The organism is uncultured Butyricimonas sp., assembly GCF_959596855.1.
Lineage (GTDB): Bacteria > Bacteroidota > Bacteroidia > Bacteroidales > Marinifilaceae > Butyricimonas > Butyricimonas muris.
Window position 1 is genome coordinate 57672 of the sequence record NZ_CAUFYA010000012.1, and the last position, 41397, is coordinate 99068.

26 protein-coding genes (1 of these 26 cut by a window edge) are annotated in these 41397 nt (G+C 44.8%); 4 read left to right on the forward strand and 22 right to left on the reverse strand.

Annotation, left to right across the window (positions count from 1 at the left end; all coding sequences use genetic code 11):
• From Q5866_RS07515 to Q5866_RS07560, 10 genes are all read right to left on the reverse strand, one after another.
• On the reverse strand, positions 1–1966 hold the 5' portion of the coding sequence (locus Q5866_RS07515; RefSeq protein ID WP_303179741.1) for a SusC/RagA family TonB-linked outer membrane protein. Its footprint begins 1532 nt before the window's first position; the window shows 1966 of its 3498 coding nt (coding positions 1–1966); the start codon lies at positions 1964–1966; its stop codon lies beyond the left edge, outside the window.
• A 140-nt stretch (positions 1967–2106) separates the two neighbouring features.
• Positions 2107–3228: a FecR family protein gene (locus Q5866_RS07520; RefSeq protein WP_303179742.1), complete on the reverse strand. Its 1122-nt coding sequence runs from the start codon at positions 3226–3228 to the stop codon at positions 2107–2109.
• Between the two features lie 46 nt (positions 3229–3274).
• Positions 3275–3829, reverse strand: coding sequence for an RNA polymerase sigma factor (locus tag Q5866_RS07525; RefSeq protein ID WP_186978247.1), 555 nt, complete (start codon positions 3827–3829; stop codon positions 3275–3277).
• A gap of 201 nt (positions 3830–4030) precedes the next feature.
• A complete protein-coding gene (locus Q5866_RS07530; RefSeq protein ID WP_303179743.1) occupies positions 4031–5125 on the reverse strand; it encodes a TlpA disulfide reductase family protein in 1095 nt (364 codons plus the stop codon).
• 158 nt (positions 5126–5283) lie between these two features.
• On the reverse strand, positions 5284–6666 hold the full coding sequence (locus tag Q5866_RS07535) for a hypothetical protein (protein ID WP_227216758.1): 1383 nt from the start codon (positions 6664–6666) through the stop codon (positions 5284–5286).
• A gap of 20 nt (positions 6667–6686) precedes the next feature.
• The gene (locus Q5866_RS07540) at positions 6687–8183 is read right to left on the reverse strand and encodes a RagB/SusD family nutrient uptake outer membrane protein (RefSeq protein ID WP_303179744.1); all 1497 of its coding nucleotides are present in this window, start codon (positions 8181–8183) and stop codon (positions 6687–6689) included.
• 10 nt (positions 8184–8193) lie between these two features.
• The gene (locus Q5866_RS07545) at positions 8194–11697 is read right to left on the reverse strand and encodes a SusC/RagA family TonB-linked outer membrane protein (protein WP_292269548.1); all 3504 of its coding nucleotides are present in this window, start codon (positions 11695–11697) and stop codon (positions 8194–8196) included.
• A gap of 146 nt (positions 11698–11843) precedes the next feature.
• Complete coding sequence (locus Q5866_RS07550) at positions 11844–12947, reverse strand: FecR family protein (protein WP_303179745.1); 1104 nt, start codon at positions 12945–12947, stop codon at positions 11844–11846.
• Positions 12948–12998: 51 nt separating this feature from the next.
• Complete coding sequence (locus tag Q5866_RS07555; protein ID WP_099294239.1) at positions 12999–13556, reverse strand: RNA polymerase sigma factor; 558 nt, start codon at positions 13554–13556, stop codon at positions 12999–13001.
• Between the two features lie 677 nt (positions 13557–14233).
• Positions 14234–16537 (reverse strand): PAS domain-containing sensor histidine kinase, encoded by a 2304-nt coding sequence (locus tag Q5866_RS07560; RefSeq protein WP_303179746.1) that lies wholly within the window; start codon positions 16535–16537, stop codon positions 14234–14236.
• A 111-nt stretch (positions 16538–16648) separates the two neighbouring features.
• Here Q5866_RS07560 and Q5866_RS07565 point away from each other — a divergent pair, with 111 nt between their 5' ends.
• The 4 genes from Q5866_RS07565 (at position 16649) to Q5866_RS07580 (ending at position 21901) form a co-directional block, all read left to right on the forward strand.
• Positions 16649–18013, forward strand: a complete 1365-nt coding sequence (locus Q5866_RS07565) for a glycosyltransferase family A protein (RefSeq protein WP_303179747.1) — start codon at positions 16649–16651, stop codon at positions 18011–18013.
• Positions 18014–18062: 49 nt separating this feature from the next.
• Positions 18063–19004 carry a DUF4922 domain-containing protein gene (locus Q5866_RS07570; protein WP_303179748.1) on the forward strand — a complete coding sequence of 314 codons (942 nt, stop codon included), beginning with the start codon at positions 18063–18065 and terminating at the stop codon, positions 19002–19004.
• 55 nt (positions 19005–19059) lie between these two features.
• Positions 19060–20469, forward strand: coding sequence for a SpoIID/LytB domain-containing protein (locus Q5866_RS07575; RefSeq protein ID WP_303179749.1), 1410 nt, complete (start codon positions 19060–19062; stop codon positions 20467–20469).
• A 154-nt stretch (positions 20470–20623) separates the two neighbouring features.
• On the forward strand, positions 20624–21901 hold the full coding sequence (locus tag Q5866_RS07580; RefSeq protein ID WP_303179750.1) for an MFS transporter: 1278 nt from the start codon (positions 20624–20626) through the stop codon (positions 21899–21901).
• Here Q5866_RS07580 and Q5866_RS07585 read toward each other — a convergent pair.
• From Q5866_RS07585 to metG, 12 genes are all read right to left on the reverse strand, one after another.
• Positions 21891–23252 (reverse strand): TIGR00341 family protein, encoded by a 1362-nt coding sequence (locus tag Q5866_RS07585; RefSeq protein ID WP_303179751.1) that lies wholly within the window; start codon positions 23250–23252, stop codon positions 21891–21893. The two genes, Q5866_RS07580 and Q5866_RS07585, sit on opposite strands and share 11 nt — an antisense overlap.
• Positions 23253–23370: 118 nt before the next feature.
• On the reverse strand, positions 23371–26046 hold the full coding sequence (locus tag Q5866_RS07590) for a TonB-dependent receptor (RefSeq protein ID WP_099294247.1): 2676 nt from the start codon (positions 26044–26046) through the stop codon (positions 23371–23373).
• A gap of 253 nt (positions 26047–26299) precedes the next feature.
• A complete protein-coding gene (locus Q5866_RS07595; protein ID WP_303179752.1) occupies positions 26300–28600 on the reverse strand; it encodes a Gldg family protein in 2301 nt (766 codons plus the stop codon).
• A gap of 12 nt (positions 28601–28612) precedes the next feature.
• Positions 28613–29542: an ABC transporter ATP-binding protein gene (locus Q5866_RS07600; protein ID WP_303179753.1), complete on the reverse strand. Its 930-nt coding sequence runs from the start codon at positions 29540–29542 to the stop codon at positions 28613–28615.
• A gap of 76 nt (positions 29543–29618) precedes the next feature.
• A complete protein-coding gene (locus tag Q5866_RS07605; RefSeq protein ID WP_303179754.1) occupies positions 29619–31040 on the reverse strand; it encodes a hypothetical protein in 1422 nt (473 codons plus the stop codon).
• A 31-nt stretch (positions 31041–31071) separates the two neighbouring features.
• Positions 31072–31764, reverse strand: a complete 693-nt coding sequence (locus tag Q5866_RS07610) for a DUF4843 domain-containing protein (protein WP_303179755.1) — start codon at positions 31762–31764, stop codon at positions 31072–31074.
• Between the two features lie 11 nt (positions 31765–31775).
• A complete protein-coding gene (locus Q5866_RS07615; RefSeq protein WP_303179756.1) occupies positions 31776–33254 on the reverse strand; it encodes a RagB/SusD family nutrient uptake outer membrane protein in 1479 nt (492 codons plus the stop codon).
• 23 nt (positions 33255–33277) lie between these two features.
• A complete protein-coding gene (locus tag Q5866_RS07620) occupies positions 33278–36514 on the reverse strand; it encodes a SusC/RagA family TonB-linked outer membrane protein (RefSeq protein ID WP_303179757.1) in 3237 nt (1078 codons plus the stop codon).
• A 139-nt stretch (positions 36515–36653) separates the two neighbouring features.
• Positions 36654–37814: a FecR family protein gene (locus Q5866_RS07625; protein WP_303179758.1), complete on the reverse strand. Its 1161-nt coding sequence runs from the start codon at positions 37812–37814 to the stop codon at positions 36654–36656.
• 68 nt (positions 37815–37882) lie between these two features.
• Positions 37883–38464 (reverse strand): RNA polymerase sigma-70 factor, encoded by a 582-nt coding sequence (locus tag Q5866_RS07630; RefSeq protein ID WP_292269520.1) that lies wholly within the window; start codon positions 38462–38464, stop codon positions 37883–37885.
• A gap of 149 nt (positions 38465–38613) precedes the next feature.
• Positions 38614–38838: a hypothetical protein gene (locus Q5866_RS07635; protein ID WP_099294257.1), complete on the reverse strand. Its 225-nt coding sequence runs from the start codon at positions 38836–38838 to the stop codon at positions 38614–38616.
• Between the two features lie 375 nt (positions 38839–39213).
• On the reverse strand, positions 39214–41244 hold the full coding sequence (gene metG, locus Q5866_RS07640; protein WP_303179759.1) for a methionine--tRNA ligase: 2031 nt from the start codon (positions 41242–41244) through the stop codon (positions 39214–39216).
• Between the last annotated feature and the right edge of the window lie 153 nt (positions 41245–41397).

Sequence of the window (41397 nt, forward strand, 5' to 3'; positions counted from 1 at the left end):
GTAATATATTCACGTAATGCTTGTCAGAAAAGCCTCGTGCATAAGTCAACTGATTCCGAATGGTCCACCCTTGAGAACGGGAAGTAGACTCGGAGAGTTTACCTTTATTCAGATAATCCGGAGTCTCATTGTCGTATATATTTTTTACCCATGAAGTTAATTTGGAAGTATACGATCCGGGCAAAAGTTCGGACATCATATGATTGTTTGAATTTGACAATGTTCCCATTGTTGAAAACATCAGTCCCTCGATAATCTTAAATTCTAGTTTAAGATTCAACTGGTTACTTAAATAACGAGTCTTATTCGTGTTCTCGTTCAAATCTTTGAGAATATTGAAATCATATAAATACCCGTCACGAACAGTACTCAATTCTGATGTGTAACTTCTATCATACGCGTAATCCCCGTTTTCATCATAAAGACGTTCATACGGATTGGCATACGTGGCATATCGCAGAGGATTCACGGCAGATGCGGAACTACGGTCATTACGTAATGAACTTCTGACGTCAAAATAAATCCGTAACCATTTGTTGAAATCATGCGTGAAATTTAGTGAAGCACCCACCGATTCATATTTATTATTCGGCATCACGCCTTCTTGTGTCATGTAGGAAAGACTTCCGTAATACTGCGTCCGTTCATTTCCACCCGAAAGCGTCACACTATAATTCTGAGTTTGAGCAACCCGGAAAATTTCTTTAAACCAATCCGTATTAATCTTGCTTAACTTCTCAATTTCAGCTTCTGCCTCTGCCCGACCGATGATTCCGTTATCCGCATTACGAAGTAATTGTTGCACACGACCACTCAAATTATAAGAAGAAAAATCCTCGTAAATGCTTCTCTCGAAATCAACTTTCTGCCGGGAATTCATCATCACCAATCGATTCTCCGGGGCCTCGCTTAACCCGTAGGCTGCTTGAATATTGATGTAAGACTGCCCGACAGTCCCTCGTTTTGTTTTAATAACAATCACTCCATTCGCGGCACGGGCACCATAAATAGCCGTGGCGGCGGCATCCTTCAACACGGTAATACTCTCGATATCATCCGGGGATATATTCCCGATACCACTGGTCAACACCGTTTCCTGAAATTCGGTTCCCCCCATGCTAACCTCAGGCACATCCCCCTGTAAAGGCATTCCGTCAACAATCCACATCGGATCGGAACTTCCGGTCAAAGAGTTTATACCCCGGATACGAATTTGAGCCTGTGCTCCCGGACGCCCGGATATACTCATCGTAGTCACACCCGCCATAGTACCTTTTAAAATTTCTTCCACGCTGGTATATCCTTTATTCATAATATCCTTTGACGTTATCGTTTCCGTCGATCCCGTCATCCGCTCTTTCTTGATCTCTTGATAACCGGTTACCACCACTTCCTCCATCTCCGTTGCACTCTCTTCAAGAATAACCACGATCGGCTTATCCTGCTTTTTATAAACCACGTCTTTTATCTTCATCCCGATAAAAGAAAAGCGCAACACGATAGAATCCCGCTCCGGTATAGTCAACGTAAACTCACCTTTTACATCTGTAGCCACACCGACCGTAGTCCCTTTCAACACGACGGATACACCCGGTAATGTTTCACCTTTCTTGTCCTTCACGATACCTTTTATGATGATCTTTTTCACCTCATCGGGTATCGTCATTTTTCTTTCCGAGATCAAGATATAATTATCTTTCACTTGATACACGTACTTATCCCCCAAAACCTGTTCAAGAATTTCGTCCAATGTTCCGTTTTGCACATCCAACGCAACACTCTTTTTCACGTCTAAAATTGACGTATTATAAAAAAACTCGTAATGACTCTGCTTTTTAATTTGTTTAAAGATAGACTCGATCGTCCCGCTCTTCACATTGAAAATCTCCTGTGCCCCTTGGGAATAACAATCTTTACCCCAAACACTAGAGGCTGAAATCAATAATAATAAAAATAGATTTCGCATGTACCTCAAAATTTTACTGATCCATTTTTTTTTCATACATTTGTAATTAAAGTTCATGACTCATTCACGTACATCGTCTGGTAAACTTTTGCGTGAATGTTGTTATCCATAAAGACAGGGAGGGTGAGAGCTCCCTGTTTTTATTTATGTTCTACTAAAATATTCTTTCCGTTTATTTCGAATTTCACATCCGTAATTGTTTCTATCAATTCAAGTAAATAACTTGCCGAGCGATCTTTTTCCGCGGCTCCTGTAAAACGTAAATTCTGCAATGTACTATCCTCATAAGCCACGCTGCAATCATACCAACGATTCAGTTTGACCATAATATCCTCCAAACGCATATCCTCAAATTTGAAAATCCCCAACATCCATGAAATATAAAGCTCCGGATCAACCTCTTCCAACTTTACCTGCTTGTTCTCTTTATTATATTCAAACCTCATTCCCGGGGTAATATTAAACTCTTTTTGTTCATCACGTCCCCGCACGGATACTTTCCCGGCAACCAATGTTACTGAAGCCTCATGATCCGCCGTATAATCGGAAAGATTAAAAGAAGTACCCAGTACCCGTACATCAATATTCGCGGTATTCACGATAAAAGGTTTATCCGATTTAGCCACATCGAAATAAGCCTCCCCCGTCAATTTCACTTCCCGCACATCCCCCGCAAAAGCTACCGGATAAGTCAACGCAGAACAAGAATTCAATCGCACGCTCGACCCATCGGACAAAAGTACCCGGTATTCCCCTCCCGCGGGTACAGTGATCGTATTATAAAGGAGTTCCGATCTTTTTTCTGCTAAAGTGTAATCCAATATCTGCAAAGAATCATTCTTAATCATCGCACCCTCTTTATCCCGGATAATAGACACTTTATCCAAAGGTACTTCCCGACCGTCACTCAATCGCAACACCGCGATTCCTCTTGCCGGTAATATATCCTGTTTTGCTAACCCCGGTTGTTCTTGTTTCCGTGTTTCGTTAAAATAAAATACACCCGCCCCCACGATAAATAATATGGCAATCACCGCGGCATATCGAGAAGATACAAGTACACGACGCTTTTGGGTGATATTGCTTATCCTTCGATGAATGAAATACCACAATTGGGCTAATTTACCTTCGGGTATTTCCGGCAGGTTCTCGACATCATCATTGAATTGATCATACCAACGCATAACCTGTTCTTCTTCTTCAGGCGTACATTGATGCTCCCTGTATCTTTTTAAAAGATCATATATTTCTTTTGTCCCCATTTTTCACCTTCTTTTCCTATAAGACAGTTCCGGGGAGCAAAAAGTACTAAAAAGAAAATAAAAAATTTTTCTGTCTCACTTCATGTTGAAGTCTATGAAGTATATCACCTAACTGGTTTTTAATAGTTTGCTCCGAAACTGATAATTTCTCGGCAATCTCTTTTATGGATAAATTTTGTTCGTGACGAAGCATATACACGCATTGTAGCCGGGACGGGAAACCCGACACAATCCGTCGTATATTCTCGTTCAAATCTTCTGATACAATCTTTACCCACGTGTAATCGTCTGTTTCCTCCGGTGCGCATTTTCCCTGATACTTATCACGCACCTGTTCCTGTTTTATTGAATTAAGTATATGATTTCTCAACCAAATCAAAAGATAACCCTTCACGGAAGAAGTAACCAGAAAAGAACTCCTTTTCTCCCATACTTGTATAAAAAACTCCTGAAAAATATCATCCGCATCAAAGGAATTATTTACACGAGCGAGAATATTCCGATAAACCATATCGGAATAACGGGAATACAACTCGTGGAAAGCAGCAACACTCCCTTTCTTTATATCATTTACAATTTCAATGTCCGCTCTATCCGGCACAATCCTCTCTTTTTAGATAAATATTCGAACGATTAATGAGCTAAAAAAAGAGATATTCTTAATCTTCCGGACAGAACTCGTAAACATTGATAATTAGATAGAAAAAAAATCCAAGCTTCTTGGATAATGTTTAAAAATTAGATAATTTTGAAACTCATTAATCGTTCGTTTTTTGCGTTCAATATTTCCATGCCAAGTACCTCATAATAAACCTTGTACACAAGTCCTTATATTTTCCCCTCTCACGTAACTCCCCACAATCCTATTGGTAGCATCCAACACGAAAACAGAAGGAACCGCACTAATCTTATACAACTGTGCAGCAGACGATTGCCAACCTTTCAAGTCCGACACGTGCCTCCACGTCAAGCCGTCTTCCTTGATCGCTTTCAACCAAGCCTCCCGGTTTGAATCCAATGACACGCTGATAATTTCCAATCCCCGCTCCTTGAACTCGTGATATATTGCCACCATATTAGGATTCTCCGCACGGCAAGGTCCACACCACGATGCCCAGAAATCCAGTATTTTCACCTTCGCTTTCACCGAATAAAGAGATAACGAATCCCCTTCCGGTGTCAGTAATGTAAAATCGGGAGCTATTTCCCCCTTCGCTGTTATTTTCGCATCCAAATAACGTTGAGTGATAATCTTCCCGTAAGGAGTATCCTTCATCTCGTCACTCAATAAATCATACATCGGCTTCAATCGCTCGAATCTCATTCTCGGGTTCTGTTTGAACACGACATACAATCCGGGTAAGCTATTCCCTTGTTCCTTCAAAAAACGGAATTCACTTTCCCCGTAAATAGAATCCAACTCATCATTTCTTTCTATCAACTGCCGACAAGTCTCCCGCTCCCCCGCTTTTCGTGCCTCTGCAAAAGCCTTTTCCAACTCGGGCATCTCTTTATATATATCCGCCTTTTGCATCATAAATTCATTATAACTCTTCTGAAGCCCGCCCCCGTTCACTTCCGATTGCTCGAATTGCCCCTTATTCAAATAAATATGAAAAGATTGATTCTCCAAAAACAAAGGCAACACCTGACGTCTTGATTTCCCTTGTACTTGTGCAATTAAAGGCCGCGGGACACTCCCTTCAAATCTAAATATCCCGGACTCGACAACCGCCACACCTAACGTATCCCATTGGCCTTCAATATTTCGAGCCGCAAGAAAAAGTGTATCCCCCTCCATTCCATCAACCTCTCCCAAAACGATAAACTTCTGTTGTTCACCACACCCGAACAATAAACTCAAACAAAAAACAATAAAAGATATTCTTCTCATCATACATCTGTTTTAATACACGGTAATCACATCAAATAAAAGACAGTTGTAAACACCCGAAAGTACTATTCCGGCAACAAATTATTCCTAAAAACTCTCTCCGTCAGCTAAGCCGACGGAGAGAGTTCAAATCTCAACTATCAATACCTCCTAAAAATACATCAATCTCCCCCGGTAAATGCCCAATCGGACTTGTAAGCCCAACGGGAAGGACATCGCTCCAGTACCATTCTCAACCTTTTCACTTGATCGACAGAGAGAGAATTCTTGTAACTATACATATCCAGCACATTAAAGGACGTGAAATACTCCATGGGACGGGTCGGATCATTCTCCGGTTGACCGTCCAGATTATTTCCTTTATAAACAGTGGGATAATAACCATAGTCAAAACTATAAGTATCCGGACAATAGTCGCTATCCCCATCCGGGTTCAAATAACTATACTTGTCACACCTCGTCTGAAGTATCCCGAAATACTCCGCCACCGGAGTTGCCAGACTAAATTCATTCTTCCCTTGCACTGTTGACGGGGACAACAAAGCCGCCAAATTCACCATAAATCCGACATCACGACAATCCGTTACATCATTTACCGTGAAACTATCCATATGTTTCATGGTCAATCCCGGGATAGATTCCAAATCATAGTCGGAATGTATCACCGAAGGAGCCAACATCCTGTACGACGTCGAAGCACCCGTCGTTGAAGTCGAAGTCGTGAATCTCGCGACCCAGATATTCATATACTTATTCGGGTCCCAGATAAGCGTTTTCTTCTTATTCAAAATATAGGCCAAATACTGGGTAGTCTTCGTGGAGGAAGTTCCCATTGCCGTGAAATCGGCTGCCGAAATATCCACGATATTCTTTCCGGGTTCCTGCATTTTCAACCCGTTGTAATCATAGGTCGCCAATTTAAACACGACCTTCGCGTTTCCGGCATTCGGGTCTGTCGTGATCTTCCGGTTAAAAGCATCGGACACCCGTTGAAGTTGCCCTTCCAAAAATTCCACGCTCAAATCATAACCGGGAGCAGCCGTGGCAGGAGGCACGAGTATATGGAAAACAACCGGAATCACGATCTCCTCGTAACTCTCGTCCGGCAACTCCCGAATCGTGATATCCAACCGATTACTTTCAAGATTTCCCCCTTTCGCGTAAAATTGTAACACCGTCCCCGGGGCATCCGTCGTCGTGGAATAATAATTACCTTCCACCACCTTACCATTCCCGTCATACACTTTCACGTAGTCCGCCGGTAACTGATCCGAAGGAACCAAAAACTCTTCCTCGATCTCTTTCCCGTAAAATTCTTTCGTGTCTTCATCCCGACCATACGCCATCACCTTTCTCTTGGCATACACGAAAGTACGGAAACCCATCTTATTGACTCCGTTAGGCACTAACGTCTTATGATCCCCGCGTAACTCGATTCTTGAAATTTCATCCGGTGAAATATTCAAATCAAAAATCACACTCTCTTCTTTTTCACACGAGGTCAAAAACAACATCGTGATTAAAAAAACGATTATATATCTCATAATATTCTCATTTACATTTATTACTTCCAACCCGGATTCTGGGGTATATTATTGTACATCAACTCGTAATCGGCAGGTAGTGGGAACGTGTACCTGTAATCGTCACTTTCCAAAGTGTACGTTTTCACTTCATTCGTCGCCTCGTCTTTTGCCTGACGCGTAACTTTTACCCCTGTCCGTTTCATATCCAGCCAATTCATCTGCTCCTCGTAAGCGAACTCCTTACGACGTTCTTTCAGAATCTCACCGATCACGTCATTACCTGTATACCCCGTGTATCCCGGAATCTTGCTACGCTTGAACTCGTTCAGTAATTCCAGCGCCCCATCTTTCCCTTGACGGGCAAGAGCTTCCGCTTCAATCAACATCAAATCGGAATAACGGAATAAAACATGCACATCGTTAGCGCTATGATCATCCGTCGCCTGCCACCTCGTCACGTATATTTTACCATCAATCTCCTTGAAATAAACTTCGCGACGGATATCATTCGCATCATACAAGCCGTACAATTCCTCGGAAGGACATTGTACCAACAACTGTTCCGGTCTTCCCCATGGAGCGTAATCATTCCCCCCGTAAGCGTATATCGCGAAACGCAATAAAGCGAACTTATGCGGTTTCGTCGTACCTTTCCCGAAAGGAACCGTCGTCAACTCGAATTGTTCGTCTACCGTATTTTCTACACGTTCATTTTTTCTAGCCTCCTTCGCGTAATATTCCGCCTTACTCCAATCATCATCTTCCGCCGCACAAGACTCTGCTTTAAATTGATATGTTTGAGCGAGAATAGCGTATATTATCCTTTTATTAAAAAATATATTCCAAGCTTCGTCAGGCACTGTTTCATACGCCAGAACATCCATAATCTCCCCGATTAACTTCGCGTACAAATCCGTCTGTTTCCATCTTTTCCCGCCTTGAACCACATCAGCATCAAAATTAAAGGGGATACCGTACTCGTTTTTGTCATATGGAGCAAACAACTGATTCAACCGAAGTAAATAATAAGCTCTGATCACCCTCGCTTCTCCCGATATCCTCTCGCCATCCGTTTTATTATAATCCGGCACATTCTCCAAATCTTTCAACACCATATTGATGTACCCGATAGAAACAAAGACCTCCTTCCATAGCTCACTTGGAAATAAATATCCTTCCCAGTTCTTAATCTCCCCGTATTCCTTTACAAAATTCTGACCACCGCGGGCAGGATTGGCAAAATCGTCAAAAAGGAAATTAACCATATCCAAATCGTTCGTGTATAAAATGGACGATACATTATTACGCCTCGTGAACGGGTACTGCACGTATTCATCATTAAACCGTACACCATTACTCACGTATCCCTTGCAATAACTCGAGGATGTTGTCGCGAACAACAACGTGGACATAGCATCCCGGACATCACTGATAGTATAAACTACTTTCGTATTTTTAGGAGGCATATCCAAAAAGTCAGCACACGCCCCGCAGAAAAACACCATGACAAACAATAAAAATATATTTCTTTTCATAACCTTCAAATTAAATACCTATTGACAACGAAACAGTATACGAGCGAGCACTCGGGTAAGTAAAAGCACCTTTCGTCTCCGGGTCTATTCCCCTGAATTTCGTCAACGTGAAAACATTAGACATATTAAAGTTAAGGCGAGCTCGAGTGATCCGCAATTTAGCACATAACTCCGGTTCCAGATTATACCCGAAAGAAATATTGTTGCATTTCAAATAATCTCCCTTCTCGAAGCGGAAATCAAATAACTGGTATAAATACTCCGTCCTACTCGTGCCGTACTTGGGAATATCGGTTTGATCTCCCAACTTTCTCCAGCGGTTCGCTTCAATCTTCAGCACATTCTTCGCCGCGGCATAAGCCGTCCCGCCGGAGTAATACTGGAACGAGCGGGCCAGATGCCCCGTCATGTAAGTGAATTGGGCGAAAAGACTAAACCTCTTGTAATTGAATTGAGTCGTAAAACCTCCGGTAACAGGCGGATCACTCCGTCCCAAATATCCCCGGGAAGCGTTAGCTAATTGCGTAGTCAAATCATTATCCATATTATACACGTACTTCCCTTCCGCGTTCAATGTACCCAATCGATTACCGTCATCATCAAACCCGTCCACGTAAGCTAACGTATTTCCCGTGTACGGGTCTACGCCCGCGTATTTATAGCCATAATACGCCTTCACGGGTTGTCCCTGAATATACAAACTATACAAAGATTCAAAAGTAGAATTTGTGCTGGCAGAAATCTCGCTCAACTCTTGATAGTAGGTATCCGTGACCTTATCTTTATTCTTTGTAAAGTTCACGGAAGTAACCCAACTAAAATCATTCGTCCGCACGTTCAGGGTTCTCAAGCTAATCTCCCATCCCCTATTATTCACCGATGCCACGTTCGCCGCCACGGAAAGACGTCCCGTGGATGCCGCTATCTTCTTATCGTCCAATAGATTTCGCGTATCATTATTATAATAATTCACGACCAGATTTATCCTGTTATTAAACAACGACGCGTCGAACCCGATATTCCGGTTCTCCTGACGTTGCCACTTGATCGACGGATTGGAAGGATCGTAACGATCCATAATCTTCTCTCCGTTATACGAGAAATTATCTACCTTACGCAAAACAGAGAAAGGCAAAGCGTTGCGGTCGATACTTCCGACAAAACCGTAAGAAACCCGGAAAGCCAACTGATTGATAAAACCGAATCGACTCATGAAAGCCTCGTTATGCAGGTTCCACTTGCCACTCACGTTCCAAAGCGGAGAGAAACGATTCTTCGTCCCGATAATATCCACCCCGTCCAAACGGGCACTTCCTTGAAACACGTAGCGGTCTTTATAACTGTAAGATCCCGTCATAAACAAGGATACACTTCTATCCTGCGTTTCGGAATGAGATCCCAGACTCGATAACGAATTTTTAAAAGCCGATTTCAACGTCCATCCTGTCAAATCAGGATAAGTAGCCACCCCGTAGACATCACTCCATTCCGGGATCATGCTCGTGAAACCGTATCCTTTTGAAGAAGAAACCTCCTGCCCGAAATAAGCATTGATATAATGATCCTCACCGGAGAATCCGCGTGCAAATTCCAACTGATTGCGAATCGTCCATTGCTGAGAACGGGAAGTCGATTCCCGAATCATACCGTTATTCATCTCGTCCGGCACCTCCCCCTCCGAGTACAATCCCGCGAGCCATGAAGAGGCTTTCGAGGCATACGAGCCGGGGACCAATTCCTTCTTCGAGTGATTGTTCGAACTCGAGAATGTCCCCATGGAAGAAAGCATCAATCCTTCCAGAATCTTGAACTCGAGTTTCAAGCTGACCTGATTGCTCAAATATCTTGATTTCGTCGTGTTCTCGTTCATATCCTTCAAGATATTGAAATCATACTTGTACCCGTCCTTTATGGCGCTCAAAGTGGAATAAGAACTACGGTCATACTCGTACTCCCCGTTCTCGTCATACACACGCTCGTAAGGATTGGCATAAGTCGCGTAATCCAGCGGGTTCACGGGAGAGGCGGAACTACGGTCATTACGCAAACTACTTCGCACATCGAAATGAACCCTCAGGAATTTATTAAAATCATGAGTCAATTTCATCGAGGCACCCATGCTCTCGTACTTGTTGTTCGGCATCACACCCTCTTGTGACAGGTAAGAAAGACTACCGTAATACTGTGTCGTTTCGTTACCGCCGGAAAGTGAGATACTGTAATTCTGCGTCTGCGCCACCCGGAAAATCTTATCGAACCAATTCGTGTTGATTTTACTCAACCTCTCAATTTCCGCCTCGGCATCCGATTTTGAAATCAAACCGTTATCCACGTTCTTCAACAACTGATATACCCGTCCCCCGATATTCAATCCCGGGAAATCTTCATATATACCCCGTTCGAAAGCGATTTTCTCCCTCGTGTTCATCATCTTCAGGCGATTATCCGGGGCTTCGCTCAAACCGTAAGAGGCTTGTATATTAATATACGACCGCCCGGCAGTTCCCCGCTTCGTCGTCACCACGATAACCCCGTTCGCCGCACGGGAACCGTAAATGGCAGTGGCGGCAGCATCCTTCAACACGGTGATACTCTCGATATCATCCGGCGGGATATTACCGATACCGCTCGTCAGCACCGTTTCCTCGAACTCCGTACCACCCATGCTCACCTCGGGAACATTTCCCGTGAGCGGCATCCCGTCCACGATCCAGATCGGATTCGTATCGCCGGTCAGCGAATTGATACCCCGAATCCGTATACGGGCTTGGGCTCCCGGTCGTCCGGAAAGATTCATTACCGCGACTCCCGCCATTTGTCCCTTCAACACGTCCTCCACGCTGGTGTACCCTTTATTGGCGATATCTTTCGAGGTAACCACCTCTACCGATCCCGTCATCCGCTCTTTCTTAATCTCCTGATAACCGGTAACGACCACCTCGTCCATCTCCGTCGAACTCTCCTCCAACACCACCGTGAGCGGTTTGTCCTGCTTCTTGTAAACCACGTCTTTCATCTTCATCCCGATGAAAGAAAACCGCAAGACGATCGTATCCTGCTCGGGAATGGTCAACGTAAACTCACCCTTTACATCTGTTGCCACCCCGATAGCCGTACCCTTCAACAGAACGGACACGCCCGGTAGCGTTTCACCCTTTTTATCCTTCACGACACCCTTTATCGTGATTTTCTTTACTTCGTCCGGTAATACCGTCTTTCTCTCCGAGATCAGGATATAATTATCCCTGACCGTGTAGACATATTTATCACCCAACACCTGTTCCAAAATCTCTTCCAACGTGCCGCTCGTCGATGTCAAAGCAACGTCTTTCTTCACGTCCAGAATCGACGTGTTGTAGAAAAACTCGTACTGACTCTGTTTCTTGATCTGCTTGAAGATCGATTCTATCGTACCGCTCTTCACGTTAAAAGTTTCCTGTTTTCCCTGCGAGTATCCTACCCTAGCCCATACACTAGAGGCTGAAATCAATAATAATAAAAATAGATTCCGCATGTACCTCAAAATTTTACACATCCATTTTTTTTTCATACCTTTGTTATTATAGTTTATAACTCATTCACGAAAAGAGTTTGGTCGACACGCTTCGCGAATGCTGTTTATTGATTATTTAAACGGGGAGGGTGAGAACTCCCTGTTTTTCATTTATTCATAACTAAAATCTTCTTGCCCGAAACCTTGAACTTCACGTCCGTGACGGTTTCGATCATCCCTAATAAATAACTCACCGGTCGGTCTTTCTCCGCGGCACCGCTAAAACGTAATCCGCGCAAAGAGGCGTCCGCGTATTCAACTTCACAATCATACCAACGATTCAATTTGGTCATAATATCTTCCAGACGCATATCCTCAAACCGGAATTTCCCTTTCATCCATGACACGTAAAGATCGGTATCCACTTCCTCCGTCCGTACCTGCCCGTCCCGTTTGGAATAGGCAAGCATCATACCCGGCGCAATTTCATATTCTTTTACAGCTACACGCCCTTCCAGCAAAGTCGTTTGGGCTTGATAGTCATCCTCGTAGTCCGACACGTTGAACGAAGTTCCCAACACACGCACATCCATACTCGAGGTCTTGACAATAAACGGCTTCACACCTTTCACGACATCAAAAAAAGCCTCTCCCTTTAATTTCACTTCCCGCACATCACCGTGAAACGGTACCGGGTATGTCAACGACGAACACGAATTTAACCGGATACACGAACCGTCCGACAAAAGTACCCGATACTCTCCCCCCGCCGGAACCGTGATTGTATTATACACCGGCTGTACCGCACCGTCCCCCGCCAAAGTATAATCCAGCACTTTCGTCGAATCATTCTTGATAATCATCCCCTCCCGATCCCTAATCGTCACCGCCTCCGTCAACGGGACTTGACGCCCGTCACTCAATTGCAAAACGACAACTCCCTTTGCCGGAAGTATCTCCTGTTGAACCAATTCCACTCCATTTTTCTTCGCTCCTTGATTGTAGTAAGCAATGCCACCCGCGACCAAGCATAAAATAACCGCGGCAACGACACAGCGGTATATCCACCCGATGCGTCGTTCTTTCTTGCCGTTTACCCGGTCTTCAATAGAACTCCACAATTGATCCAACTTTCTCTGCGGGATTTCAGGCAATAGCTCGGCTTCCTGCTCAAACTGCTGATACCACCGAATAATACGTTCTTTCTCCTCCGGGGTACATTCATTCTCCCGGTATTTTTTCAATAAATCATATATTTCGTTTACGCTCATAAATTCTTGTCCTTTATTATATGACAAATCGGAGCGACAGGTAGTACTATTCTAAAATAAAAAATTATTCTGCATCATTTCATTTCGCAATCGCCGAAGCACCTCAGTCAATTGATTTTTAACGGTTTGCTCCGACACGGAAAGTTTACCAGCGATCTCTTTCACTGACAAATTTTGTTCCCGACTAAGTATATACACACACTTCAACCGAGGCGGCAATCCCTCGACGACCTCTTTTAACTTGTCATTCAAATCTTCCGCCACAATTTTCACCCACGTGTAATCATCCGCTTCCTCCTTCTCACCCTGCGCCAACTCGTGATGTTTATCCCGGATTTGTTCCAATTTTATCGTGTTTAGAATATGATTCTTCAACGAAACCATCAAATACCCCTGCACGGAAGAAGTTACTTCCAGAGAACTCCTTTTCTCCCAAAACTTGACGAAAAACTCTTGAAAAATATCATCCGCGTCAAAAGAAGAATTTACCCGAACAAGAATATGACGATACACCATTTTGGAATAACGGGAATACAACTCATGAAAAGCAGCCGCGCTACCTTCACGAATCGCATGAATAAGCTCCATATCCGACTTCCGCGATTGCATAAGACCCCTGTATATTACATGTTCGAAAATAACCCTTTATCTCAGACCTTTGAAACAAAGTTAGCAATAATTTCCTTAATCACAAGTTTCCGTACATTTGTCTTGTATCCCGAAAGACCTTTCACACGGGTACGCCGATCATTTGCTTTCCCCATTAGCTTTCTTTTTTATTGGCAGAAAAAAAGACGGTTCCGCCTGTCCCGTTGCGTAACACCTCAACGGCTGTGGATGCATTAACACTCCATCACGGGGGTACGGAACCGCCGTATGGAGATAACAGGCACAAAAAATGCCTGTCACATTGTGGCAGGTTTCCCCGCCGTTGAGTATGTTACGCATTACAAATATACAAACATTTCTACAAAAACAAAACACTTTTTCACTATTTAGCCCACTCCCCCTCCACTCCTCACTTGTTGTATACCAACCGTTATACTAGGGTATATCTTAAGCGAAAGATAAAACGATCTTCCAACCTGCCGGACAAATCATAAGCGGGGCAAATCATAAGCGGGTGTTAAAAAAGCATATTCTTTGCTAAAACGTGGGCGAACAGTAGGCGATATGTAGGCGATATGTAGGCGATATGTAGGCGATGCCGCCCAATAGTCACCCAATAGTCATAAGAAAGCCGCATGACAGTAGAGTTTCACCCCTATTCAGAGATAGTTAAAGACTTATTCTTCCGAAACCAATTTCACTTTCAAGGGATGCCGCACGACAAAACGGGCTCCCTCCGTGTAGTTCTTGTCAATCCAGATATCACCGCCCATCATGGTGATTGTCAATTTACAAATAGCCAATCCGAGCCCTGTACCCTGCACGTATTCATCCAATTTTTCAAAACGCTCGAACACCTTCTTTTGCTTCTCTTCCGGGATACCGCAACCGGTATCCGTCACGCTGAAATAAATACAATCTTCTTTCTCGTCGACCTCGAAAGCTAAAGTGATACTTCCTCGCGTCGTGAATTTATTGGCGTTGGATAATAAGTTTATCAATATCTGCTGCAAACGCTGAACGTCTGTCCGCAACATATATTGTTCACATGAAGCCTTGAACACGTATTCGACACCATCTTTCTTACCATAACTCGTCGTTGCCAACACGCTCTGGCACAACGAAACAAGTTCTGTTTCCTCGAACGAGAATTTCAAACGCCCTGTTTCCAACCGGGATATATCCAAAATATCATTAATCAACCGAAGCAAGAGATCCGAATTTTTCTGTATAATTTCTACAAATTCACGACGGGTAGCGACATCATAGTCATCCGCCACCAGCACACCGGAGAAACCGACGATAGCATTCAACGGGGTACGAATCTCGTGGCTCATGTTAGCCAAGAACGCTGATTTCAACCGATCCGATTCCTCCGCCCTCTCTTTCGCCTGACGTAATTCAATCTCTATCTGCTTCTGCTTGGTCATATCTTCCAGACGCATCACCACTCCCAGTAAATTCTTCTCCTCGTCAAATACCGGATTCGCCAGAATATAAATGTAATAATTCCCCTGTTTCACAATCGTGTCCGCCACCTTACCCGTTCTCATCGCCGTAACGGCCGGACAGTACGGGCAAGGCTGCTCCAAATCCCGTAACGCTTTATAGCAAACCTCCCCTTTCGAATTGGATACACATTCCATAAGAGCCGTAAAATCAACCCCATTATGCCACTTGATCGTGAAATCGGGATTAATAAATTTAATTCCCGTGTTCACGTTATTCAGAATAAGGGTATTATCCTTTTGCGCTTCAACCAAAGCATCCTTAAACCGCTTCGTGCGAAGGTAAAAATACATCGCCAACACGAATCCCAGCAATAACAGGATAAATGCCAGCGCAACCCCTATGATTTGATACTTGTATTCCTCGAAATAAGATAACTTCTTGTTGTAGAAGAGGGCACCCTTTGCCACCTCTTTATTCAAAAAGTTACCCTTCCTCAATTTCTCGTAATCAAAACAATATTGATTGGGAATAATCTGTAACCCCTGTTCGGACAATACCGAATCGGACTGGTTTTCCAACCCTATGACCAAACGGGCAATATCCTTACCGACAGTCCTGTATTCCGGTACGCGTCCCCCGGTAGCCCAATACCCCATACCGATAGAAGTAACGGTAAAAGCCGGCAAACCCGGATTCGTCATCATCATCGAATACGTGGCATTCCGCATGAAATACCCGTCATTCTTGTCCACTCGCCAAGTTCCCAATAGAATCGCGGTCTTCTCGGGTAATGTTGAGATTTTTTCGGTAATCGAATAAACGGTATGTTTCCGACCGTCCAATAAAATTAGATCCAAATCGGGATACTTTTCCCGCATTTCCTCTTTTACAAGAGCCTGCAAAGAAACACCGCCATAACTATTATCGGAAATAAAGGCAATATGCTTCGTGTCGGGATAGAAATCCAGAATCAACTCAATATTTTTTTCGACATCGTACTCGTAAGCGAATCCTAAAATACGGAAATTCTTTAAACTATCATTGACAACATCCACACTCTCCGATTCCCAATTCTCGAGATCCGTCCCATCCTCCGGCAGCAACACGGCGTTCCGGCTCACCATTCCCCCTATAATCGGAATATGAAAAGAGGTCAGTGAATCCTGTGAAAGATAGGATGTCCATGCTTCCTGCCCCAGCAAGATAATCGCCTTGGGCAAACTTTTGCCGGTGTATTTCGCCAAAATATCTTTCATCCGGGATTTCCAAGAGCAAGCCTCGGAAAAACTCTTACAGTTCATGTTCTCTATTGCCACCGAAGATTTACCGCTCGCGGTGTTGTATTCTTCCAAAAATTCGGATATATTCCGGGATGTCTGCGAGGTTTCGGGGTTATAAGAACTGATTATCAATATCAATGAATCTGGGCCAAGATTCTTGCCTGTCGTCGTCCAACTTATGCACAACAACAAAAAGAACAAGCATCCATGCTTCAAATATTGATATTTTTTCCAGAGGAATTCCAACATCTTCTTTTTAGTAACGACGCAAAGATATTAATTTTAATACAAAATCGAACAAAATATTTCTTTTCCTGCAAAAAGAATATATCTTTGAGTTCAACCTAAATAGTATTCTTTATGTCAAAGATTTCTTGCGTTAGCAGCAAATATTTTGAAAACACCGAAACATTAAAGCAAATAGCTGATTCCGTGTATACTCCCTATTTCTTTCTTTACACGAAATCTCCCTCTCCCCGGCTTGGGGCATACGCCGAGGAACGTTTTGTTCAAATCGCCCGGGCGACCGGAGCCGTCATGCTCTATTCAGATTATTACGCGGAACGCGAGGGACACCCCACACCCCACCCGACCATAGAATATCAGACGGGGAGCCTTCGTGACGATTTCGATTTCGGTTCCGTGCTTCTTGTAAAAACAGAAACGTTCAAAAAAGTCGTTGGAGAAATGGACACGAATTACCGGTACGCGGCACTTTACGACCTGCGCCTGCGCCTCTCCCGGGAAGGGCAAATCTTCAGGATTCCCGAATTTCTGTACACGGAGATAGAACAGGACACCCGGCGTTCCGGGGAGAAGCAATTTGATTACGTGAATCCCCGGAACCGGGAAGTACAGATAGAAATGGAACAGGCATGCACGGCTCACCTGAAAATGGTAGGAGCCTATCTTTCCCCGCGATTCAAAGCCATTGACCTGACTCGCGAATCATTCGAGACGGAAGCATCGGTCATTATTCCCGTGCGCAACCGGGAGAAAACCATTGCCGACGCCATTCACTCCGTCCTCACGCAACAAACCGGTTTCAAATATAATATCCTTGTCATTGACAACCATTCCACGGACAACACCACCCGAATCATATCCGACATCGCCTCAAAAGAACGGCGAGTGATTCACCTCATCCCGGAACGCACGGATTTGGGTATCGGCGGGTGCTGGACGCACGCCGTCATGCATCCGGCTTGCGGACGTTTTGCCGTGCAATTGGACAGTGACGACCTCTATATCAACGAGAAGGTATTACAAACCATTGTCGATACTTTCCGCGAGCAACAATGCGCTATGGTCATCGGCAGTTACCGTATGGTCAATTTTAATCTGGAAGAAATTCCCCCGGGAATCATCGACCACAAGGAATGGACTCCCGACAACGGACGCAACAACGCCCTGCGCGTAAATGGATTAGGGGCTCCGCGAGCCTTCTATACCCCTTTACTCCGGGAAATAAAAATCCCGAATGTCAGCTACGGGGAAGATTACGCTACCGCTCTGGTCATTTCACGGGAGTACCGGATAGGGCGTGTATACGAACCGCTATACCTGTGCCGCCGCTGGGAAGGTAATTCCGATGCAGACCTTGACATTCAACGGGTAAATCAACACAATTTCTATAAAGACAAGATTAGAACGATAGAATTATTCGCGAGACAAACAATTGAAAATGGAGAATTGAAAATTGAAAATGAACAAAACAAGAGTTGAATTTGTGCGGCTGGAATCTAAAATCTAAAATCATAAATCTAAAATCAGCATGTTTTTTGATCCATTCTTAGAAGACCAATTAGCCGTTTGGGCAACAGCGAGCAACAATTACGACCGTTTAAAACAGGTGTTTTATCGCTCGGTAGACTTTGGAGATTTCCAAATACGCGTACAACACAACCCGGACAGGATACTGTCTGCCGCGGCAAAAATAGACGAGGCCTCTCTTAAAGCGAGAGCTTGTTTCTTGTGCAAAGAGAATATGCCACCGGAACAACAGAGTTTTGATTATAACCCGACATTTGATATACGGGTGAACCCTTATCCCATATTCTCCCGGCATTACACGGTTCCGGCAAAACAGCATATCCCGCAACTCATTGCCGGGCATTTCGGAAATATGCTGAACATCGCCCGCGCTTATCCGGAATATACCATCTTTTACAATGGTCCCCGAAGCGGAGCCTCTGCTCCCGATCATTTTCACTTCCAACTGGCGCCTCGTTATGAAATGCCTTTGGAAACGGATATAACCCATTGTAGCAAAGAAATCTTATTTACCACTCCCGACAAAACCTTAATCGTAGAAAGCATTGAAAACTATATCCGCAAAAACATCATCATCCGTTCCGCCGACAAGGAGCTTCTTGAACGAAATTTCCATGAGATTTTAAACATGATCGGCAAGGTCACTCCCAATGATCCGGAACCCATGATTAATCTTTTCGCTTGGCACGAGAACGAGGAATGGCAAATCGTCATATTCCCCCGCCGTCAACATCGTCCATGGCAATTCTTTGCCGAGGGAGCGGATAACATATTGTTCAGCCCCGGTTGCGTGGACTTCGCCGGATTAATCATCTCCCCCCGCGAAGCTGACTTCAACCGCCTCGACGTTCCCCTCCTGCGGGACTTATTCGGCCAACTGACCTTAACTGATGAACAATTTAATAATTTACGATTTATGATTCACGATTTACGAATGTCTTAAAAGCGCAAGCACGTGTGTCATAAATCTAAAATCATAAATCTAAAATCGTAAATTCATGAATTTATCTGTCGGTATCCTCTTCGCCCCCTGCATCAAGTTCCGTCTAAACGGTATCTACCGGAACGAGGAGCAAACTTACACGGGGGAATGTTCCGTTATAAAAAACGAGGAGGCATTAATCTTACAAACTTCCGCGGGACAGCAAACCATATCTTCCGGCTTCACGCTCACGCCCGATGATCACGAGCAAGCTGATTTCGATTTACTCGATGTCGTTATCGGTATCCATTTTCATTGGGAACGCACGGAAAACCAGAAGTTCAAAGGTGCATTACAAATATTAGACGAACAACAATACCTGACTGCCGTCAATATTCTCCCGCTCGAAGATTATTTACTGAGTGTCATTTCTTCCGAGATGAGTGCCACCTCTTCGCTTGAATTATTAAAAGCCCATGCCGTTATCTCTCGCAGTTGGTTGATCGCCCAAAAAGTAAAAAAGGAACGACTCACCGCGGATTATCAATCTTGTCTTCGAGATGAAAACCAATATATCCGCTGGTTCGACCGGGAAGACCATGACCATTTCGACGTGTGTGCCGACGATCATTGCCAACGTTACCAAGGAATCAGCAAAGCATATACCCCTGCCGTGCAACAAGCGATAGAGGCTACCCGGGGGGAAGTACTTCTTTATGGAGAAGAGATTTGTGACGCCCGTTTCTCCAAATGTTGCGGGGGAGTATCCGAGCGTTTCGACAACACGTGGGAACCCGTCAATCACCCGTACCTCACAAAGGTCATTGACAGTGCCTCCCTCACCCCTGTACCGGATCTTTCACGGGAGGAACATGCCAAAGCATGGATTACCTCTGCCCCGGATGTCTTCTGCAACACGCGGGACAAACAAGTACTCTCCAACGTATTAAACGACTACGACCAAGAAACACAGGATTTCTTCCGCTGGCAGATTTCTTATACAACCGAGGAATTATCCGCCCTCGTGAAGACCAAACTCGGTATTGATTTCGGCATCATACACGCCCTCGAACCCTTGCAACGAGGCGTATCGGGACGTATCATCCGCCTCCGCATCTCCGGTTCGAAAAAAAGCATGGTTATCGGCAAGGAACTTATCATTCGAAAAGCCCTCTCGCCGTCACATTTATACAGCTCTGCCTTTATCATCGAAACTGAAAAAAACTCTTCCGGAACTCCCGTCCGTTTCACCCTCAAAGGTGCCGGCTGGGGACACGGCGTCGGTCTTTGTCAGATCGGTGCTGCTGTCATGAGTGCCAAAGGATACAATTACAAAGAGATACTGACACATTATTTCCCCGGAACTAAAATCGAAACAATTGAAAATGGAGAATTGAAAATTGAAAATGAAAACTCCTCCGTCAGCTTCGCTGCCACCTCCTCTATAAACAGAGGAGGAGCTGGGGACTCATCCCAAAAACGGTGAGTAATTCAGCTCTCCCTCTGTTTATAGAGGGAAACTGGCGAGTAAGCGAGAGTAGCGGGGAAACTTGTTTTCACGTTACCGAGCGAGAGCCAGTTCGAGCGAGAGCTCAATACGGCGAAGCCGGAAGAGAGTTTAAAATCTTAAATCGCAAATCATGAAATCAAAAATCAATACTTCTACTTGGTCTTGGATACCCTCCCTATATTTCGCGCAAGGTCTTCCCTATGTCGTCGTCATGACTCTCGCGGTCATCATGTTCAAACGACTGGGGATAAATAACACGGACATTGCCCTCTACACGAGTTGGCTCTATCTCCCTTGGGTGATCAAACCCCTGTGGAGTCCTTTGGTAGACATTGTAAAGACAAAACGCTGGTGGGTAATATCCATGCAACTCCTTATCGGGGGCGGTCTTGCCGGGGTAGCACTTACCTTACCCGGTCCCCATGCTTTTCGTTACTCTTTAGCTTTCATGTGGTTGCTCGCTTTCAGTTCCGCCACTCACGACATCGCTGCCGACGGCTTTTACATGCTCGGTCTGGATACCAAAAAGCAAGCCTTCTTCGTGGGCATCCGCAACACGGCGTACCGCCTTGCCATGCTCACCGGACAGGGACTCATCGTTATGCTTGCCGGCTGGCTTGAAAAAACATATTCCGCCACTCTTCCCGAAGAGATTGCCGTCCCGCAGGCTTGGTCAATCACTTTCTATCTATTGGCAACCCTTTTTGTCCTACTCTTCTTGTATCATCAGTTTATACTTCCAAAACCGGAGAACGACGTCCCCGTGAAAAACGGCAGTCCGCTCAAAGCCTTCCTTGAAACCTTTGTTACATTCTTTCAAAAAAAAGGCATACTGGCAGCATTGGCATTTATCCTGTTATTCCGTTTTGCAGAATCCCAACTCGTGAAAATAGCCTCTCCTTTCCTGCTGGATCACCCGGAAGTGGGCGGACTGGGACTGGACACCATTCAAGTCGGCACCATCTACGGCGTGGTCGGGTTAATCGCTTTAACCGTCGGCGGCATCCTCGGCGGTATCGTTATGGCAAAAAACGGCTTAAAGCACTGGATTTGGTGGATGACCGCCGCCATGAACCTTCCCAACCTCGTCTACGTCTATCTGGCATTTGCCCATCCATCCGCCATGTGGCTCATTTCTACCTGTGTCGCTGTCGAACAGTTCGGCTACGGTTTCGGCTTCACCGCCCTCACCTACTTCATGATGCTCTTCAGCAAGGGACAGCAACAAACCGCCCACTACGCCATCTGTACCGGTTTCATGGCTCTTGGCATGATGCTTCCGGGCATGATTTCCGGCTACATACAGGAACTCGCGGGATACCAGAACTTTTTCCTCTGGATCATGTTTTGTACTATACCCAGCTTTTTAGCCGTACGATACGTTATCCGGGGAGCGATTACTCTTTAATCAATTTCAGCGTTTTCACGCCAACCCGCGCGGATAGCCAAGCCGTCAACTGTTCTTCCTCCGGCACAGCCAAAGGCTTTTCCAAGGCAACAATTGCAATGGTCAACGTATCGGTATAAGAAGAATCGACACTGCTGCGAATCACTTTGGAAATGGCAATATTCTTTACCGAAGGATAAAGGATTTTTATTTCCGGGCTAATCAGCCGCCCGATCGTGTCGTATAACAGATAAGCCTCCAAGCGGGAACGCAATTGTACAATCTCCTGTTCCTGCGAAGCAATCCGCTGTTTATTCTGCATATAATAATCCTGCAACAACATATTGCTCACGTCATTCTGCAACCCGGCATCCTCTTTCCCGAATCCCTGTTGAATGATTAAGGGAATATCACCCAACCCGTATTGCAACATCTTTTCTTTCAGCGAAACAATCACGTCTTCCGAAATCTCTTTCCCGATTAACGAAACTTCAATCCGCCGTTCCGGTTGCTCCGCTTTGACTATCTTATCGACAACCAAAGTATTCGGGAAATTAAATTCATTCTTTATAAAACGACTGGCATTCGTCTCGAAGATATTCGTTTTCACCATGTTGTAAGTAATATACAAACTCGGCACCATCGTAAGGAAGATAATCGAATACACGATACGGTGTACTTTCTTCTCCCGCTCCTTATCCATGAACTTCTTTTTCGAGAAATGCATCAAACGAACGCCCAAGGTCGTGGCAACCGCGATAAATACCGAGTTAATCGTGAACAAATAGAAAGCCCCGAAGAAATAGGTCAGGTTACCACTCGCCAACCCGAACCCCGCCGTACACAAGGGCGGCATCAATGCCGTGGCAATAGCCACTCCCGGGATTACGTTCCCTTTCAACTTCGTGGCAGAAGCCACAATGCCCGCCATACCGCCGAAAAAGGCAATCAACACGTCGTATATCGTGGGAGTCGTCCGTGCCAATAACTCCGAACGAGCCTCGTTCAACGGCGACAACAAAAAATACAAGGTAGAGGTCAACACGCTGAAAATCGTCGCTATCATCAGATTACGGAACGCCTTTTTGATCAACTCGAAATCATTGATACCGACTCCTAACCCGATTCCCATGATCGGTCCCATCAGCGGAGAAATCAGCATGGCTCCGATAATCACGGCCGTGGAATTAGTGTTCAATCCCAACGAAGCTATAAACGTCGCGAAAATCAATACCCACAGATTCGTTCCCCTGAACACGATCCCTTTTCGTATCGACTCGACGGTATCTTCCTCCCGCTCCTGCTCATCCGATGGATCAAGAATCTGACGCAAATACACCCTAAAACGCTGCAATATACTCATGAAAGCCATAATAGTCAAAAGTTTATAAAGTCCATAAAGTTCATAAGGTCTTTAAAGCCCACAAAATTATAAAATAATTCAACATTTTATGACTTTATGGACTTTAAAGACCTTACGGACTTTGGAACTAAAATGTAATTTTCAATCTTAACGAGAACGTACGTCCGAAACCGTAGAACACCTTCGCGGATGCCTCATCATGATCTTTACCATCCTCGGCATCGGCAATATACTCTTTGTCCAAGACATTATTCAGGTTACCGGAAATCATCACCCCGAACAGTTTTCCCACGGGAAAACGATAACTGATATTGGCATCCAATACCCCGTAAGACGGCATTCTCCAAGGTGACTCGAATGCCTTCTCCGCTCCTAGGTCATACGCTAAAGAAGGTGTAAACTTCGCGTAATTTCTAGCAAAATGAGAATAATTCACTCCGACATGCAATCCCTTCAAGAACTGGTATTGTCCCCCCAAGGCAAAAGTAGTCTGTGCTGAATTTCCCACCCGAACATCATCCAATTTAACTATATTTTGAGCATGATCCTTTCCCCCGATTTCACTCACCGGCTGACCATTCTTATCCACCGGCTGTCCGGACGAATTATAAGCATATCCTTTACCGTCACCGTTCCAATACCAATCCCCGATAGAAAACATTCCGGTAATCTTCAAATCTTTCAGCGGACGCAACTCGAAATCCAACTCAATCCCTTGATGCAACGCATCCAATCCCGTCAGATTCACCCGTACACGTTCTCCATTCTTTTCAAAGAAATTAGCCAACGTCTTATCCATCCACGAGGTACGGTACAAATTCACGTTAGCATCCAACCAAACGGAACGGAACCCATACCCCAATTCAAAAGTAAACACTTTCTCGTTCACCGCGTCCGGATTCGTTTCGTTGCTCACGTCCTGTTGCAAGAACACACCTCCTTGCATATAAGGAGCCCGGGAGAAATACCCGATATTCGCGAACACGTTGTGATTCTCCGTCAGATTATAATTTGCCCCTCCTTTTATAGTATATCCCAAGAAGTTCTCCTTATCCGACTTAGCATCGGCTTTCGAGTAATAAAAATGGTCTTTCCGCCAATAGGTAATATTTGAAAGAGAACCCGCGACAAACACGCTCAACGCGTCCCGGTTATATTCCCCTTGTGCGAAAAATCCTTCCTGCATCATATACCCGTCGTAATTCCGGTAAACGATATCCCCCTTCTTCAACTCCTCGTTTTGCCATAAATAATCATCAGCCTTATATTTTACATTCATACGGCTATCGTCAATAAAATATTTCCCGCCGTACAAATCCACTATCTCATTATAGTGTTTCCCCTTGTAATAGCGCAAATCTATACCGCCATACACGTCAAAATACTGCCCTAACTTTGTCGTATAGGTAGAAATCAGACCGTACCAATTATGCTCGTTCTTACTCATTGCCATAATCATCTCCGAACCGGTTACACTTGCCGCGTTCAGTTCATAGATACCCGTGTAATTAAACGTGCCGTCCGCGTTCCGGAACTTCGTGGTAGGCTTCCCGCCATAAGTACCATACCAGTCATTCTTATGAGCCTTATTACCCCGTCCTCCATATCCGCCGCCTCTACCCAAAGACACGTAAAACACGTTCGAAAGGCTTGACTTCTCGTTTATCTGCCAAAGGTGATTCAAAGAAATCTGCGGTTTGTGATACTTGTTATAAGCGGATACCTTCCGTACCTTCTTTTCCATCCAAGTTGAGAAACCGTAACTCGGGTTATATTTCGTATCATTCAATTCTTTCCAAGCCTCGACACTCATCTTATCATTCCTATTCCGCTGGTTATGCCATTGGGGAGCACCCAGCGCGGTCAGTGACAACTCGTGATTATCCCCCAATCGTTTGGAAATATTAATGAAATAAGAATAAGCCACGAAATCGGTTCCTTGTATATAACCGTCGCCCCAAGTCCTTGAGCCCAGTATAGACATCGCCCAGCCCTTCTCGCTCAACCCGGTAGAAGCACTGAACGCTACTTTATTGTACCCGTCATTCCCCACGCTATACGCGACAGACGCCCCGCTCTTCGCGTTGGTTGAATTAGTGACGATATTAATAGATCCCCCGACAGACGGCACGGATACCTTGGAAGCCCCCAATCCCCGTTGCACTTGAATCATACGGGTTACATCAGCCAAACCTGACCAGTTGGACCAATAAATCCCGCCCCACTCCATTTCATTCACCGGTACGCCATTCACCATGACGGCAATATTCTCCGTCTCGAATCCCCGGAGATTAATACGCCCGTCACCAAAAGCACCACCTTCCTTCGTGGCATACACGCTCGGCGTGGCTTTCAATATCTCCGGAAACTCCTGTGTCGACAACTTGTTCTCGATATCCGAAGCCGTGATCACGGACAAGGCAACCGGGGTCTTCCGGTCTATCGCCAACGAGCCCGTCACCACCACGTCGGACAAGCCGATCACTTCCGGCTCCATCTCGATAATACCTAAATGGATTGTTTTATCCCCGACAACGACCTTCTTTTTCAATTCCGTGTAACCCACATTACGGAACCGCAACACGACTTCCCCTGTCTTTTTTAACTTCAATTCAAAATACCCGGTCGTGTCCGTCACCGTTCCGGCAGAAACACCCTCCACGTAAACCGTGGCACCGACAAGCGCCTGCCGTGTTTCCATATCAACAATTTTTCCCTTGACAATCCCCTCTGCCACAACTTCCCACGACATACATAACAGGCAAATGACTACACCTAACACCTTCAATAATACGTTACGCATAAATTCTTTTTTTGAATTACTACTCTTGTATCACAACACTTTTAATACCTCACTACATAGCATTAATTTGAAGGCGAAGATAATGATAAAAAAGCATTTTATATCATTTATTGTTTTTTTTGAGAGTTTTATTTTTTAAACCATTATCCCCCCTCTCCCTAAAACGAGAAAATAATTAAAATACTTTTATCAATAAAATGACCGGGACAAGAAAAACTGTCCCGGTCACCCATCATAGCACACTACATCATTTCTACCTTCCTCTTCGACGCAACCAAATAAAGAGAGCCGTAACAAGCATCAGGCCCGGTAGAATCCAAGATAAGAAAATATCCCAGAAACGGACAACAGCCCCGCTCACCTTATAATCATTATCACGCGGGGACTCCCGGCGCACGTCAATAGGGACTTCCCCGTCGGACAACCAATAGAATCCTCCCATGATTACCGTATAGTTCGCGGACCGTATCCCCTGACGTCCCATGCTTAGCTCCGCGTTACTAATACAATCGGCATCACCGAAAATCATAATACGTTGCTCATGCCCCCATATCTGACGGGTTAAAGCGACAGAAGTTACATACTTCTGTTGAGCCTCTCCGGTTCCGGGATCGAAAGTCACGGAATCATCTATAAAATCCGTCGTCTGCAATTCGTTCCATACCAAAGAATCCGTTTCAAACAACGGTGTCACGTTATATCCCATGTTCCCATCATATGCCAAAGCTGAAACCGAAGGCATCGTCACGGAGTAACCTTGCGCACGCATGGCATCAAAATAATAAACCAACCCGGCAGCCGCTTGAGTCGGACGGGCTTCAATCAAATCCGGACTAAAATCTTTCGTCTGTCTTACCAAAGTTCCCGGTATCAACCGCACCCCAAAATCAGCCAACACCTCGCCCATGATACTTCCTCGTCCGGGTTCACTCAATATCATCAGATTCCCCCCGCGAGCGATATATTTTTCCCAATTCTCCCGTTCTACCGGGGTAAAGGAACTACGCATCTCCGCCACGATCAAAATATTAATTTCCTCCGGAATCTCTTTTTCCAAAGAAATCTCCTGCATCTCGAATCCTTGGTTCATCAAGGCATAACGGAAATGTTTATCCTCCCCGAAAGAAGTATAATTCCGATCTCCCGCCTGATGTATATTCCGCTCTCCGTGTCCTGTCAACACCCCGACCGTCGGCAGTTTCATCGCGATTCGTTTCATGGCAGCCGTGATCTCCGCTTCTTTCGGCATCCTGTCCATCCCCCGGAATATCCGCAAGAAAGTCTTCTCCCCGCTCTCCCGTTCCAACTCCCGCACGAACCAATTATCTTCTTTTACCAAATCAATCTTAGCCCTAATCTCTTTCGGGGTTAACACTTTCGTGGAATCTATATTGTAAATCTTCATCGTTTCATGCGCCCTCTCCTTCAATGTTTTCCTTTCCGCGTACCGACTCGGGTCTATCCCCAAAAGAGTGTCATAATAATAAACATACTTCATTTTGATTTCCGGTTTAAACCGAATATAATGACGGAAATTCTGTTGATCATACTTGACAGCCCCGGGAACCCCATAATAAAGATTATTACCATCCAACAAATTCACGTACGTGGTTATCGTCAATCCCCCATCCAGCTTGGATATCACTTCCTGACTATGCTCCGTCAACGTATTCCTTTTGGTAGAGGAAGCATCATAATAAGTCATCAAAGAGGGGCGGGAAGTAAAATACCCCAACACGACCACCACTAAAATAACTCCCGCGTATTTGCCTACCGTTTTTGTCCACCGCTGCTTCTGCCGGGCTGCTTGCAAACGAATCGTGGCCAAAGTCAAAAACATCATCGTCACGATGATAAAATAGAGAAAATCTTCACTACAAATCAACCCCCGGATAAATTCATCCGCACGTCCCGAAATGGAAAGCCAATAGGTAATCTCTCTCACGAACTCTACATCCTGCCACATTCCCCTCACGTAATTCAACAATCCCAACACGGTCAGCGTCAACACGGCAGCCACCACTTGATAGGAAGTTAAACTAGACATGAAAAGCCCTACCGCCGCGTACACGCAAAGCAAGAAATACAACCCGAGCAACCCCGAGAGCACCATAGGCAGATCAAAGTCCTTGATTGAAAAATAAGCAATCAGAATAAAGACTACCAAAACAAACATCATCACCAACCCGTAAATCATCATGGACAGATATTTCCCTAAAATAATCTGCCAATTCGTCACGGGAGAGGAATATAACAGCTTGATAGAACCACTGCTTAATTCCCTGCTCATCAGCCCCATGGTCAACAATGGAATATACAGGTACAGGTATCCCTGTATCACGGGGAAAATCCCGCCACTCCATTGGTCCACGAAAAGCTTAAACGTAAGATCGGAAATCGAATACCCCAACTCTTTAGGCATAATCGCACCCGCCAAATGCCCGCCAAACAGTCCGGCACTCTGAAAAGTGAAAATAATCAATATCAACCACGCAATGGGAGAATAGAATAAAGATTGCAACTCTGCGCGCGCTATATCATATATATTTCTCATAACATTCTATTTTTAATTCTTCTTTTTTGACAATTCGGCAAACACATCATCCAAAGACGTCTTTTCCATCCGAATCTCTGTCAAACGCCAATCTTTAACCACACTTATTTTTACCACTTTCTCGATGACCTCCTGTGGCAAATCACTAAATCGCAACCGATAATTCGGTCCACCCAACTCTTCCACTCCCACCACTCCCGGAATCTGTTGCAACTCCTCTATTGGCGGAGCTTCCACCAAAGTCACGAACACCGTACTCGGTGAGATATAATTATCAAATTCATCGACTGTCCCGGAAAATACCAAGGTCCCCTGCCCGATCATACGAATATAGCTACAAGTTGCCTGAATTTCCGATAGAATGTGCGTAGATAAAATCACGGTACAATCTTCCGCGATTTCTCTAATTAAATGACGAATCTCAAGAATCTGATTCGGGTCCAGACCGTTCGTCGGTTCATCCAATACCACGAAATCTGGACGATGAATAATCGCCTGTGCAATTCCCACGCGTTGTTGATACCCTCCGGACAAATTCCGAATCACCCGTTTCCTGAAATGACCGATTCCGCATCGTTCCAATGCCTCCGTAACCGCTTTATCCTCTTCCGCTCTGGATATCTGGCGCAACCGGGCACTATACAACAAGTACTCTTCCACCGTCAGATCCGTGTGCAAAGGCGGTTTCTGCGGCAAGAACCCGATATGCCTTTTGGCCTCCACCGGATTCTCCCGCATATTCACCCCTTTGATAAACACGTTACCCTCGGTTTGTTTCAACACCCCGCAGATAATGTTCATCGTGGTGGATTTGCCGGCTCCGTTGGAGCCGAGCAAACCATAAACACCATTCCGCGTAATTTCAAAATTAATGTCCCGTATCGCCCACTGCACACTGTAACGGTGCGACAGGTTTTCCACTTTCAAAATTGGTTCTTCCATACTATGATTTATATAACAGTTTACCGGACGAATAGATTTATTCGTCAACATCCTTTCAATAATTCAGAATTAACAATCAGTCCTCGTTATAGTTACGATTTCTAGGTTTATACAACATTTCCACGATCTCTCCGGCAACGTTCTCTTCTTTCCATTTCAACTCTTTCGTTTCAATATCATAACAATAAACAGCACCTTGATATTCCCCACTCGGAGCATCCACCGCCACATACATCTCGGATTTATCATCATTCAGTATAATCTTTTTAATCAAACTACCGGAAACTCCGACCGTATAATCCGATTTCGTCGGGAAATTTCCCGCAGACAAATAATTATACCGGTAAATTTCATTCCCGACCGAATAATACAAGATATTCTCCTTCGTGCTTGACGCGAATACGCTCTGTTTATTTATTTCTGCCGCTGCCGGATAAACTGATTTAAACTCCCAAACCGATACTTTCGACCAACCCACGTATTGCAAGGAAATATTCAGGTACACCACCTTATTTTCCCCGTTCTTATCTTTCAACAAAATAAGTATATCCTCCTCGCTCACACCAAGAAGCATATCATATATTTCACTCGCTTCAACAACTTCATCCCCCACTTTGATCTGATAAGGTTCGATATCCCTCTCGCTAAACAAAAGCTGATTCTTCATATCGAATACCAGCAAGTACCAATTCCACTTTCCTCCATAAACGACAGCTTTATCGGATAACTCCGCATCCGGAAAACTCCCGTACTTTCCTGTCAATCCCTGCTGAAGATTATTTCGGAAATATGCGTTATGACAATCATAATCCAACGTTTTTCCATCAGTCATAATATACAAACAATAATCCTTTTCTAACATCCGGTCCACCCGCTCCTCCGGGTAGGATACCTCGTCCAACACCTCCATCGTATAATAATCCAATTTCAAAAAGCGAAAAGGATTTTCGGTCACGACGTAAATATAGGGAGTATAATATTCCGTTGGAGAGCAAGCAACGGCAACCGGCTCGGCACCCAAAGGTATTCCCGGATTATTCGACGCGTACACATCCTTTTCAAACCCTCTTTCCGGCCAATTATCATTGCGGAAAGAAATCATGGAACGCCCGTCATACTTACTTAACAGTAAAAGCCCCTCGTCATAAGGATTAGGTACCCGTAATTTAAATTCTTTGAAAATAGCCCCGTCCTCATTATACACCTTTAATCGACAAGGAAAAAGTCCGCAACTATCATAAGCATGTTTCAAAACTCTCTCCGTGGAAACCACTTCATAATTAATCTGCCATTCATACGATAAAGCCTTATCCTGACTTTCCTGTTTCATTTCCGGAGCTTCAATTTCGAACTCCACGTTTCTTTCCGTGTAATACAACGTATCCAACTCCGTCTTAAACGACAAGTAAGAAATGGCATTTTCACCCATTTTCGTCTGATCGTCCAAACAACCTATCAACGAAAACAACACACCTGCTATTAATATCAATTGTTTCATCTGTCTTGCTTTTTAATCCATTAAAAATCTACTATTCGTAAGGCCATGGTGCCGCTTCGGGAAATTCCATGCCATACTCGGGATGCAACTTAAAGTAATCATACATCTTTTTCCCGCACAGAATCACTTTAACCATACTATTCATGTAGTCCTCAAAACTTATCGCTCCTCCCCAGAACTCCATCATCTTCTGGTACTTCTCCGGTCTATAAGCTCCCCAGTACATAGCCTCTAAAGCATACCACCAATCAGGTTCCTGCAAATAATTACTAAACACAACCTTACTTTGTAATTTTTCCTGTACCCCTAACCCAAACATATCATTTGCCTCCAGATCCAACACGATCCGGTACACCGTGTCCACCATCGGGTCTATCCTACTCCTCAACAATTCTATCGGGATATACGCGTTCACGGAATCCTTGTCCACCACAAATTCTGTCGACAATGAAGTATAAGAATCTCCCGGGGCTGTTGTCAACTCTTGATTCACGTTTATTTTAAACATTCGATTCTCCCCGAGAGGTTGCCCCAACACCTTCACCGGAACCTTCACCGTGTAAGTTTCCACATCCATCTGCATCTCCCCCAACCGGCAAACAAGACTGTCCTTCACAAAATAAATCCGGTCTTTATCCTCATAATACCCGCTCTCTCCATTTTCATCACACCCTATAAACAGAGAGACTGTAAACACAATCAACAATATATATAACTTTCTCATCTCTTTACATTTTATTGGTTAGTAACTCCATACTCCTGTTCGGACTTGGGCCACGGGAGAACGAATACATCTTTAGACGGAACCACATCCACTTTATCCAGAAAATCTCGAAAACCCAAATTATGACACTTGTAAAAACTGAACATCTGCCCCTCCCCGTAAAATTCCCTCGTGCGTTCCCTCGTCATCTCCTTCAGAAATTTATCTTGAGAATCCACCAGCGAAGCTTCAATGTCAGCCAATCCCCTGCTACCGCGAACCGCGTTCAAATAACCAAGAGCCTTCTCTTTATCTTTCGAATAATTAGCCTCAGCTAAAATATAGTACATTTCAGGCAAACGTACCAGACAAGTTCCGTTAAAATACTGTGTCGGCTTATTACTCGCCCCTTCCGTCGGGCTTAATAATCGAATAAAGAAATGCCCCTCGTACCCTTTATCCTGAAAAAAACTCGTGTAACGCAAATCCTTACTATCTGCCGTGAATTGCGACACCTCATATAAAGCCTTTATATCCGCCCGCAACGTTGCATTCAAGGTAACGGCACTCTGCAAGAACAATTCTTTATAATCCGTGTACATCTTGTTGGTAAATAACCCCCAAATTAATTCCGTGTGCGTACCGTAGCGTTTTACATGCTCAAAGTTCTGTCGTTCCGTCAAGCCCACTCCCGGGGAAGCAATCACCTTTTCAGCATAATAAGCGGCACTATCCAAATCCCCTCTAGTATAAAATACTCTGGCCTTAATTGCCCACGCCGCATACAAATTACAATGTGAATAACGTTTTTTATGATAGGAATCTACTGTTGTCGTATTATAAATATCGCCATCCTCGGCTAAACTACGGGCAGCCTCACTCAAATCCGCCAATACATTGTCATAACATTGCGCCAACGTGTATACCTTTTTATTACTTAAATCAAAAGTATAGGCATAAGGAACACCGCCCGCGTCGGGATTCATCCGGTAATTATCACAGAACAGACGCATCACCTCGAAATGTAAAAAAGCTCTCACCGCATATGCCTCTCCCTTGATTAACTTCAGATCAGGATCTTTATTCAAATCCTCTCTATCTATGTTGACAATCACATTATTCACGTAAGAAATACACTCGTACAACTTCGTCCAGACAGATTCAATTTGCTTTTCCATCCGCTGATCCTTATAATCATAAATCGAGGCATATTTAATATAAGCATATTTACTTCCAGCCCACCCGTCACTTGCATCAGCAAATTGTCCGTATTCATCCCCGAATTGCTGACCGAGAACATCCACCAATCCCCAATTCATCATCATCCCGTACAACTCCCCCTGTGCCATAGACGCGTAAATCCCGTACATTGCGTCCCGGTATCCTTGCACATCTTTAAATTGTTCATCCTGCACCAGCTCACCCTCCGGCTTGATATCCAAAAAGCTGTTACAACTACCCAAAGAGAATAGTACCAGCATCACCATCCAAATATATCTTCTATTTTTCATATCATTCGTTTTAGTAGTTCGTATCAAAATGCTGCACTAAGCGAGAATTCGAAACTCCGGGCAAAAGGGTACGAGAACCCTCGTTCCTGTTTGATCGTTGAAGCCCGGAACACGTCATTCATCAAAAACTCCACCCTCAAACGGCTTAAATAAAGTTTTTGACAAATCTCCGGGGTAAAATCATATGAAAGACTCAAACTCTGCATATTAATCATATACTCGTCCCGCACGAAACGACTGGTAATATCGGGAGTTGTCTGATCCGCAATATCCTTATATTTCACCCGGTCCCCCACCTCTTTCCAGCGACTTTGGAATACCCGTTTATCTGCATTCCGTCGCGGATTGGCACCTTCAACCCGAGTCACCAACGTCTGGTTATAAACCGTCGCACCCAACTCGTAATTAAACAACATATTCAAAGCGAAACCTTTAAACGTCAAATAGGTACCCAACGTCCCGGACACCGTTGGGTCCGAATCCCCGTACGTCCGCTTATCCCAATAATTATAAATAAAAGTCGGGACACCAAACCGGTCAATAAAAACCTCCTGCCCGGTAGCCGGATCAATACCCCCGGATTTCACGGCCTTCACGGCACTCAATGACTCTCCTTCCACGTAAACAGGGGGTGGCAACAACGTCCCCTCCGCCGTATTCAACTCCTCATTCATCTTTTCCAAGGCATTACTGATCTTTTTAATTTTATTCTCGTTATGCTGCATATTCAACGATAGCGACCAATTCCAACTTTTATTGGAAACCGCTACCACCCGGGTCTGGAACTCGATACCGGTATTCAACAATTTACCCATATTCTCTTTTGCCGTGGTCGTTCCCACGGAAGGAGCTTTCGCCACATCCAACAGCAAATTATCCGTTGTCTTGCTATAATATTCCAACGTGAAATCCAGCCGGTTCTTAAACAAAACGACATCCAACCCGACATTATAAGTCAACGCCCTCTCCCACTTCAGATCCGGATTGCCGATAGCCATGGGAATCGCCCCTATTCCCTTATCATAATCCAAACCTGCATCATATTTATATGTTGTCATTGCCTGATAGGGAGAAAAAGAAGCGTTACCAGTGTATCCCAAACTCCCGCGCAACTTAATCCTATCCGTCGAAGACATATTCAAAAATTTCTCTTTATGAATATTCCACCCCAACCCCAAACTCCAAAAAGGCGTAAAACGCTGATCTTTGCCGAATTTGGACGACCCTTCATAGCGGATTGAAGCATCGGCAAAATAACGGTCATCATAAATCACGTTAGCATTCAAGAACAATCCCATGGAACGTTCCAAATCCTGATTCCCGCTCGGGGTCGCACCTTCCGGATACCTTGTGGCAAAAGCGGGATGTCCCAGTTTATCCGAATAAAGTCCCACCCCCGCGTAACCATTACCATTCTTTTCCGAGGACTGTATATTTCCGCCCCCCATCGCGTTCAACAACGTTCCCGTCCCGAACATCTTATTATAAGACAGAGTAACACGTCCTTCATAAGTCATCGCTTTATTATTCGACACCTCTATTCTCCCGGATTCCGAAGCATCCTTATTCTTGAACTCGTGCGACTCCGGAGAAGTAAATTTCTCCGTATCGTCTTTTGACTTATTCAGCGAGAAAAAACCTTCCACCCGAAAACCCGGCAACACCTCTACGCGCAAATCAAGCACGTTATTCAAATAAAATTGTTCACTTCGATTATAACTTCCCAGCGTCGCCTCGAACAACGGATTGGAAACATCAAAACTCAACACCTTATTCAACGTTCCATCCAAATTATAAGCCCGATCATACGGGTTCAACTCGACATATTTATTAAAAGTACCATAAGGTGATTCCTCGCTATTCACCGAGGTAATCGTTGTCGTGTTCGACACGTAAACCTTATCCTGTTTATTATACGACAACCTGAAGTTCAAAGAATAACGATCACGTTTTGATTCTTTCATCACCCCTTGTTCCGAACCGTAACGGGCTCCCAGAGTATAACGGATATATTCATCCCCCCCGGCAATATTCAAATTATGATTTTGTGAAACAGAATTACGTAACGGTTTGGACAACCAGTCCGTATTCACACCTTCCCGTACCCGCTTGAATTTTTCATTATACACGGCATCTTTCTCGTATTGCCATTTTCCACTATCATCATACACCTTAGCCAAACGCTCGTACTCCAATTTTTCCGCCGCGTTCAACAAATCATAATCCCGCACATCCGGTATCGAAGTCCGTAACGTTCCGCTGTAAGAAACCCTCAACTTTCCGGCACGCAAAGGTCTTGTCGTGATAACCACCACGCCTTTTGCCGCTTTAGAACCGTATAACGCGGAAGCAGAAGCATCTTTCAGCACGGTCACCGTTTCCACATCATTCATATCCATATCGAAAACATAATCCAAATCGACCTCAGCCCCATCCACGATAAAGGTCGGTACATTGGAAGAACCCTCGAAACTACTCCGGCCGCGAATCAGAATCTCCGGTCTCGTGTTCGGGTCTGACCCCATATCATTATTCTTCACGATTTGCAGCCCCGGAACAAAAGCCGCCAAGCTCTGTAACAAACTCTTTGTCCCCACGCTCATCAACTGCTTACGGCTAACGACAGTTGCCGAACCCGTGAAACTGCTTTTAGCCTTATTCCCCATACCGGTAATAATAACTTCCTCCAGTTCTTCCTCGTCCGGTTGCATGACTATTTCAAGTCCCTCCTTCACGTACTCTTTTATCTCCCGTTCCTGAGTGACCATTCCGATAAAAGAGAATACCAGCGTAACGGATTTCTTTTCAGCATCCAAAAACTCTATTTTGAACTTTCCGTTCGCGTCTGTCGCCGTTCCGGTCTGTGTACCCTTTATCACTACCGTCACCCCGGGCAGAAGCTCACCTTTATTATCCTTCACCACCCCGGAAATCCGCCATACATTCTTTTTCTCATCCGTGGCTTTCTTCGGGGTAATAATAAACACGTCATCCACGATGTGATAAGTCAATGACGTTCCTTTCAAAACTTGGTCCAGAATCTCCTGCACCGTCGCGTCCTTCGCGGACACGGACACCTTTACCCCGGTAACTTCGTCATCATTGTAGAAAAACTCATAACCGGACTTCTCCCCAAGTTCATTCAACACATTCAATAAACTCACGGACTTTTTCTCCATAGACAGTTTCACGTTCTGCGCCACACCGCGTGCAGACACGGACAATACCGCCAGTAAAGATAGAACAAGACATAGTTTCATAACTGTACAAATTTTCCTAAAAGCAGGTTCCCCCGCTCTTACATTCGGTTTTTTTTTCATAACTTTGTAATGTTAAATTGTTTGTGATAAAATCAATTTCTCACTTAAGACAGGACGTGTTAGCCGCACTTCCTGTTTTTTATTGTATAATAATCGTCGTTCCCCGTATTTTGAATTGCACGTCGGAAGTCATCTCTATCATCTTCAACGCTTGAGAGATCTCCGTGTATTTCGGTATAGTTCCCGTGAAACGTTTATCCTTCATCGAGACATTCGAGAAAACATACTCCATGTTATACCAACGCGATAATGTTCGCATAACCCCTTCCAAATCCTCGCTCGCGAACGAAAAACGTCCTTTTATCCATGAACTGTACAACCTCGTGTTCACCGTTCGCACCTCCAACATCTCTCCCGACAACACCGCCTGCTCTCCCGGGCTCAACACCACCTGCTTCCCGTTCTCCTTATCGTTTACCTGTATCCGCCCCTTCTCAAGAGTAGCGTGACATACCTTTTCATCCGGATACACGGATAAATTGAAAGAAGTCCCCAACACCTTTACATCCATTCCCCTCGTATCTACTATAAAAGGAGCCTCCTCGTTCGGTGCTACTTTAAAATAAGCCTCTCCTGTCAATTGCACGCGCCTTTCCGTCCCGACAAAATGTGACGGGTATCTTAACTCGGTATCACTATTCAACCAAACCTCCGTCCCGTCATCCAACGTAATCTGGAACTCACCACCCCGCGGGATCTTCAATGTATGCCATTCCGGTATAGTCGAAGCTGTAGTCTGATGATATTTCAAACGACCGTCTTCACTGATCTCCACGCGTTCATTTCCGGCAAACACAAGCGTGGTATCCTTCAATCCCAAAAGCGATACTTGTTTTCCGCTCTCCGTGATCAACACGGCGTGCGAGCTTCCGGGAAGAATCCGTACACTCTCCGCCACTTCCACCCCCGGACTGTCATACGCCTGCCAATAAAACACCCCGGTCAAAACCGCGACAGCAAACACCGCGGCAACCGCCACCCAACGAAGCAATAGTCGGGATTTCCCGCAAGGCACCTTATTCATCTCCTGCCGCAACCTCTTCCATCGTCCTGCCGTATCGAACGAGGCATAAATAACCGCATCCCGCCGGAGCACGTCCTTACTCTTCAACTCCTCCAACAACTCCCCGTGACGACGATCCCGCACCAACCATTCCCGCAACACAACCTGTTCCTCCGTGGAAATATCTCCCCGCAGATAAGCAATAATCAATTCATGTATTTCCTTTTCTATTCCCATCTTTCACGTTCATTTACACCAGAAACACACTCGTCCGGCAAATGGGTGACACGGAAGTAAAAAATATTTTAGATTCCCGGGAAGAACATCCCTACATAAACGAATAAATCCCCCAAACGTACCCTCAAAAAAGACTTTGCCCGTTGCTTTTGAGTTTTAATCGTGTTCAACGAAATTCCCAACTCCTCGGCAATCTTCTTATCCTCCTGCCCGTCGATATACGATTTCTTGAAAATCTCCTTGCTCTTCTCCGGCAATTCGTCTATTGCCCCGAAAAGCTCCGCGATAATTTCAGCACGAATCTGCTGGCACAGGAAATAATCCTCGTCCAATTCCTCCCGGTTCAGATTCCGGTAATTCCGATCCCGAATCTCCAAATTCCGTAAATAATTCAAACAACGATTCTGCACGCTATTATAAAGAAAAGTCTTAATCGTTTTCAAATTGGGGAAACTCTCCCGCTCCATTTTCCAAAACGAGAGAAACACCTCCTGCACGATATCCTCCGCCTCCTCGCCATCCCTCACGACACGGGCGGCAAAAAAACACAAGGGTTTATGAAAAGACATGAACAAAGCTTGGAAAGCCTCTTGTCTTCCTTGTTTCAAATCTTCCAAAAACTCCTCTGAATGAATGTTTATAGCCTGCATCCGGTTCGTCATCTAGTATTCAGATACAAAAATAAGGATTATTTTGTCAATCCAAAATAAATGCAACGATACACACAAGGCAAATATTCGGGCAATAAAAAACGAGGCCTGTCAAAAGCCTCGTTTTCCTATTCTTTACAAAAGCCGTTTCAAGCTTTCCTCTTCGTGCTTACAACCACCTCGGGCAAACTCACGGGACCGTAAATCACATCTTTTCCCACTTTCTGTACTTTCACGACCTTGGAAGTAGCGTTAAGATTCTGTTGCTTAGCGTAAGCACACTCGATTCCGTTAGTCTGAGTTTTTGCTAAACTGATTCCACCTACAAACAATGCTAACATTCCGATGCAAACTAATACAATATACTTTTTCATATCATTATTTTTTTAAATTATTATTCTTATTCATTCTTGCCATATTGGCTTTTGTAATTTCTTACGATACAAAGGTAAGGCATTACTCCATGAAAATGAGATTATTACTGTTATACTTTAGTTGAGGTAAGGTTAAATATTTGTTAGTCTTAAAAATGACAACTATTTTTTTAAGAATTACATTTCAATACAAATACAACTGATAATCAACACATAACACCATCACATCTCCTCGTGAACCGAAGTTAACAAAATCCTAATTCACCTCCCTATTCTGAAATTTTATAACAAATCATCCAAACAAGAAAACAAAAAAAAGACTGCCAAAAAATGGCAGCCTCAAAGTATATTCTTCAAAAATTGTTCATTTCCCCGTTATCGTATCTCCGATCCCGGTTTCACCTCCTTATCGGGAGTAACAAAAGAAAGAGTCCCGTCGACATTCTCCGCCATCAGTATCATGCCTTGTGACACAATCCCCTTCAACGGTTTCGGCTCCAGATTCACCAGCACGCTCACCTGCCGCCCGATCACCTCCTCCGGTGCGTAATGCTCGGCAATGCCCGACACGATAGTCCGCTGATCGATACCCGTATCGACAGTCAATTTCATCAACTTCTTCGTCTTAGCCACTTTCTCGGCGGCAATAATCTTACCCACGCGAATATCCATCTTCATAAAATCATCATAATTGATGTTCTCCTTCGCGGGAGCAGCCGTGACGGACGCCATCTCGTTCGCTTTTTTCGTGGCAAGCAGTTTATCAACCTGCGCTTGAATCACGTCGTCCTCGATCTTGTCGAACAACAATCCTGCCTGTCCCAACTCGTGTCCCGCTTGGATCACGCCGTCCCCCATCTTGCTCCACTCGATCGCGTCGATATTCATGAACTCGCGCAACTTTCGTGAAGAGAACGGCATAAACGGTTCCATCAAAGTGGAAAGATTAGCCGAAATCTGCAAACAGATATTCAAAATGGTTTTCACCCGCGCCTCGTCCGTCTTGATCACTTTCCAAGGTTCGGTATCGGCAAGATATTTATTACCCAGACGGGCAAGATTCATCGCTTCCTTCAAAGCGTCGCGGAAATGGAACGTATCCAAACTCTTCTCCACGCGTTCGATGATTCGCGGTATCTCGGCAAGAACCTCCCTGTCGTAATCCGTCAATTCACCCCGTTCCGGCACGATATTATCGAAATACTTCTGCGTCAGCACCAGCGTGCGGTTGATGAAATTCCCGTAGATAGCCACCAGCTCGCTATTATTGCGGGTTTGGAAATCCTTCCACGTGAAATCGTTATCCTTCGTTTCCGGTGCATTGGCGGTCAACACGTAGCGCAACACGTCCTGTTTCCCGGGGAAATCCACCAGATACTCGTGCAACCAAACCGCCCAGTTGCGGGACGTGGAAATCTTATCTCCCTCCAGATTCAGGAACTCGTTGGCAGGCACGTTGTCCGGCAAAATATAAGATCCCTCGGCTTTCAACATCGCCGGGAAAATAATACAATGGAACACGATATTATCCTTACCGATAAAATGAATCATGCGCGTTTCCGGGTCTTTCCAGTATTTTTCCCATTCCGGCGTGAGATCTTTCGTGGCGGAAATATAACCGATAGGAGCGTCAAACCACACGTAAAGCACTTTCCCCTCGGCACCCTCTACCGGGACAGGCACACCCCAATCCAAATCACGGGTCACCGCGCGAGGCTGCAAACCGCTATCCAACCACGATTTGCATTGCCCGTAAACGTTCGGCTTCCATTCCTTGTGCTCCTCCAGAATCCACTCCTTCAACCATCCCTCGTATTGATCCAAAGGCAGATACCAGTGTTTCGTTTCCTTCAATTCCGGTTTATTCCCCGTGATAGCGGATACCGGGTTTATCAGATCGGTAGCGTTCAGGCTCGTGCCGCATGCCTCGCACTGGTCGCCATACGCCCGCTCGTTCCCGCAACGGGGGCATGTACCTATAATATAACGGTCGGCAAGGAACTGCCCCGCTTTCTCGTCATAGAACTGCATGGAAGTCTTCTCTATAAACTTCCCCTCGTCATAAAGTTTCTTGAAAAACGCCGACGACAACTCGTGATGCGTCTTCGAACTCGTGCGGGAATATATATCAAAAGAGATCCCCAACTCGGCAAATGAATCCTTAATAATCTTGTGATAACGATCAACAATATCCTGCGGGGTTACCCCTTCCTTCTGCGCCTTGATCGTGATAGGTACCCCGTGCTCGTCCGAGCCGCCAATAAACGCAACCTCCTCACCCTTCTTTCTCAAGTAACGCACGTAAATATCAGCGGGCACGTAAACACCTGCCAGATGCCCGATATGCACGGGACCGTTAGCGTAAGGCAACGCCGTGGTAACCAAATTTCTCTTGAACTTGCTCATATATTTCTATTTCAAGTTTGTAAAGTTATAACATTTATAAAGTTCATAAAGCCAAGTAAAAAAATACCGTTCACTCTACGAAGTGGCAAAGTTACGAAAAATCTCTGGAAAAGACGAATAAAAAGGGACAAATGTCTTCGTAATGCCTGTCAA

Coding starts and splice junctions, on each gene's coding strand:
- Q5866_RS07520 (WP_303179742.1), bottom strand. CDS start 3,228: ATGGGGACAAAAGAAATATATGATCTTTTAAAAAGATACAGGGAGCAT.
- Q5866_RS07530 (WP_303179743.1), bottom strand. CDS start 5,125: ATGATGAGAAGAATATCTTTTATTGTTTTTTGTTTGAGTTTATTGTTC.
- Q5866_RS07535 (WP_227216758.1), bottom strand. CDS start 6,666: ATGAGATATATAATCGTTTTTTTAATCACGATGTTGTTTTTGACCTCG.
- Q5866_RS07540 (WP_303179744.1), bottom strand. CDS start 8,183: ATGAAAAGAAATATATTTTTATTGTTTGTCATGGTGTTTTTCTGCGGG.
- Q5866_RS07545 (WP_292269548.1), bottom strand. CDS start 11,697: ATGCGGAATCTATTTTTATTATTATTGATTTCAGCCTCTAGTGTATGG.
- Q5866_RS07550 (WP_303179745.1), bottom strand. CDS start 12,947: ATGAGCGTAAACGAAATATATGATTTATTGAAAAAATACCGGGAGAAT.
- Q5866_RS07555 (WP_099294239.1), bottom strand. CDS start 13,556: ATGCAATCGCGGAAGTCGGATATGGAGCTTATTCATGCGATTCGTGAA.
- Q5866_RS07560 (WP_303179746.1), bottom strand. CDS start 16,537: ATGTTGGAATTCCTCTGGAAAAAATATCAATATTTGAAGCATGGATGC.
- Q5866_RS07565 (WP_303179747.1), top strand. CDS start 16,649: ATGTCAAAGATTTCTTGCGTTAGCAGCAAATATTTTGAAAACACCGAA.
- Q5866_RS07570 (WP_303179748.1), top strand. CDS start 18,063: ATGTTTTTTGATCCATTCTTAGAAGACCAATTAGCCGTTTGGGCAACA.
- Q5866_RS07575 (WP_303179749.1), top strand. CDS start 19,060: ATGAATTTATCTGTCGGTATCCTCTTCGCCCCCTGCATCAAGTTCCGT.
- Q5866_RS07580 (WP_303179750.1), top strand. CDS start 20,624: ATGAAATCAAAAATCAATACTTCTACTTGGTCTTGGATACCCTCCCTA.
- Q5866_RS07585 (WP_303179751.1), bottom strand. CDS start 23,252: ATGGCTTTCATGAGTATATTGCAGCGTTTTAGGGTGTATTTGCGTCAG.
- Q5866_RS07590 (WP_099294247.1), bottom strand. CDS start 26,046: ATGCGTAACGTATTATTGAAGGTGTTAGGTGTAGTCATTTGCCTGTTA.
- Q5866_RS07595 (WP_303179752.1), bottom strand. CDS start 28,600: ATGAGAAATATATATGATATAGCGCGCGCAGAGTTGCAATCTTTATTC.
- Q5866_RS07600 (WP_303179753.1), bottom strand. CDS start 29,542: ATGGAAGAACCAATTTTGAAAGTGGAAAACCTGTCGCACCGTTACAGT.
- Q5866_RS07605 (WP_303179754.1), bottom strand. CDS start 31,040: ATGAAACAATTGATATTAATAGCAGGTGTGTTGTTTTCGTTGATAGGT.
- Q5866_RS07610 (WP_303179755.1), bottom strand. CDS start 31,764: ATGAGAAAGTTATATATATTGTTGATTGTGTTTACAGTCTCTCTGTTT.
- Q5866_RS07615 (WP_303179756.1), bottom strand. CDS start 33,254: ATGAAAAATAGAAGATATATTTGGATGGTGATGCTGGTACTATTCTCT.
- Q5866_RS07620 (WP_303179757.1), bottom strand. CDS start 36,514: ATGAAACTATGTCTTGTTCTATCTTTACTGGCGGTATTGTCCGTGTCT.
- Q5866_RS07625 (WP_303179758.1), bottom strand. CDS start 37,814: ATGGGAATAGAAAAGGAAATACATGAATTGATTATTGCTTATCTGCGG.
- Q5866_RS07630 (WP_292269520.1), bottom strand. CDS start 38,464: ATGCAGGCTATAAACATTCATTCAGAGGAGTTTTTGGAAGATTTGAAA.
- Q5866_RS07635 (WP_099294257.1), bottom strand. CDS start 38,838: ATGAAAAAGTATATTGTATTAGTTTGCATCGGAATGTTAGCATTGTTT.
- metG (WP_303179759.1), bottom strand. CDS start 41,244: ATGAGCAAGTTCAAGAGAAATTTGGTTACCACGGCGTTGCCTTACGCT.